Origin of the sequence: Bacteroides salyersiae WAL 10018 = DSM 18765 = JCM 12988 (assembly GCF_000381365.1) — a bacterium.
GTDB lineage: Bacteria > Bacteroidota > Bacteroidia > Bacteroidales > Bacteroidaceae > Bacteroides > Bacteroides salyersiae.
Map to the genome: position 1 here is coordinate 2,476,372 of NZ_KB905466.1, position 57,671 is coordinate 2,534,042.

Consider the following 57,671-nt stretch of genomic DNA (forward strand, 5'->3'; position numbering starts at 1 on the left):
TTCTACAGCTGCCCTGTTGAAGTATGCTGTTAACAGCAGTGAACAACGGTTTATTGTAGCCACCGAATCGGGTATTCTGCATGAGATGCAGAAGAAATGCCCGGAAAAGACGTTTATCCCCGCTCCTCCGAACGATAGTACCTGTGCATGCAATGAGTGTAGCTTCATGAGATTAAATACGCTGGAGAAGCTCTATGACTGTCTGAAGAATGAAGCACCGGAGATATTAGTCGATCCGGAAGTGGCGGAAAGAGCGGTGAAGCCGATAAAGAGGATGTTGGAGATATCGGCGAAGTTGGGATTATAGTATTTGATTTATACTGTTTTGATTTAGATAGTCATATAATTTATATTAACAATGAGAAGGAAGCTTGTTTTCGCAACCAATAATCAGCATAAATTAAAAGAGGTATCTGCTATTTTAGGAGATGAGATAGGTATTATGAGCTTGGAAGATATTAATTGTTATGCTGATATTCCTGAAACAGCTGATACTTTAGAAGGTAATGCGTTATTGAAAGCTGAATTTGTTCATAATAATTATAATATTGATTGTTTTTCTGATGATACCGGTTTAGAAGTGGAAGCATTAGATGGAGCTCCTGGAGTGTATTCTGCCCGCTATGCAGGAGATGAACACAATGCTGAAGCTAATATGCTGAAGTTGCTTCACGAATTAGAGCATGTAAAAAATCGTAAAGCTCAGTTTCGTACGGTTATTATACTTATAATGAATAACGAAAAATATGTATTTGAAGGAATAATAAGAGGTGAGATAGTTATGGATAAACGTGGAATCTCTGGATTTGGATACGATCCTATCTTTATTCCGGAAGGGTATGACCAAACATTTGCTGAACTCGGCGATAATATCAAAAATGAAATTAGCCATCGCGCACAAGCTGTTAATAAACTCTGCAAATTCCTCAAATCGGTACAATAAACAGGTTATAAACAAGTTATAATAAAAGCACATAGAAAGAAATACTATGTGCTTTTTTTAAAATCAGATTAAGTTATGCAGAAGAAAACGGTATTTATTGTTATTTCTTTATTAATTCCTATTATTGCATTTGCTCAGCATGCTATCGGGAGTTGGCAAACATATATGTCTTACCATAACGTTACTCATTCAGAACCTGCAGGTGCACTTATATATGCAATAGGTAACGGCAGTTTGTTTTCATATGATAAAGAAGACACAAGTGTACGGTGTTATCAGAAAGATAACCCATTAAGTGATACCGACATTGCATATATAGCCTATCAAAGTAAATATAAGACTCTAATTATAGTTTATTCAAATGCCAACATAGACTTGTTAATAAACGATAGAGATGTATATAATTTACCAGATTATATGAATAAAAATATATCTTTAGATAAAGATATTAATCATATATATTTAAAAGACGAATATGCATATCTTTCCACCTCTTTTGGTATTATTATATTGAATCTGAATAAAAAAGAGATTAGTAATGCCTATATATTAAATAAAAAAATAAATTCATGCGTGGTTGATGATACTAAAATATACGCTTCTTCTTCTGAGGGATTGTATATAGGATTGTTAACAGATAATTTATTGGATGTCAATAATTGGAATAAAGTTTCAGATACTCAATTTTCTTATTTATCGATTTATAATAATGAACTGGTAGGAAATATTCTCTCGCAAGGCATATATCTTATTAACAAGAATGATTATAATTATTCTCGACTGATTGGAGGATATTATAGTTTTATGTATGTATACGGCGATAAACTCTTGGCGGGGAACGATAATTCTCTTGCATTATTTGATGGAATAGATAAATATCATTATATAGATCATGGACTTGGAATGAAGCATCTTTCTTTTAATAATGGTATATATTGGGCCAGTTGTTCAGAAAAAGGACTTGTTGGTCTGAAATACGATGAAAATTCTAATCAATTTTTATCGACATCTTCTTATATTATTCCTAATAGTCCTAAAAGGAATTTGTTTCATCATATGAATTTTCAGGATAATACTTTATTGGCGGTAGGAGGAAGTTTAAATTATTCGGGTGTTGTAAATCCCGGAACATTTATGATCTTTAGAGATGGCGAATGGATAAATGTTCAAGAAGAGGGAATTAAGGATATTACAGGTAGAAAGTATATAAATTTGACTTCAGCCATACAAGATCCTACAGATCCTCGGCATCATTTTGCATCTTCCGCCCGGCAAGGTTTATATGAATATAAAGATTATAAATTTTTTAAATTGCATAGTATAGGAGAGGGAGGATTAGAAGGAATAGAAAAAATTAGTAATGGCATGAATCCAAATTATGTGAGTACGAATGGGCTCATATATGATGATGATAATAATTTATGGATGGTTAATAATGGTACCAGTAATACGATAAAGGTATTGAAACCTGATGGTAAATGGGTTTATTTTAATAATCCGGATATCAAGGCAATAGAAACATTTGAGTATATAATATTTGATCAACGTGGATGGCTTTGGGTAAATTCCATGTGGAATAATGGTAACAATGATTTTCCTGGATTTTATTGTCTTGATTATAATCGAACGATTGATAATGTATCGGATGATCGCAGTATCTTTTTAAAATCTTTTGTAAATCAAGATGGAACTTCTGTAAAAATAGGATATTGTTATTGTTTGGCTGAAGATAAAAATGGGGTGATTTGGGTAGGAACTGATAAAGGACCGTTGGTTATAAATAATCCTTCTAAGGTTTTTGATCCTGATTTTTATGTGACACAAATAAAGGTTCCGAGAAATGATGGGACTAATTTGGCTGATTATCTTTTGGCTAATGACGCTATAATTACAATTTGTATAGATGGAGCGAATCGAAAATGGATAGGAACGAGAGGAAATGGTGTCTATTTATTGAGTGAGGATGGAATGGAGACTGTACAGCATTTTACAGCAGAAAATAGCCCGTTGTTATCTAATATAATCCAATCTATTGTGATAGATCCTACGTCTGGAGAGGTGTATATCGGCACGAGTAAAGGATTAAATATTTATCAAAGTGATGCAACTGAGGCCGAAGATAATTTTTCGGATGCTCCTTATGCTTATCCTAATCCGGTACGACCGGATTATACGGGTGTGATTACTGTAACAGGGTTAGTGAAAGATAGTGATGTGAAAATAACCAATACAGCAGGAAAATTAATTCATTCGGGTACTTCAAATGGAGGTATCTTTACATGGAATGGACGCAATACTGAGGGGAAAAGGGTACCTTCGGGAATATATTTTGTTTTAGCTGCTGATAAGGATGGTAAGCAAGGTATCGCTACTAAAATATTAATGATCAAATGAATAACTTATTAAATGAAAAATCAAGAGAGTTACTTAAAAAAGGAAACTGTTTTGATTTTATGAGATATTTTTTTGCGGTATCACTTATTATAGTACATTTTTGTACATTAGCAGATGTTGATCAATTTTGGATTATAACTGGCCCAATAAGAGTAAAAGCCTTTTTTATAATAAGTGGTTTCTTGGTGTTTTATAGTTACATTAAAAGAGAAGATTTAAAAGATTATATTGAAAAGAGAATTCGAAGAATATTACCTCCTTATTTTTTAGTAGTTATTTCTTGTGTTTTGCTTGGCTTTTTTATTACTAGTTTAAGCAAACAAGATTATGTGACATCAAAAGAAACTTATAAATATTTAATATCTAATTTTAGTTTTTTAAATTTTATTCAACCTACTCTTCCTGGCGTTTTTGAATCTAATCCTATGCCTGCCGTAAATGGATCATTATGGACTATGAAGGTTGAGGTAATGTTTTATGTAAGTGTTCCTATTATTTTTTTCTTGCTTAAAAAATATAATAAGTTATCTATAATGATAACTATATTTTTGTTTGCAATTTTTTATGATTATTTTTTTACTATGTTATATGAGCAAACCAATAATTCCATATATCTTTTGATTAGGAAACAGATTGGTAGCCAACTTGTTTATTTTTATTCCGGAACATTTATTCTTCTATATTTTAATTACTTTATAAAGTATTTAAAATATTTATTTCCAATAGCAATTATACTCTATTTTGGTCAAGACCTAAATTTTATATTTTCATGTCTCGAACCATTATCTTTTGCTACTATTCTCATAGGATTAGCTTACAATTTAAAATATTTAAATTTTCTAAGAAAATATGATAATATCTCGTATGGAATGTATTTATATCATTTTCCTATCATACAAGTTATTATATATTATAAAATACCTCAATATAACATCTATTTAGCATTTTTTATTGCATTTATGTTGACTATAGTAATTTCTGCATTATCGTGGAGATTTATAGAGAAACCTATTATAGAAAAACGATATTTTACAAGTAGTCGGTGATAGAATTCATTTGTAATTTAAATATTTAGGGGATTACAAGGAAAAATTCTGCAATTGTTCATGTCTATTTTTTAAAGGTTTTGCAAATAATGATTATTATGTCTGGTAATACTATTCTAATGCGAATATATGTAAATTGTGTTATATATCATTAAAATAGTAATGTATAGTATAAGATAAAGACAATTTTATTTGTTTGATATTTTTAATGTGTATATTTTTATGGAATAATAACCTTAAAAATATAAATTATGGAAACTAAAAAGACACTATTCATTACGATTGTTTTCCTTTTCTTTTGTTCAATAAGTTATGCACAATTAAAAGTTCTTTCAAATGGAAAAGTTGGAATAGGTACTGCTAATCCTCAGTATGGTTTTTTAGAGATTGGAAAATCCGGTGTAAACAATGGATTGGCTATTTATGATAGTTCATTATTGACTCCACCATTAAAGTTATACACTTCTGGTGAAGTGGGGTATTTGAATTTTGATGGAATACCGGCGCAAGGGATAGCAATTAAGAAAAATGGACATGTCGGATTTGGATACAATCCGAATATTTATTCTTATTTAGATCATTTTATTACTGTACATATTCATCCTTCAAATCCTGCTGCTGCATTTGCTGCATATGTAAATTTTCCATTTGATTATGGGGATGTAATTTCTGTTATTGCAAGAAGAAAAACTGATTTGGCATATGTTGTTAGAAACGGTACAGCTGGAAGTAATGAAGTTGTTTATTATACTAGGGGTGATGGTGAAGTGTATGCCAAAGGAAGTTTTCTTACAGCATCCGATGGATCTTATAAAGATAATGTAGCTAATATAAGTAATGGATTAGATAAAATAAAGGGAATTAGAGGAGTTACTTATACTTTAAAAGATCAGGATAATGCATCATTAACTCAAAATGATGTGGAAAGAAATATTTCACTTGATACTAGTAGTATTTCAAAGTCTTCTGTATCGGCTGAAATTATTAATACTATTAAAGCTGAGAGATCAAGAAAGAAAGCCGGTTTTATAGCTCAAGAATTAGAAGAAGTTTTTCCAGAAGCTGTATATACTTTGCCTAATGGAAAAAAAGCGATCGCTTATTCTGAAATTATTCCTTTGCTTGTGGAAGCTATCAAAGAACAGCAAAACGAAATTGATGAATTAAAACAAGCTAAAACTGTTCAAACCAGATCAGTTATCGGGGAAGATGAGGATAAACAATCGGACATGAATTCATTGATGGATGAGAGGCTGAAAGCTAAATTATATTCTAATATACCCAATCCCTTTAAAGAGCAGACTACCATTTCTTTTTTCATCCCTGAAACGGCTTCTGGGGCCAGCATTCATATTTATAATTTGCAGGGAAAACAGATAAAACAAATCAATATCGAGGAAAGAGGAAATGGTTCTGTTATTATCAACGGTTATGAATTGACTCCGGGAATGTATATGTATACGTTAATTGTGGATGGAAAAGAGATTGATACAAAGAAAATGATATTAACTGAATAATTATCGTTATGAAATATTGTGTACTGATTATTTTTTTCTGGCTCATTCATATAAATGTATATGCTCAGATAAGTCATTCTATAACATTCGATTCTAATAAACTAAAACTAAAAGATAGAATGCTGGAGGATGGGAATGCATATACTGAATTAGAATATGAAGATTGTATAATTAGTGATAGCGTGGGACAACCTGCAATACCATATAAATATTTGCATTTTATTGTACCCAATGAACCTGCTGATTTTTCAATAACTATTAATGATAGTGTAAGTGAAATAATAAGTTTATCAGCTCCTTTATTGCCTGTTCAACAACCTATACCAATATCAATAAATTCATCTTCATATCGACCGAATTTAGGAAATTTGTCGACAACTCAATCGACAGAAATTTATCCTAAAGATATTATAAGAATTGTAGATGAAGGATATTTTGATGGTGATAAGCGTATATTAACGGTAAGAGTTTCTCCTATTCGTTATGATATATTTTTTAAAAAACTGCATTTTTATTCTTTTGTCAATTTTACTATCAACTATGAAAATAAATCTGTAAGAAACAAAATAACAAAATCACTACCTATTCATTCTGTAAATGCTTTGGAAAATAGAGATTTACTTAATCAGTTAAGTTTTTTAGAAAACAAGTTGGATGTAAATAAATTATCTCGAAAGGTTCAAGCTACTACTGTGGAAGTAGGCTTACCTACTTATGAATACGTAGTTATTACCTCTGAGAGCTTAGCTCCTTATTTTAAGAGATTAGTTGATTGGAAACGACAAAAGGGATTAAATGCTGGAATTGTAACGATGCAAGAGATTCTGAATAATCCATCCATTGTGAAAGATGAAGTATCTAATTTATCTGATGATGCAGGAAAATTAAGGCAATATTTGAGGTTAGCTTATCAGAATGGTACTAAGTATGTGTTGTTGGGAGGAGGAAAATCAGTAGTACCTATAAGATATGGTTATGGAAATTATTATGGTACAATTGATCAAATTCCTACTGATTGGTATTATAGTGATTTGAATGGAAATTGGAATAAAAATGGTAATGATAATTATGGTGAAGAGGCTGTTGGGGAGATAGACTATTATCCAGAATTATATGTTGGACGGCTTATGTGTAAGAATGAAGAGGAAATCAATAATTATATTGATAAACTGTTTATTTATGAACAAAATCCGGGAAAAGGTGATTATAATTATCTAAAAAGAGCATTTTATACACAAGCAGATCAATTACAAAGTGGAAGACAAGCCAACATAATTGCTGAAAATTTGAAAGATATATTATTTGATTACACTATTTTAGAAGAATATCCGGGAAGTTATGATGAAAATCCAACTTTTCCAACAGGTAAGGATATCATTGATGCAATGAATCAGAGATATTATGGTTTTATTAGTTGGTTTAACCATGGCTCTCCTTGTGGACTTGCTTCAATGAATAAAAGGTATGATTCAGGGGGAGATTACCGCAATTTTATAGGAATAGAAGGTGAAGTTTGTTATGGAATAAGAGAAGAAAAGGGAAATGGGTTATCAAATTTGAATAATTTTGATTATCCTTCAATCGGATATACTATTGCTTGTGATGTTGCCCCATTTGATACGCTTGTTACTTCATGGGCTATTTATGATGTCAAATATAATATTGCAGAGTCGATGACAGTGGTAGGAAAATATGGCTGTGCAGCATTTCTCGGCAATACTCGTTCTGGATGGGTTTCTACTTCTTATATATTAGAACAAAAGTTTATTAATAAATTAAAGCAAAATTTTGGAAAGGTAGGGGTAGCAGAAGCTTTATCAAAAGCTGATTATAAAAGTCATTGGCTGACTTTGACTCATAATTTAATTGGTTGTCCGGAATTTGAAATGTGGACAGATATTCCTTCCCAATTTGTAAATGCATCTATTAATAAATCAGGGAATAATCTTACTGTAAATTCGATGATTGATGACACTAATATTGCTTTAAAAGGTTTGTTTAGTAGCGATAATGTTACTTTAAAAACAGGTAGTAACTGTACGTTTACTGATATTCCAAAGAATTATTTAGTGACTCTTTATAAACATGATTATTTACCTTACATTTATCCTATTTATTTGCAGAATGAATCGGTGACTGGAACATATTATTTGAAAGGAAATAAAATGTATTTAGGTAATCATGTGGATAATACAAAAGATATCGGCAACTTTGTAATTAAATCCGGTGCTGATATTATTTTAGATGTTTCTGATGAGTTAATATTGGATGCCGGAACAGAAATAGAACTGGGTGCTACTTTTGAAGTCAATATTAAATAAAGAGAGACTATGAAGAAATTTTTTTTATTGTATTTACTGTTTTTTATTGGTAATACTTATTTATATGCACAGTCTGATACAAATTTTGCTTCATCATCAGTTGATGCGTATAAACCGTTCATCATGGACGGCACTTGCGAATGGTTTACTGTAGAATGGTATGATAATTATTACAAGCACAGCATTAGTGCGGAAGATACTACAATTCAAAGTAAGACTTACAAGAAAGTATTTTATCAAGAGTGTAGAAAGATGGATAGGGAATACGTAGGAGCAATCCGGGAAGAGGATAAGCGGATTTATTATTGGCCTACGGAAAGAGAAATACAGACAGAAATGCTTCTTTATGATTTTAATATGAAAGTAGGTGATTGTATTTCTTACTATGGCGGTGATGTGAATCTGAAATTGGCTCGTATTGATAATGTACAGATAGAAGGGGAAACACGTAAGCGTTACTATTTTTATGATATGGATTATGATCCGGATCAGATTTATCCTTATGACTCATGGATTGAGGGTATTGGGAGTGAGCAGGAGTTAATGAGACCTTTTTCGCCATTAAGGACATGTATGGGTTGTCATTTACGGGTGAAATGTGTACATCAGGGTGATAAAGTGATTTATCGGGAGGATACAGATAGTCCATGCAGTTGTGAACAAGGTCAATCTGTTCGAGATAATGATGCGGACAAAGAATTTCGGATTCTCAAAAATCTGATCGAGAATAATTTGCTTTCCATTGAACTGAAAGATGCAAAATTCAATAAGATGCAAATCTATTCGTGGGATGGAAAAATCTTGGTAACTAAAGATATTCATATAAATAATGGTACATTGGATGTACCTCTTATGAAGCTGCAAGCTGGTAATTATATTCTGATTCTTTCTTGCGAAGATGGCAACAGGGAATCGACTCATATTATCATTCTATAAATTGAAAAAAGGAGTAATCAAGCGCTTGTTTACTCCTTTTTTATATACCCTGTACTCCTCTTTGCGAAGAATTATTTCACCCTCAGCCTGTCGAAACCTTCTCCGTATACTCCGATTACCGAGCTTTGAGAGATGAACGCATTCGGATCGATATCTTTCACCAATCGGAATATCTCTACCGATTGGCGCTTATAGGCAAGCACTACGAGTACTTTTACATTGTGCTTGCTATACCATCCCACGCCATCAAGTACAGTCACTCCGCGATGCGTCTCTTTGGTGATGCGATCGGCAATCTTTTCATACTCTTTGGAAAAGATGAAGAACTGTACGGACTGGCGGGCGCTGTTTACGATATAATCCAGTACGAAGCCGATGATAAGCAGGGTTACAAAACCGAATATTACCCTTCGCCAGTCGTTGAAGATGAAATAGCAGGAGCTGATAATGACGACGTCGCATATCATAATCATGCGTCCTAAAGTGACATCTTTATATTTATTGACAATGGCGGCAATGATATCCGTGCCGCCGGTGCTTCCGTTGCAGTTGAACACTACGCCTAAACCTATACCACACATGGCAGCTCCTATCAGACAAGCCATGAAGTCCTGTCCTTCACCCAATACTTTGGGAGGAACACCGTCTGCTCCGTTCACCACCAATTGCAGAAACCACAAAAGGAAAGTGAGCATGAAAATGGCATACGTGGTCTTGATGCTGAATTTCGGGCCAAGTATTTTGATGGCAAATGTCATCAGTACGGCATTGATGATGAAATATGACCACTGAATGGGAAATCCGGTGGCATAATAGATAATGGCACCAATACCTGTCGTTCCTCCGGTAGTAATCTGATACGGGATCAGAAAAGCAGCCCAACCGAGAGCATAACTGAATAATCCGAGCGTGATGAAGATATAATCCCGGGCTTCCCGCATCACTTCAGCTTTTGTAGGTTTATGCATACAGATTCTATTTTAAATCACAACGTTTACGATCTTTTTCGGTACTACGATCACCTTTTTCGGTGTTTTGCCTTCCGTCCATTTCTGAGAGCGTTCGTCGGCCAATACGGCAGCCTGAATGGCATCGCTGGCGGCATCAGCCGGGAATTCCATGTTGAAACGGGCTTTACCGTTGAAAGAGATGGTATAATTTATCACGTCCTCTTTCAGGTATTCTTCATTGAAAGCGGGCCATTGCGCATCACAAACGGAAGTGGTGTGTCCCAATGTATCCCATAGCTCTTCGCATACGTGTGGTGCAAAAGGTGCAAGAGTGATAATCAGTGGTTCCAATATTTCTTTCTTGCTGCATTTCAATGTGGAAAGCTCGTTGACGCAAATCATGAATGCACTGACTGAAGTGTTGTAGGAGAACTGTTCGATGTCTCCGGTCACTTTCTTGATCAGTTTGTGCAGGGATTTCAATTCGTCTTTTGTAGCCGGTTCGTCCGTTACGGTATATTCTCCGTTACGATTGTAGAACAGTGACCAGAATTTACGGATAAAGCGGTGTACACCGTCGATACCGTTTGTATCCCAAGGTTTGGCCTGCTCTACCGGGCCGAGGAACATTTCATACATACGAAGGGTGTCGGCACCGTATTTTTCAACGATCATATCCGGATTGACAACATTGAACATCGATTTACTCATCTTTTCTACTGCCCAGCCGCAGATGTATTTGCCGTCTTCAAGAATAAATTCTGCTGTCTCGTATTCGGGACGCCAGGCTTTGAAGGCTTCTAAATCCAAAATATCATTCGATACGATGTTCACATCTACGTGGATGGGAGTAGTATCGTATTGATCTTTCAGATTCAAGGATACGAACGTATTGGTATTCTTGATGCGGTATACGAAATTACTACGTCCCTGTATCATTCCCTGGTTGACGAGCTTCTGGAACGGTTCTTCCGTGATGGAAACACCCATATCATACAAGAACTTGTTCCAGAAACGGGAATAAATAAGGTGGCCAGTAGCATGTTCGGTACCGCCGACGTAAAGGTCGACGCTCTGCCAATACCGGTCGATAGCCGGGTCTACAAGTGCCTGGTTGTTATGTGGGTCCATATAGCGCAGATAATAGGCTGATGAACCGGCAAATCCCGGCATTGTATTCAGTTCGAGCGGGAAGATGGTGACGTGGTCGATTTTCTCGTTTTCCACTACGCAATGATGGGTAGTATCCCATGCCCATTTGGTGGCATGTCCTAATGGCGGCTCGCCTGTCTCGGTAGGCAGGAACTTGGCTACTTCGGGGAGCTCGAGCGGCAGATATGCTTCTTCAATGGTACAAGGCATACCGTCTTTATAGTAAACCGGGAACGGTTCACCCCAGTAGCGCTGGCGGGAGAAGATGGCATCACGAAGACGGAAGTTTACTTTTACACGTCCCAACCCGGTGGTTTTGATGTATTCCTTTGTTTTGGCTATGGCTTCTTTTACTGTCAAACCGTTTAATACCAATCCGCCTTCGGGAGTGCCCGGACGGGGAGAGTTCATCATGATACCCTCTTTGGCATCGAAACTCTCTTCACTGATATCGCATCCTTCGATCAACGGACGGATTTCAAGGCCGAAATGTTTGGCAAAAGCATAGTCGCGGCTGTCATGCGCAGGTACGGCCATGATGGCCCCCGTACCATAACCGGCCAGTACATAGTCGCTGATCCATACGGGAATAGCTTCATTGGTGAGCGGATTAATGGCATAACTTCCCGAGAATACACCGCTTACGCTACGGTCGGCGATACGTTCGCGTTCTGTACGTTTCTTGGTGCGTTCCAGATAAGCGTCTACTTCTGCCTGTTGTGCAGGAGTGGTCAGTTGCGCTACTAATTCGCTTTCCGGTGCAAGCACCATGAAGGTTACCCCGAACACTGTGTCGGCACGGGTAGTGAATATGGTGAATTCAATATCGGAATCTTTTACTTTGAACTGCATTTCCGCACCTTCCGAACGGCCGATCCAGTTACGTTGGGTCTCTTTCAGAGATTCTGTCCATTCTACGGTGTCCAGTCCGTCAAGCAGACGTTGTGCATAAGCAGATACACGCAGGCACCATTGACGCATTACTTTCTGAATGACCGGGTAACCGCCACGTTCGGAAACGCCGTCCACTACTTCATCATTGGCAAGCACGGTTCCTAAATCCGGACACCAGTTTACCATTGTATTGCCAAGATAAGCGATGCGGTAGTTCATCAGGATTTCCTGCTGTTCCTTTTCGCTTTTTGCTTTCCACTCATCGGCTGTAAAGCTGAGTTCTTCGCCGCAGGCAACATTCATACCTTCCGTACCGGTGGTTTCGAAAGCGCTGATCAGTTCTTCGATCGGACGGGCTTGTTGTTCGTCGTTACAGTAATAGCTGTTGAACATCTTAATGAATGCCCACTGCGTCCAATGATAATATTCCGGGTCACAAGTACGTATTTCGCGGCTCCAGTCGAAAGAGAATCCTATTTTATCAAGCTGTTCACGATAGCGTTCGATATTCTTAACGGTGGTAATCGCAGGGTGCTGTCCGGTTTGGATGGCATATTGTTCGGCAGGAAGCCCGTATGCATCATATCCCATCGGATTCAGTACATTGAAACCTTGCAGTCGTTTGTAGCGGGCATAAATGTCCGAAGCAATGTATCCTAACGGATGTCCTACGTGCAGGCCTGCTCCCGACGGGTAGGGGAACATGTTGAGTACATAGAATTTTTGTTTCGATTCATCTTCTTTCACTTGGTAGGTTTTATGGTCTACCCACTGCTTTTGCCACTTCTTTTCAATATCCCTGAAATTATATTCCATAGCGATAATCCTTTTGTTTAGAGTGATTTATTATGTAATGTTATTAATTAGGGAACAAATTTACGTGATTATTTTCAGATAACCACAAAGTTAAGTGAAAATCAATGTGCAGTTGGTGTAGTTGGAGAGAGTGTAAATGAAAGGTAATGGTAACGTATGGGCATAAAAAAAGGAGCAACGCCTTGCTCCAACCTTTGTTAACCTTAAATCTAATACTATGAAAAACACGTTGCAAAGATACGGACATTAGCGAAATCTGCAAATTATCCAAGCAAAAAAGTATGTTTTATAACATCGTTTAAGAAAAGATATTCTCTTGTTAATACTTGGTAAGAATTATCGGGAGGTTTTTATCATTTGATAATAAAACCTGAATGATTCATGATCAGTAGTATGTAGATCAGTAGTCAAGTAGTAAGTAGTCAAGTAGTTAAGGAAAATGCATCAGACAAGTCATTTCTACTTACTACTTATCTACTTACTACTTATCTACTTACTACTTATCTACTTGACTACTTACTACTTGATTACTGATCATGAATCATTCAGGTACAATTGTATTTTTGTGTTTTATGTATTTTTTCTGTTATTTCCTTTGTCCTTTCATTATTTCTATTTTACTTTGTGGCGCAAAGTACTTTTTATATGGATAAGAATAAGGCATTAGAATCGGTTAATGAGATAAAGGAGTTGATGGAGAAGTCCTCCAAGTTTGTATCTCTCAGTGGAATAACAGCTGTAATGGCAGGTGTATATTCATTTGTTGGCGCTTATGTAGTGGGCTGGGTTTTCAATTCAGAGGCTTCTTTGGCGGAGATGGTTGTTGTGGCTTCGCTGATACTGATGGCCTCGGTTATTACGGCTTGTGTGCTTTCCGTATATAAAGCGAAGAAGACCGGGACAAAGTTATTCAGTCGATTGACATACCGGACTGCCTGGAACTTTTCGCTTCCGTTACTTGTGGGTGGATTGTTCTGTATAGCCTTGCTTTTGCACGGGAATTATGGGGTGATTTCTTCAGTGATGCTGTTGTTTTACGGATTGTCTCTGGTGAATGTATCCAAGTTTACTTATTCCAATGTGGCATGGTTAGGATATGCATTTCTTGTTTTGGGTGTGATAGATTGTTTCTTTGAGGGACACGCACTGATGTTCTGGACCATCGGATTCGGAGGCTTTCATCTGTTGTATGGTATATTGTTTTATTTGCAGTATGAAAGGAGCAGATGATTGATGTTAGAAGGATTCCAAAATATAAATAAAGCTTTTGAAAGCAAGGTGCGGTTGGGGGTTATGGCGGTCTTGATGGTGAATGATGAGGCTGACTTCAATATGCTCAAAGAACTGCTTTCACTGACGGATGGTAATTTGGCGAGTCATACCCGCGCTTTGGAGGAACTCGGCTATATTATCTGCTCGAAAACTTTTGTAGGGCGAAAGACAAAAACTTCTTTCCGGGCGACACCTCAAGGGAGAACAGCTTTTAAAGAGCATATCGCGGCATTGGAGAGCCTGTTAAAATCTACTTAATACATTTTCTTTCACTTTGAGAAGGTAAACTATATAGAAAACTAAACCAGACTTAATTAATTTACTAAACACTATTCTACTATGGACAATTTGAATGAGAATTTAAACGGAATGGAGAAGCCGGCAGGATGTTTTCATCGTTTCTCTAAAACAATCAAGGTGGTGGTTATTGCCGTATTGGTACTGCTGCTGTTGATACCGATGGTGATGATTGAGGATATGATCAGGGAGCGCGGACGGACACAAGTGGATGCCATCGAAGAAGTTAGCCAGAAATGGAGTCTTGCACAGACCATAACAGGTCCTTATATCAATTTGCAATATCCTGTGGTGTCGGTGGATAATGGAAAACAGAAGGTAAGTATCGGTAATGTACTGCTGTTTCCTGATGAATTGTTTATAGACGGACAGTTGCGTACGGAGATTTTAAAACGGGGTATTTATGAGGTAAACGTTTATCAGTCGGAACTGGTTTTTAAAGGCTCATTCAGTCTGGAGGAGCTTAAGAAAAGCGGAGTGGATCTGGACGCGATGAGGTTTGATAGAGCTGCTATCTGTTTTAACTTGACGGATATGAGGGGAATCAACGAGCAAATCAGCATCATGTTGAATGATTCGGTCTATATGTTTGAACCCGGGATGGACGGACGGGGAATAAAAGGTACAGGAGTACATGCCGTTGCCGATCTTACTGCTTTGAAAGAGAATAAGAAGCTTCCGTATGAGATGAAAATTAAATTGAAAGGTTCGCAATCCATTAATTTTAGTCCGCTTGGGAAAACGACTAAAGTGAATCTGAAAGCCAATTGGGGTACGCCGAGTTTTACCGGTAATTATTTGCCGGATAATCGGAATGTTACTGAAAATGATTTCTCGGCACAATGGCAGGTTTTAAATCTGAACCGGAATTATTCGCAGGTGATAGTGGATTATCGGAATACGAGTGCACGGGATATTGATGATTCTAATTTCGGAGTTAATCTGAAAGTACCCGTGGAACAGTATCAGCAGTCTACACGCACTGCTAAATATGCTATTCTTATTATATTGCTGACGTTTACAGTAATCTTTTTTACGGAAATAATGGAAAAGACACGCATTCATGCATTACAATACTTATTGGTGGGGTTAGCGCTGTGCCTGTTTTATAGTCTATTGCTTTCTTTGTCCGAACATGTAGGGTTCAATATCGCTTATCTGGTTTCGGCATTACTGACCATTGGTTTGGTGGGTGGCTATATGTTAGGCATTATCCGGAAAAAGAAGCCGGCCTTTATCATGTCGGGGTTGTTGAGTGTGTTGTATATCTATATATTCATTCTTATTCAGTTGGAAACTTTTGCTCTGCTTGCCGGTAGTTTGGGACTGTTTGTCATATTGGCAGCCGTAATGTATTTCTCTAAAAAGATTGATTGGTTTAATGAATAACTAAACAGACTATTCTATATTTTTGATTTGGATGCCTGAAGAGAAGCGTAAAAGCGACTTTTCAGGCATTTTTATTGCTCATATATCTGTATAGAAAAAAAGGAATAACTGGGGTATGGATATAAAAAAAGGAGCAACGCCTTGCTCCAACCTTTGTTAACCTTAAATCTAATACTATGAAAAACACATTGCAAAGATACGGACATTAGCGAAATCTGCAAATTATCCAAGTAAAAAAGTATGTTTTATAACATCGTTTAAGAAAGTGTATTCTTCAATTAATACTTGATAAGAATTATAAGAGTACTTTGCTTCATTCATGATCTGAAAATGCTTATAGGGCAAGAAAAGTAAATGAGAGGTTTAAATGTTATCTCAACGTTATTTTTACGTTAACGCGGCATATTTTAGCTCCATTGTTCGTTTCTGTACGGACATCTGTCCGGAAACGAACGTATTCTTAAAATAAATATTTGCTGATAATCAGTTGTTTATGATTTTGGCACAGCTCTTGACTATATAAAAGCGAAGGCGGTTGATAAAACCCTCCGCCGATAGTCGGAGGAAATAATAACAATAAAAAAATAACGATTATGAAGACAAATGTATTTTTCAAAGCAGTGGTAATGGTAGCAGTGGTAATGGCAAGTGTAATGAGTGCAAATGCAGGTAATCCCACCAATTATGTGAAGAATGATGAGATGAACGGTGAGCAGTTGGTAGCTAAAACGATCTATCGTAATGAAGACGGTCATCTGTTCCGCCACCTCCGCTACACGTATACTTATGATTCCGAGAACCGGGTGGTCTGTAAGGAAGCTGCCAAGTGGGACAGTGTAAAAGCATGCTGGACTCCTTATTTCAAACTTGACGTATCCTATCATTCCGATGCCGTAGAAATGAATTATGCTCTCTGGAATACAAAGAGCAATTCTTTCGATAAGAATATGGAAAAGAGCACTTATGATTTGAACAACGATGGTATGGTCCGTCTTCTGGCAAGTGCGAAATAAGAGAATACGAAACGGGTACATATGTAATACGGCTGCGAGGGGCAAACCTTTCGCAGCCGTATTTTTTGTTAGAGTTTTTATAGAGAGAGAATTTATTTATTTGTCGGCCATCAGGGCGTTGTCTCCATAAAGGATGGCGTGTTCTTTTGCTAAATTCCAGTTATTTTCTTTCTTGTTCCATTCGTAGCTCAGATAATTAAAGCCTTGTCCGGCATTCGTAGTCTGATACACGGCTTTGGCTCTGGAATCGGAGTATGCCCCTGTTTTGTTATCCCATGCGGTGTATTCGATGCTTGTTTCCTGCGCATTGTACGTAATATTCAGGCAATATTGCTTTTCGAAAACTTTTGTGATCTCATTCCATTTCAGAACCTCTTTCTGTGATACGTTTCCTTTATCGTCATAGGTATAGTTGTACTTCAGATGTTGTTGGAGATACTTTCCGTTTTTCACTGTATATACGGTCTGACTTTCTACTTTTTCTCCGTCTGTAGTGGTGTTATAAGCAAACTGGGTAAGATTTCCGTTACTGAATGCATTGAATACGGATGTCATTGCGATTACTACTGATACTACTAAAGTTTTCATATGGCTCTTGTTTTTATGGTTTATATTCGATTCTTGTTTCTTTCGATGTTGCAAAGATAGGGTGGCTCCGGATCATAGTATGTTATCGTGATGTTATCTTTACGTTAATAATGATTCCTCTTCTTTTCTTTTGCGTTAGGGAGTACGATATGATTGCAAATCAGAGATAATCAGGATAAAGAAGAATATTACTATTTGTAATTTTTTCGGATGATTTCAAATTACAGATAAATGAATAAATTGTATTTCTTGTATTGAAAATAAATAACAATTGTAAGCCTTTGTAAAACGTTGAATATGAGTGCGCTATACTGGTGACTGTTTTCTCTACGAGGATTGAAGCGAAACTCGTAGAGGAACGGGTCTAAACTCGTAGAGAAACCGAACGAAACTCTACGAGAAATAAATTGAATATTTATAATATGTAACAATCGTAGTGGGCCGAAAAGTGGGATTATTATCTCTTTGTAATAAAAAAGAAACAGACTGGAAAGGTAAGCGGAATAAAGGAAATCTGACTCTAAGCGGATTTAGTGGAAATGAAAAAGTAACGTATGGGCATAAAAAAAGGAGCAACGCCTTGCTCCAACCTTTGTTAACCTTAAATCTAATACTATGAAAAACACATTGCAAAGGTACTGCTTTTACGGATATCTGCAAATAATCCAAATAAAAACATGTGTTTAATAACATGTTTTAAGAACAATACGTAGGTTATTAATACTTAGGAAAGGTCTTTAAAGACTTTTTTACTATAGAATACTTTGAAGAAATCTTGCCATCGCCGGGATGGTAGATTTACAGGAAATCAGTATCTTTGTGCACTGAATCATTGAATTTTGAATCACTGGATCATTGAATTAAAAGAAAAAAGGAGACTATACCTGTGAACAACGATATCGAACTGACCCCCATGATGAAACAGTTTCTCGACCTGAAAGCAAAACATCCCGATGCGGTGATGCTGTTCCGGTGCGGAGACTTTTATGAGACTTATTCGACAGATGCGATTATTGCGGCGGAGATATTGGGCATCACGCTGACTAAGCGTGCCAATGGAAAAGGCAAAACTATTGAAATGGCCGGATTTCCTCATCACGCATTGGATACGTATTTGCCTAAACTGATACGTGCGGGCAAGCGTGTAGCTATCTGTGATCAGTTGGAAGATCCGAAGATGACAAAGAAACTGGTGAAGCGCGGCATTACCGAATTGGTTACTCCGGGTGTTTCCATCAACGATAATGTCCTCAATTATAAAGAAAACAATTTTTTAGCAGCTGTACATTTCGGAAAAACGGGTTGTGGCATCGCCTTTCTCGATATCTCTACCGGTGAATTTTTGACGGCGGAAGGCCCTTTTGATTATGTAGATAAATTGCTGAATAATTTTGGTCCGAAAGAGGTGCTTTTCGAACGTGGCAAACGGGGTATGTTCGAAGGGAATTTCGGAAACAAATTCTTTACTTTCGAACTGGACGATTGGGCTTTTACGGAGACCAGTTCACGCGAGAAACTGTTGAAGCACTTTGAAACAAAGAATTTGAAAGGTTTCGGAGTAGAGCATCTTAAAAATGGTATCATTGCTTCCGGGGCTATTCTGCAATACCTGGATATGACGCAGCATACGCAAATCGGACACATCACGGCATTGTCGCGTATTGAAGAGGACAAATATGTGCGTTTGGATAAATTTACCGTGCGCAGCCTGGAGCTTATCGGTAGCATGAACGACGGTGGAAGTAGTCTGCTCAATGTTATTGATAAAACCATCAGTCCGATGGGTGCCCGTATGCTGAAACGTTGGATGGTGTTTCCTCTGAAAGACGAGAAGCCTATTAATGACCGTCTGAACGTAGTGGAATACTTTTTCCGCGAGCCGGAATTTAAGGAACTGATCGAAGAACAACTGCATCTGATAGGCGATCTTGAACGCATCATTTCCAAGGTGGCGGTGGGGCGTGTATCTCCTCGCGAGGTAGTGCAGTTGAAGGTTGCCCTGCAAGCGATCGAGCCTATAAAAGCGGCTTGCATGCAGGCGGATAATGCCAGCCTGAACCGGATAGGAGAGCAGTTGAATCTTTGTATTTCCATCCGCGACCGGATAGATAAAGAGGTGAATAACGATCCTCCTTTGTTGATAAATAAAGGTGGGGTTATCAAGGACGGGGTAAATGCCGAACTGGATGAACTGCGTCAGATAGCCTATTCGGGTAAGGATTTTCTTTTGAAGATACAGCAGCGTGAAAGCGAACAGACTGGAATACCGAGTTTGAAGATTGCTTATAACAGTGTGTTCGGCTACTATATAGAAGTACGTAATGTACACAAAGACAAGGTGCCGCAAGAATGGATCCGCAAACAGACACTTGTGAATGCAGAACGCTATATCACCCAAGAACTGAAAGAATACGAGGAGAAAATCCTCGGAGCGGAGGATAAGATTCTGGTACTTGAAACACGGCTTTATACGGAATTGGTACAGGCATTGAGCGAATTTATTCCTGCCATTCAGATCAATGCCAATCAGATTGCCCGCGTCGATTGTTTGTTGTCGTTTGCCAATATAGCCCGTGAAAATAATTATATCCGCCCGGTTATCGAAGATAATGATGTGCTGGACATTCGTCAGGGACGCCACCCGGTTATTGAGAAGCAGCTTCCCATCGGTGAAAAATACATTGCCAACGATGTAATGCTGGACAGTACGACGCAGCAGATTATCATCATTACTGGTCCCAACATGGCGGGTAAGTCGGCGTTGTTGCGGCAGACGGCATTGATCACCTTGCTGGCTCAGATCGGTTCGTTTGTTCCTGCCGAGAGTGCCCGTATCGGATTGGTCGATAAGATATTTACCCGCGTGGGCGCCAGTGATAACATTTCGGTGGGCGAGTCTACATTTATGGTAGAGATGAACGAAGCGGCAGATATTTTGAATAATGTTTCTTCGAGAAGTCTTGTGCTGTTCGATGAGTTGGGGCGCGGTACTTCCACGTATGACGGTATTTCGATAGCGTGGGCAATTGTGGAGTATATCCATGAACATCCCAAGGCGAAAGCGCGTACACTCTTTGCCACGCATTATCATGAACTGAATGAAATGGAGAAATCTTTCAAGCGGATCAAGAATTACAATGTATCGGTGAAAGAGGTCGATAATAAGGTGATTTTTCTCCGCAAACTCGAACGTGGGGGTAGCGAGCACTCTTTCGGTATTCATGTGGCCAAGATGGCGGGTATGCCGAAAAGCATTGTAAAGCGTGCCAACGAAATTCTGAAACAGCTTGAATCGGACAACCGCCAGCAGGGCATCTCCAATAAACCGTTGAATGAAGTGAGTGAAAGCAGGGGAGGGATGCAGCTAAGCTTCTTCCAACTGGATGATCCCATCCTTTGTCAGATCCGGGATGAAATACTGAATTTGGACGTGAATAACCTTACTCCGATCGAGGCGCTGAATAAGCTGAATGACATAAAGAAGATAGTGAGGGGGAAATAAAGAGATTTACGATTAGACGATTGATGATGTACGATTGAAGTAACTCCTATATATTATAAACATGAATATAAGAGTAAATTGGAATCCTTGTATTTTCAATCGTACATCGTCAATCGTCTAATCGTAAATTCTTAAATAGCATATGCAGTAATTTAAAGTAGTTTTTCCAATTCCTCAACAGGTGGAAGCAGTTTCTTAAGTCGATCATCCATATCGGCTGTGGTTTTGTATGTCGCAACGCCCATAGGTTTATCATAATCTTGGATTACATATTCCACGAATTTCTTATTGGCACTTTTACAAAGAATGATTCCGATAGACGGATTCTCATTAGGTTTGCGAACTTCATCGTCAAGAATACGCAGATAAGCTGCCAACTGACCAAGATAATTGGTCTTGAATGATCCATCCTTCAATTCCACACAGACGAGAGCCGCCAACTCTCTATTGAAAAAGAGTAAATCAGGGAACTCCTCTACGCCATATTTCTCTAAATGATACTGATTCCCCACAAACGTAAAGTCCTTACCGAATGTCATAATAAACTCTTTCACGTTCTGAATAATACTCTGTTCAATTACCCGTTCGTCTCTATCTTTCTCGCGAACGAATAATTCTTCTACATTGATAAAATCAAGCAGATATTCATCTTTGAACATTGTGATTGCACGATATGCTTCCAACCGATCGGGGATAGTCTTTTTAAAGTTGTTAGGTAACTCTCCCTGATGACTATACAAGTCGCTGTCTATCATTCGTTCCAACTCTCCAACCTTTGCTTTTGTATCAGCTGCAAATTGAATATAGAATTTACGTTTCTCAGTATCTTTTACTTTGCTGACAATGGTATAATGATGAGTAAAACCTATATTCATAAAAGCAGTAATAGGAAAATCTGCATCTATCTTGAACTGAACTGTGGGTAATTCGTTCGTTGAAACGAACGAATTTTGTTCGTCAGTTACCAATTTGTTCGTTTCAACGAATGGATTATCCGAAAGCATTCGCCACTCTTCGTAAAAGGTGCGCATCTTTCGTAAGCTTGGGGCTGAAAAGCCCCTCAGCCCTGGTAACTCTTTGCGTAGTTGCTCGCTGATAGTTTCAATAAACCCTTTACCCCAATTTTTATTGCGAGTGTTTACAGAAACATATCGTCCGATGCCATAATAAAGAGCCAATTGCTCTTGATTTATCACACCTAATGCCCGTTGCTGGCTCTGCAAAATAGCCCCTTTAATCGCTTGAACTGCATTAACGAGCTCGCTATATTGGGTATTATTTATTATTTCGTCCATATCCTTTATTGCTTATATTATTCAATGATACTTTCACTATCATCATTATTTTTTTCTGCATTTTTTAGGACACATTCTTTACGTATATTAACATGACACCTGTGGACACAGAAATGTTTACAGGTGCTATACATGCCAATATCTTTGCTTACCATGTAGTCTTATATCTTTCTTTGACCTTTACCTTTTCAAGTTTTTTCTATCAGCAGGTATTTCATGAATACCCCAAAAACAGATCTGTCTCGGCTAACTCATAGATTCAGTTTTATACCAAAAGTGGACCTTTGGATTAATAGCTTCACCATCATACTTTTTGTTAAAAACCGAATTGTTAAATTTTGACTACAAAGTTAATGAAAAGATTCAATACTGATATTTAATTAGTCATAAATGTCTCATTCAATGAAATAAGCAGATTGGTATCATTTATTTTAGATTAAACTTGGTTTTTGCGCGTATGTCAGTAGATGAGCTGCCTATGAAGATATTGAATTTGCCTTGTTCGGCTTTCCAGTCCTGTATGGCTTCATCGTAGAATTTCAGGTCATTGGAGGTGATGTTGAACTCTACCACCTTTTCTTCGCCCGGATTCAGTTCTATTTTTTGGAACCCTTTCAACTCTTTGACAGGACGTTCCAATGAGCTTTTTTCATCACCGATATAGAGTTGCACAATCTCTTTTCCTTTTACTTTTCCGGTGTTTTTTATAGGGATAGTAACGGTCAGTATCTCCTTTTCGTTCATTTCGGAGGATGAAAGAAGGGCTTTTCCATATTGGAAAGTGGTGTAGCTTAAACCGTGTCCGAACGGGAACAAGCTCCGGATTTTATGTTTGTCCGTCCAACGGTAGCCTACGAATATGCCTTCGTTGTATTTCACGTTGATGCTGTCACCGGGATACTCTCCGACGGTATGTGCCGGATAGTCCTCCAGGCGGACAGCGAAAGTCATCGGTAACTTGCCGGAAGGGTTAACATCTCCAACCAATACGGAAGCAATGGCATTACCGGATTCCGTACCGCTGAACCAGGCTTCCAAAACAGACGGCACCTCTTTGATCCACGGCATTGCGACTGCATTTCCCGAAATAAGAATAACGGCTATGTTCTTATTTACTTTGCTGAGTTGGGCTATCAGTTCGTCCTGTCCGTAAGGCAAATGATAGTTGAGCCGGTCCGTGCCTTCGCTGTCCTGGTGTTCGTTCTTATTCAGACCTCCGAAGAACAGTACAATATCCGCATTTTTGGCAGCTTCAAGAGCCTCTTTCGTTAGTTTCTCCGCATCGGGAAGCCGGTATCCTTCGAGAACGATGTACCGGGGATCTCTCTTATCGGTGAGCGGGCTTGCATATCCGGGAGCGTAAACCAGTTCGACGGCATTGCCTACCCGTTTCTTCAGCCCTTCGAGCGGAGAAACTTCGTATTTCACTTTCAATGAAGAAGAGCCACCTCCCAATGTCATGACTTTCGTGGCATTTTCGCCGATAACGGCTATTTTCTTTATTTGGGAAAGATCGACAGGCAGCAATCCGTTTTCGTTCTTGAGTAGCACGATGCCGTTTTCGGCAATGGTGCGTCCTGCCAGTGCATGTTCTTCCGTGCCGAATGATCCCCATGGCTTTTGAGTGTTCATGCTTGTCCGGAACATCATGCGAAGCAGCCTGCGCACTTTGTCATTCACGGTGTTTTCTTCGATTTCTCCGTTTTTGATCTTTTCCAGTAGCGGCAATGCCATGTAGTAGTTGTTGTAGGCATTGGTTTTTCCCCAGCTCAATCCGTCTGTCCATGTTCCCATTTCCAGATCGAGTCCGTAATAGGCCGATTGGTAAGTGTCGTGTACACCTCCCCAGTCGGAAATCACAGTTCCGTCGAAATTCCAGTCTTTTTTCAGTATATCGTTCAGCAAATACTGGTTGTGGCAGCAATGTTGGCCTTTGTATTGGTTGTAAGCCCCCATAATGGACCATGTTCCCCCTTCCAGTACGGCCGCTTTGAAAGCAGGCAGGTAAATTTCGTGCAGGGCGCGGTCACTGACCTCCACATTGATGTGTCCGCGATACATTTCCTGATTGTTCAATGCAAAATGCTTGACACAGGCGGCCACCCCGTTTTGTTGTACCCCTTTGATGTATGGCACTACCATTTTAGCGGCCAGATAAGGATCTTCTCCCATGTACTCAAAGTTTCGTCCGTTGAGTGGTGTGCGGTATATGTTGACACCCGGACCCAGCAGAACATCTTTCCCCCGGAAGCGGGCTTCTTCGCCTATCGACTTGCCATACAGGGCCGACATATCAAGATCCCATGTGGCGGCAAGGCAGGTCAGTGCAGGGAAAGCGATGCAGGAATCACTGGTCCAGGCAGCTCCTTTCCATTCATCCCACAGCACCTCTTCCCGGATACCGTGTGGTCCGTCGGTCATCCAAAGTTCCGGTATGCCGAGACGGGGCACGCCATGGGAACTGAATTTAGATTGTGCATGGCACAATTTTATTTTTTCTTCCAGAGTCATTCGTTGAAGTGCATCTTCCACGCGTTGCTCTATCGGTTTTGTTTCGTCCAGATAGATCGGAGTTTTGTTTTGCGCCGTGGCAGACATTGCCAGGCATGTGAATGCGAATAATTTAAAAAGCTTTTTCATGTTGTAAGATAATCTTTATTGATAATTTTCAAAAGAAGTGGGCATCAGCGTGGGGAATGTCCAGCAGAAGTGATGGTTGCGGTAAATGATTGGACGCTTCCCTTTTACATATTCCACATAAGAGTTGTCATTGTATAGGTTTGCCATTGCTTCGAGAAGGTTCTCGGGCCAGACTTCATTTTTCCCGGTATTCGGGTTCTTGTCCCATTTCCATTCTTTGGGATGTTTATTATAGTAGGCCATATAGTCCAGCGCTTTTTTTATGGAGGTTCCGTCTTGTTCCAGAGCGAACAGATTCTCTCCGGTGAGATTGTACACTAGCCAGCACGCTCCGGTCATCGGTGCCAGTGAGAAATAGGTGTACCATATGCCGTTGCCGCCTCTCCGGGTCTCTTCGGGCATGCTGCCGTCTGTTGCTATTTTATGGAATAAGTCCGATTTTATCAGGCGCACGTTTTCCGCAACTTCTTTTTTCTCATTTAGGAATGAAGCCGCCAGCAGCGAGCCGAAACGTCCCCAATCCGCCCAGTTGTTCTGATGAACCCGGATGGTATTGGCGGCGTGCTGGTAGATGCGTTTCACCCATTTCCGGAAATCCTTTTTTTCTTTATTGCTCCAAAGCGGATCATCTGCCATCAGTTCCGCTGCCATCAGGAATGCTGAACCGGAATAGGTCATCACCAACACTCCGTCGTGTTCCGAATATTTCTCGTTGGTAGATGCCCATGCATTCAGGAAATAGCAGGCTTTTTCTCCATATTCCTGTTGGCCGGATAGGGTGTAGGCCAATGCCGAACAGTAGGCGGCATATGCATCCCGCTGCAATGCCAGGGAGTTGGCACGGTGTTCCTCGGGTTTATCATAGAATCCCGGTACGGCAAAATCTACCAGTGCATGGTGCGACACTTTCAAGATGGAGTCGGCATCGTGAATCAATTGCTGATAGGCAGAATAATAGGGCTCTTGCTGTGCCTTGACCTGTTTTAGTACATAGTCGATTTGCTTTAACGGATGCATGCTGTGATTGCTGGCGTATCCGTAGACGAAATATAAAAAAGAGAGAAATGCTATCGTTATAATTTTCTTCATTTTTAGGATTTATTTATTCGTTTGTTATTTGTATAAAATCTTTAGGAAGTTTCTTGAACTGTTCGAAGAAACATTTTGAGAAATAAGACGGTGTGTTGAAACCTACCAGGAAGCATACTTCGTTTATTTTGTATTTGCCGGTGGACAACATCCGTGCGCTTTCATTCAGCCTGATCAGCTTGATGTAGTCGTTGGGGGTCATTCCTGTGATGTTTTTAATCTTTTTGTGCAGGTTTGAACGGCTTATGGCAAACTGGCTGGAAAGGCTGTCGATGGAGAAGTCCTCATCCGACATGTTTTCCAATATGATGGTATTCAGCTTCTTCACGAAATCTGCGCTTTCGTTGTTTTCCGTGTTCTGTTTGAAATACTGCAACGGAGATTTGATGAAGTTCTTTCGCAGGTTGTTCCTGTTTTCAATAATGCTGCTTATTTGCGCTTTTAGTTGTTCGATGGAGAATGGTTTTTCCATGTAAACGTCGGCTCCCTGGTTCAGACCCTCTATTTTAGTGGAAGTATCCGTTTTGGCAGATAGCAACACCAAAGGCAGGTGAGAGTAGGCGGGATCGCTTTTCAGCCGGTTACATAATTCCAACCCGTCCATTTCCGGCATCATAATATCGGATATGATGATGTCTATGTTCTCTTTTTCCACCATTTCCAGTGCCTGTACTCCGTTCTCTGCTTCAAAGACGGTGTAGTTGTCGTTTAGGCTTTCGCAAAGGAAAGTCCGCATATCCGTGTTGTCTTCCACGATGATGATCCTCGTACCCGCTTCCACGACCGATTGTTCGGGCATTTCACTCTTTTCGGGTATGGCAGCTTCCGTTTCCTGTACCTCTTCCTCTGTTCCGTCGGCAATGGGGATTGTCAGTGTAAAATTACAGTTCTTTCCGTATTCCGATTCGATGGAAATTTTTCCGTTGTGTTTCATGGCCAGCGATTGCGATAGCGATAACCCCAGGCCGGAGCCTGTCCGCACAGCGTTGTTCTTATCCTGTATCTGGAAGAAAGGTTCGAATATTTTTTCCATATACTGCTTTTCAATGCCGGTACCATCGTCTTTAATCTTTATTTCCAGGTTTCCGCTTCTCTCTTTTACGGTTATCAGGATTTGGCTTTTGGCATATTTAATGGCGTTGGCAATCAGGTTGCTGACAATCTTATAGATGGCTTCGGAGTCGACATTGCATTCTATATCGTTCTTTTCCGCTTCCAAAGAGATTTCCAGTTTGTTGAATTTGGCCGTCTGGTAATATTGCTTATACACTTTTTCCACAATCTTGACGACATTCTGCCGCTTGAATTTGAAGTGGAACATGTCCTCTTCTATTTTACGGAAGTCCAGCAGTTGGTTGATCAGTTCGAGCAGCCTGTTGGCATTGCGTTCTATCATCCCCAGGTTGTTCCTGGTCTGTTCGTTTCCGTCTCCGGACAAAATTATTTTTTCCAATGGTGCGGCAATCAGCGAGAGCGGTGTACGTATTTCATGGGCAATGTTCGTGAAGAAATTGATTTTCGATTCGTACATCTCTTTTTCTTTGGCCGTCTGGTATTTGAATATCTTTTCCTGGTTTTTACGTTCGATAAAGCGGTGGTATCTCCGGATAAAATAAAGGATAATGCCGATGGCAAGGACAATATACAGGCCGATCATGAGGTTGGACAACCAGAACGGGGGCTTTATTTTCACCGTAATGTCTGCCGTTTCATCGCTCCATACTCCATCATTATTCGTGCCTTTCACACGGAATACATAAGTTCCGGGCGGGATGTTCATGTACATGGCCTTATTGTCGGAGGTGTAATGCCACTCTTTGTCGAAGCCTTCGAGGATGTAGGCATATCTGTTTTGTTCCGGCGAAAGATAGCTCAATGCTACAAAGTCGAAGCTGAAAGTGGACTGGTCGTGCCGCAACGTTATCTCTTTGGTTGCGCTGATGGTCTCTTTTAGTGGCGACGATTCGGAAAGTGTTATCTCTTTGCTGGCAATCTGGAAACCTGTGACCATGACGACCGGTTTGTTGGGGTTATCTGTAATCTCTTTCGGATTGAATGTGATGAATCCGTTGGTTCCGCCAAAGTAAAGTCGGTTGTCGGAAGCTCTCAATGCGCAGTTCAGATTGTATTGTATCCGTTGTATATCGCCGATATAGGCAAATGTTTTAATGTTTTTCAAGTCGGAGGATATTTTAACCAACCCTCCGCCTGTGCTTACCCACAGATTGCCGTCCGAATCGTCCAGTATGGAATAGATGATGTTGGAAGGTAGGCCCGACTGGTCGTTTAAGATTGGTTCGAAGTTTTGCTCTTTGGCGTTGAACCGTACCAGCCCTTCTCCTTCCGTCCCTGCCCAGATGTGGAATTTGGAGTCTTGAAATACGCAGTTGACATTATTTCCCGGCAAGGATTTCGGATTATCGGGATTATTTACGAATACTTCCCATCTATTGTCTGAGGTGAGCCGTATCAGCCCTTTGGAATGGGTGGCAAACCAAATGGAGCCGTCATAATCTTCTGCAATGTCTTTTACCGGGGTGTTGGTCAGGTAATCGAGGGTCTTGAGCGTGCCGGATGCATCCATCGAGATCACTCCGCCTTCGGAGGTGAAGAGTATCTGCCCTTTGGAGGTTTTGGCTATGGAGTTGATGGTATGATTAATTCCTATGTCGTTGGCGGAGGCGCTGACCTGTCCGTTCTTTATGTTCAGGATATGGATGCCTTTGCCGTAAAGGCTTGCATAAAGTTTGTCCTGGTCCGACAGAATGCTCTGTACATCGTGGTAACCGATGTCGTATGGCTTCTTGAAGCTCAGGCTCTTCGGATTGAAAAGGTATAGTCCGTCGTTGTGCGTTCCGATCCATATGTCCCCATTTTCATTCTCGGCGAATCCGCTGATGATATTTTTTTTGGAAGAGTTGTGTGGAGAGTTATAGCAATACTGGAAACGGTTGATGGCAGGCGAATAATAATTTACGCCCCCAAAGTAAGTTCCGATCCAGAAAGACCCTTCCTTGTCACGTGCAATGGAGAAAATGGATTTATCCGTCATGTTGTCAAAAGAAGTATCGTCGTTGATCAGGTCGAAACTCTCCAGCGTACGGTCGAATTTCACCAGTCCTTTGTCCGATCCCATGATGAGCTCGTGGTCGGAATATTCGATGATGGATTTGATGTTGAATACATGATTTATATAATGTGTGGCTTTCTGTGATCTGGGGGTATAGCGTATCAATCCGCTTGTGGCCGTCCCTATCCAGATGTTATTGTCTATGTCGCAATACAGGCTGTAAATCACGGGATCGTCGATGCCCAACTCTTTAGCCTGTGTCATTTGCGTGAACTTTTCCTCTTTAGGATCAAAGTGTACAAGGCCTTTGCCCACTGTGCCCAACCATATATTTCCGTAATAATCCTGAACGATGCTCCAGATGTAATTGGAGGGCAACGAATAGGGATCGCTACCGGATAGATAATGTTTCTTGGTCGTTAATTCGGGAGTAAGGACATACAGGCCATATCCGTGGCAGGCCAGCCATATATTTCCGGAAGGGTCTTCCATAATAGCATTGATGCTCACGTCGTCTTTTATGTTTTTGTCCAGGTCGATGTGTCTGAACTTCTCTAACTTATCGTCGAAAAGATAGAGCCCTTGTTTGGTTCCGATGAGGAATCTTCCTCGCGAATCCTCTTTCAGGCAGTGGATAAAGTTATTGCCGATAGATAAAGAGTCGCCCTGTATTTTGCGGTACACTTTGATTTTCTTGCCATCGAAACGGTTGAGGCCGTCGTTGGTCCCGAACCACATGAAGCCTTTGCTGTCCTGCATAACCGCCCAGACACTGTTATGCGACAATCCGTCTTCCACCTGATAGCTCCTGAAGTGATAGGCGCGTGCAGGAAAAAAAGATAAAGCCAAACCTAATAAAACTAAAATCGTATGTTTCATAGCCTGATGAAATTAAGATGTTCAAATATAGGGCTTTGCTCTCTTTGGCGATGCAAATATCTTCTTAAAACCTATAAAAATATGGTATAATTGTGAGAATGCAGTGTATTTATATCTTTGAAAAGTATATTTCTATCCACTTTGTTTTATCAGTTCTACATTTGTGTCATTCATATTAGTAATTAAAGTCTAATCTTTAGAAACATGAATAAGTTAGTCAGTACTTTTATTATTTCATCCTTTACTGCTGCTATGGGCGTATCGGTTTTTGCTGCTGATGATGGCGGTGCGTTATATCTGGATGCGGGCCGGCCTGTCGAGCAGAGGGTGAAAGATTTGATGTCGCGCATGACTCTGGAGGAGAAAGTGGGGCAGATGTGTCAATGGGTCGGCTTGGAGCATATGCGAACCGCTTCACAGGATTTGACGGTAGACGAATTGAGTAATAACACGGCGCGGGGGTTCTATCCCGGCATCACGGAAGAAGACGTGAGACAAATGACGATAGACGGGAAGGTGGGCTCTTTCTTGCATGTACTCACAGTCAAGGAGGCCAATCAGTTGCAGGAGCTGGCAATGAAAAGCCGTCTCAAAATCCCTTTGATTATAGGCATCGATGCCATTCACGGCAATGCGCAGGTAGTGGGTACTACGGCGTATCCGACGAGCATCGGGCAGGCATCCATGTTCGATGTCGGCCTGGTTGAAGAGATTTGCCGGCAAACGGCTTTGGAGATGCGTGCTACAGGTTCGCAGTGGACATTCAATCCCAATGTAGAGGTCGCCCGCGACCCGCGTTGGGGGCGTGTCGGCGAAACTTTCGGCGAAGATCCCTACTTGGTATCTTTATTGGGCGTGGCTTCCGTGCGCGGGTATCAGGGAGACGGGTTTGGAAAGGCGGAAAATGTGTTGGCTTGTGCCAAGCATTTTATTGGAGGCAGCCAACCGATAAACGGAACGAACGGCTCTCCCACAGACATTTCGGAACGGACACTCCGGGAGGTATTCCTGCCCCCCTTTAAGGCGACCGTAGATGCCGGTGTATATAGCTTTATGACAGCTCATAATGAACTGAACGGCATTCCCTGTCATGCCAATCCATGGCTGATGGAAGATATTCTTCGCAAAGAATGGGGATTCGATGGTTTCATAGTCAGTGATTGGATGGACATCGAGCATATACACGACTTGCATCGCACGGCAGTGGATAATAAAGATGCTTTCTACCAGTCGGTAGATGCCGGAATGGATATGCACATGCATGGACCGGAGTTTTACGAAAAGGTGATTGAACTGGTGAAGGAGGGAAAACTCACGGAAGCCCGGATCGATGAGTCTTGCCGGAAAATATTGGCTGCGAAATTCCGGTTAGGACTGTTCGAGAAATCTTTTACCGATGAGAAAGCGGCGAAAAGCGTCCTGTTCAATGAAAAGCATCAGGCCACGGCATTGGAAGCGGCGCGTAAGTCCATTGTGCTATTGACCAATGACGGCATACTTCCGCTGGATGAAGCAAAATATAAAAATGTATTCGTAACCGGAATGAATGCCGACAATCAGACGATTCTCGGTGATTGGGCTTTGACACAGCCGGATGAGAATGTGATTACAGTGCTCGAAGGGCTGAAACTGGTATCTCCCGACACTAAATTTTCATTTGTGGATTTGGGATGGAACATCCGGGAAATGGATAAAAACAAAGTGGAACAGGCCGCAAAGCAGGCTGCCAAAGCCGATTTGGCAATTGTGGCGGTGGGAGAATATTCCTTGCGGACCAACTGGTACGACAAAACTTGTGGCGAAGACTGCGACCGTTCGGATATCAATCTGGCAGGGTTACAGCAGGAACTTGTGGAGTCCATTCTGGCAACGGGAGTTCCTACCGTTGTGGTTTTAGTAAACGGGCGTCAGTTGGGGGTGGAATGGATTGCCGGTCATGCCAATGCTTTAGTCGAAGCGTGGGAGCCGGGTAGTCTCGGAGGACAGGCCATTGCCGAAATATTATATGGAAAAGTAAACCCTTCCGGCAAACTGCCGGTGACGGTTCCGCGCCATGTGGGACAGATACAGATGATTTATAACCATAAGCCGTCCATGTATTTTCATCCGTATGCCATCGGAGAGAGTACGCCTTTGTTCTATTTTGGATACGGCCTGAGTTATACGGAATATGCGTATTCGGATCTCACGGTTTCCTCGGCGCAGATGTCGGGGGACGGCAGTGTGGAAGTGTCCGTGAAAGTGACGAATACGGGAACAACGGATGGGGAGGAGATTGTGCAGTTGTATATCCGCGACCTCTATTCCAGTGCGACGCGTCCGGTGAAAGAGTTGAAGGACTTCAGGCGCGTGCCCCTTCGTGTAGGCGAAACCAAGACAGTTTCTTTCATCTTACCGGCAGGGAAACTTGCTTTCTATGATAAGAAGATGGACTATACGGTGGAACCTGGAGACTATGAAATCATGGTGGGAGCTTCGTCGAGGGATGAAGATTTAATGAAGAGAATTGTAAATGTAAAATAATAGTTGGGATGAAAAGATTGATGAGCTGTGTGTTGGTTTGCGCAGGAGTATTGCTTTTGCTGTCGGGACTGAGAGAAACAGATGTAGTCGGAACAAAAAAGCAATTATCGTATTGTGACACGCAGATAAAGAAAACACTGGATGCCATCGAAGGTTCCGGATTGATGCCCCGTTGCATCGATACGGATGCCACAGACTGGTATAAAATCGATATTTATGATTGGACGAGCGGTTTCTGGCCCGGCATCTTGTGGTACGATTATGAGAACACCCAAAATGAAGAGATCAGGAAAGCAGCCATTCACTATACGGAATCGCTTGTGCCTTTGCTCGATCCGGAGCATCCGGGCGACCATGATCTGGGATTCCAGTTTTATTGCAGCTTTGGCAATGCCTATCGACTGACAAAGGACGACAAATACAAGCAGGTATTGCTGAAAGGTGCCGATAAACTGGCCGGATTTTATGACCCCCGGGTGGGGACAATCCTCTCGTGGCCGGGTATGGTGACGGAGATGAACTGGCCACACAATACCATCATGGACAACATGATGAATCTTGAACTGCTGTTTTGGGCGGCCAAGAATGGCGGCAACAGGGAATACTATGGCATGGCGGTGAGCCATGCAAAGGTGACAAAAGAGAATCAGTTTCGTCCCGACGGTTCTTGCTACCATGTAGCGGTGTACGATACCATCGACGGGAGGTTCTTGAAAGGCGTTACGAATCAAGGATATAGTGATAGCTCCCTGTGGGCGCGCGGACAGGCATGGGCCATTTATGGGTATACGTTGGTTTACAGGGAAACCGGTGATAAGGAATACCTCCGTTTTGCCGAGAAAATAACGGATATATACCTCAAACGTTTGCCGGAAGATTATGTTCCGTATTGGGATTTCGACGATCCGGCTATCCCGGACGCTCCGAGAGACGCATCTGCAGCGGCCATTGTAGCTTCCGGATTGCTGGAGCTGGTGCAATTGGAAGATAATACGGAGAAAGCCGAAGAGTATAGAGATGCGGCTGTTAATATGCTGCTCAGTCTGTCGTCTGATGCTTACCAGAGTGGTATCAAAAAACCGTCTTTCCTGCTCCATTGCACGGGCAATTTACCGGGAGGGTATGAGATCGACGCATCCATTAATTATGCTGACTATTATTACATTGAAGCGCTGACACGTTACAAAAAAATGCAGGCTGGGCGTGATATTGTTGAAAAGTACCCACAAGCTACGCAGAAACAGGTCACTATTGCTATGTAAACAGGATTTTGGTAGTAATAAATAATATTGTTGTATTTGTTTATCGCTTGTCGGGCTACTTTTGTGCAGAACAGATTGTTTAAACTTAAAAATATTGTATTATGAAAAAACAGTTTTCTACTTTGATTGCATTACTTATTGTCGGAGCTGCTCCCCTTTTGGGGCAAGAAACCGACCCTCTGAACGATCCGACTAATATTGATGCGGATCTCTATCTTCACGCCGGATTTTCTCAGGATTCCATCCGGCCGGATTATTCCCATACTTATTATGATAACACCAACCATAAACTGGTAAAAGGGGAGGATGGCATATATTCCATTACGGTTCCTTTGAAGAAAGAGCAGATTGTGAATAAAAACATGGAGGTTGGTATTTATACCTATGCTTACTCTGTTATTTATGGAGGAAAAGTGAACGGTTCAGGCAATGATGCCGTTAAGGGAAGTGTAGGACCGGTTATTGCCGATGAACCCAGACTCTTTGAACTGGCCGAAGACCGGGATGTCACTTTTTATGCAAAGAAACTGAATACAGGAACGGCGGATGCTCCGTGGTACAGAACTATGTTCATCTGCGATGCACAACCGCTATATCTGGACGGAACGGAGCTGCCGTTGCCGGGCGAAGATGGAGTGACGAGATACGTAGTGGATAGAGGTGAAACCAGCAGACGGTGGGAGTATAAACTCAGCCCTATCGGGCGTTGGAGCAAAACGCAGGATTTTATGGAAGATGTGATACCGGCCAAATGGAAATCTAACGAAGCATACGCTTTTCTGCCCAATGGCGGCTGGTGGCTCGGAGGGCGTTTTCTGTTGGCGTATGACTATAAGAAGTTGAGTCTGGAGGTCGGCAAATTGGTTGATGAACTGCAAACTCCCTTGTTTACGGTGAATGGAGAAAGTATTCCGGAGAATTTGGGAATAGTCGATGAATTGTTGCTGAATGGTTCTGTGATTACATTCCTGAAAGGATATTATGCCAATGGCGGCAAAGACTCTTATGATCCGGCATTTAATACAAGCATCGCCACCGTGAAATTGTGTTGGCAGATAGACGAATTGCCTGCTGCCTCTTTCCCTTTGACAAACGGTGAGGTGGTCAGAGACGATAATTATAATAAAACGACCGAGTGGACGGTTAGTGAAGCGGATCTTTTCGAAGGAACAACTTTGCCGGCGGGAATACATACGCTGAAAGTATGGTACGAGTCAGAATATTTAGGGGATGTACTTACTTCTGAAGTACAATCGACGTCCTTCGAGATCGAAGAGATTGTGGTTATTCCTCTTGAAAATAAAGGAACGGCTGTCGATCTTATTCTGGAGGGAGACTGGAATCCGGAAACGTTCCGTACGATTATCGAAGAACAAGCCGTTAGGATTACTACGATTGACCTTACCGGAGTGGCCGGCCTGACGGAACTTCCCGAAATGGAAGGTTTAAATCCGAACTGCCTGGTTTATGTGAATCCGGATGTTGTTATCGCAGAGGGCGTTGATAACGTGGTTGTATTTGATAACGAAGAGGGTAGAGCAGCCAATATACTTCTGACGGAAGGTTCCGATTTCAATAACGTGAGATTATTTACGGCCGACCGGATCTCCTACTCCCATAACTTTACTGCTGATGTTTGGTCTACCATCTGCTTGCCTTTCAGTGCGGATAAGGGAGATGTAACCGTAGAAGAGTTTACGGGTGCCGATGGTGAGAAAGTCATCTTTACGGGAACATCCGCCATCGAAGCCAATGTTCCCTATTTGGCTAAAACAAGTAATTCGGAGGTTAAGACCTTTACGGCAACAGATGTACAGATGAGCGTTACGGCAGAACCAGCTCCGGTAGTTCCGGAAAATGGTTACGCATTCCATGCCGGTTACCGTGCGGTAGAAGGAGATGCTGTCGTAGGACTCCATTTGATGAACGATGTGGGGACTGCTTTCGTAAAAGTAGCCGATGGAAATCCGGAAGCTGCGGGAGTTTCTGCTTTTCATGCTTACATGCAGGCAACTGTTGATGAACTGTTGACAATCGTCCATGGTGACGATAACCCTACCGGATTGGGTTCGACGGAAGATACCGGCCGGTTGACGATTATCTCCCATAACGGTTCTGTCGAAATTAAGACGGGCAAGGCGCAGATGATAGGTTTGTATGCATTGGATGGCCGTTTGGTGAAGATGGTTGAACTGAGCCAGGGCAGTAATTTTGTCAATGGATTGGATAAAGGTATTTATATTATGGATTGCCAAAAGGTAGTAGTGAAGTAAAAGAAGTCTCCGTGTCTTGTCCCTTGTACAAGCCGGTAGAATCAGAATAAAGAAAAATTTGAATGGATAATAAATAAAAGAGGTATTGTTTTTTTTATGCAGATTCAAGATAATAAGTTCATTGTATCACTTTATCTTGAATCTGCTTTTTTTGAAATGACAGCCTCTCCCCAACCCTCTCCGTGGGAGAGGGAGCAAAAAATGACTTGTAAACAATTGATTAACAGAACTAACTTTAGCTCCCTCTCCCACGGAGAGGGTTGGGGAGAGGCTTTATAACTTTATAAAAATGAGACATCGGGTTATCCTATTTATTTGTGTGTTGCAAACCCTGTTTGCATATGCTGTGGGTGCGGAGACTCACTTTATGCTCACCTTGAATGAGCAATGGAAATTCTCGACGGGCGATTCATCCGCATGGGCCACTACGGAATTCGACGATAACCAATGGGGCACTATCTCTTCCAGGCAATACTGGGAAGAACAGGGTTATGACGGCTATGACGGTTATGGTTGGTACAGGCAGCATTTCATGATTTCCGAGGATTGGAAACCGATCGTAACGAATGCCGGAGGTTTATATATAAGATATGAATTTGCCGATGACGTGGATGAGGTTTTTGTCAACGGGGTCTCTGTCGGTAGGATGGGAGAGTTTCCACCGGAATATAAAGTTATTTATGGCGGTATGCGTAAATACAAGATCAGCCCGGGACTGTTGCGATTCGGTGAAGAGAATCTCATTGCCATCCGGGTGTACGACAACGGTGGTGCAGGAGGGTTGAAGACAGAAAATATACTCCTGCAATCCATAACTCCGATGGACGATCTGATGCTGGATATTCGTTGTGACGATAGCGACTGGGTATTCGAAAATACAGAGACAATCGATTTCCGTGTACGTCCGAAACAACCGCTTGCGGCGGGAGGGGAGTTTAATCTCGTTTGCAGCGTGACGACGGATACCTATCTCCCGGTAGACTCTTTTGTGTACCGGGTGAAAGGAGATTTTGAGCAACCCGTCTCTTTCGTTCCGCCGGCTCCGGGTTTTTACCGGATTACTTTGTATGGAGAACAACAAGGTGTAAAAAGCGATTTTCTGAAATTTAATATGGGATATTGCCCGGAACAGATTATTTCTCCCGTCGATGTCGAACCCGATTTCGACCAGTTCTGGGAAACTACGCTGAAAGAGCTTTCCGAAGTTGTTCCCGATTACCGCATGACTTTACTGGAAGAGAAGTCACAAGGAGCCAAAAACATCTACCGGGTGGAAATGTATTCGTTAGGAAATGTCCGTATCGAAGGGTATTACGCCGTTCCCAAGCAAAAGGGCAAGTTTCCGTCTGTCATCTCTTTTCTGGGCTATGGTTCCGGGGGTGGTTTTCCTCGTCCGGATAATCTGCCCGGCTTTTGCGAGTTTATCCTTTCCACCAGAGGGCAAGGCATTCAGCTTCCTGTCAACACCTATGGCAAATGGATCGTACACGGGCTGGAAGATAAATCACAATACTATTATCGGGGGGCATTTATGGATTTGGTGCGTGGGATCGACTTCCTGTGTTCACGTCCGGAGGTGGACACGGAGAAGATTTTTGCCGAAGGCGGAAGTCAGGGCGGAGCTTTTACGCTGGCAGCCTGTGCACTGGATAGACGCATCTGTGCGGCAGCACCTTACATCCCTTTCCTGTCGGATTTTGAGGATTATTTTAAGATCGCACCCTGGCCGCGTAGTGTGTTCGAAGAGTATCTGCGTAGCCATGAGGAGAGTAGTTGGGACGAAATATACCGGTTGCTTTCCTATTTCGACAGTAAGAATCTGGCACCGCGTATTACGTGTCCCATCATCATGGGCGTAGGGTTGCAAGATAATATTTGCCCTCCCCATATCAATTTTTCCGGCTACAATCAGGTGAAGTCTCCTAAGCGTTATTATATCTATTACGATAAAGAACATACGGTTGGGAAGAGTTGGTGGACAATCAGAAATAACTTTTTCCGTAGTTTTTGCAACTGAATCTAATTTATGTATACCAAAATATTGTTCTTGTCATATTTTGGTATACATAGATTATATTTTTGCATAAGCGGATTCTTTTTTGGGCTTATTTTGCTTCTGTCAAGAAAGCTAAATTGTTTAATTAAAGAATCTGTGAATACAATGAAAAGTCACCCTTTACTCATCTTATTAATAATTATTCCCACTTGTCTTTTCGCCGGAAATCCGGATAAGGTATCTCTGGTAGATATGTTCATGGGGGTAAAGAACAGCAGTAATTGTGTAATTGGCCCTCAGTTGCCGCATGGCTCTGTGAACCCGGCGCCGCAAACTCCCAACGGCGGTCACAACGGATACGATGAAAACGATGTGATTCGCGGATTCGGACAGCTGCATGTTTCCGGCATTGGGTGGGGACGCTACGGACAGGTGTTTATCTCTCCGCAGGTCGGTTTCAAACCCGGCGAGACGGAACACGACTCTCCTAAGTCCGATGAAGTGGCTACGCCCTATTATTATAAGGTAAATTTGGACCGCTATAAGATAAAAACCGAAATAACCCCCACTCACCACAGTGTGTACTACCGCTTCACCTATCCGAAATCCGGTAACAAGAATATCCTTTTGGATATGAAACACAACATTCCGCAGCACATTGTCCCCATAGTGAAAGGTACTTTTCTGGGAGGGAATATCGAATACGACAAGGCATCGGGCTTGCTGACCGGTTGGGGCGAATACGCCGGAGGTTTCGGAAGCGCTGCTCCCTACAAAGTGTTTTTTGCCATGCGTCCGGATGTGAAATTGAAGGAGGTGAAAGTCACCGATAAGGGGACGAAGGCTCTGTATGCCCGTTTGAGTTTGCCGGAAGAGGCTGAAACTGTCCATCTGGGCATCGGCGTTTCACTCAGAAGTGTGGAGAATGCATGTAAATATCTGGAACAGGAGATCGGTGCGCGTAGCTTCGACGAGGTGAAGCGTGTGGCGAAATCTGCTTGGGAGGATGTGTTTGCCACTATCGATGTAAAAGGGGGAACCCAAGAAGAGCAGCGTCTGTTCTATACAGCCATGTATCATAGTTTTGTGATGCCCCGCGATCGTACGGGCGACAATCCCCGTTGGACGAGCGGACAACCTCATCTTGACGATCATTTCTGCGTGTGGGATACATGGCGCACCAAGTATCCTTTGATGATGCTTGTCAATGAGAGTTTCGTGGCAAAAACGGTGAATTCTTTTATAGACCGTTTCGCTCACGACGGAGAGTGTACTCCGACCTTTACCAGCTCTCTGGAATGGGAGATGAAACAGGGCGGAGATGACGTGGACAATATCATAGCCGATGCTTTCGTGAAAAACCTGAAAGGATTCGACCGCCAGAAGGCGTATGAACTGGTGAAATGGAATGCGTTTCATGCCCGTGACAGCCTTTACCTGAAAAAGGGATGGATTCCTGAAACGGGAGCAAGGATGAGTTGCAGCTACACTATGGAGTATGCCTACAATGACGATTGCGGTGCACGTATTGCAAGGATAATGAAGGATGATGAGACGGCGGACTATCTGGAAAACCGTTCCCAACAGTGGGTGAATTTGTTTAATCCGAATCTGGAAAGTCATGGTTTCAATGGCTTTGTCGGTCCGCGCAAAGAGAACGGCGAATGGATCGGTATCGATCCGGCGTTGCGCTACGGTCCGTGGGTGGAATATTTCTACGAAGGTAATTCTTGGGTGTACACATTGTTCGCTCCTCATCAGTTCAGTCGTCTGATCCGTCTTTGCGGAGGGAAAGAGGCGATGGCAGACAGGCTTACTTATGGATTCGAAAAAGAGTTGATCGAACTGGACAATGAACCGGGATTCCTGTCTCCCTTTATCTTCAGCCACTGCGACCGTCCCGGTCAAACCGCCAAATATGTAGATTTTATCCGGAAAAACCACTTCTCCCGGGCTACCGGTTATCCGGAGAATGAAGATAGCGGAGCAATGGGGGCATGGTACATCTTTACATCGATCGGTTTCTTTCCCAATGCCGGACAGGATTTCTACTATTTGCTTCCTCCGGCTTTTTCGGAGGTGACGCTGACAATGGAGAATGGCAAGAAAATAGATATTAAAACCGTTAAGTCGACTCCCGAAGTCAATTATATAGAGTCTGTCAGTCTGAACGGAAAACTGCTGGACCGGACATGGATACGCCATGCCGAGATTGCGGAAGGCGCTACGATTGTCTATCACTTGACGGATAAACCGGGACAGTGGAGCATCTCTCCTTTTGAAGCAAGCAGAAGAGAGCCGCAACCGTTCGGGGTGAATCTGGCAGGGGCGGAGTTCTTCCACAAAAAGATGGAGGGAGTGGGGCGCTTTAATAAAGATTATCACTACCCGACTACGGACGAGCTGGACTACTGGAAGTCCAAAGGACTCACTTTGATTCGATTACCTTTCAAATGGGAACGCATACAGCGTAAGTTATACGGAGAATTGAACCGGGAAGAGATGGATTATATCAAATTCTTATTGGCCGAAGCAGATAAGCGCGACATGCAGATATTGATCGATATGCACAATTACGGCCGGCGTAAGGACGATGGTAAGGACCGCATCATAGGCGACAGCCTTTCGATCGATCATTTTGCATCGGCTTGGGGATCGATCTCCAGAGAATTGAAAGACTGCAAAGGCCTGTACGGTTACGGCCTGATCAACGAACCGCATGATATGCTGGCTTCTACTCCGTGGGTAGGGATTGCACAGGCAGCCATCGACTCCATTCGCAAAAATGATGCGAAGAATGCCATTGTGGTGGGTGGTAATCATTGGAGTTCTGCCGAACGCTGGAAACTGGTCAGTGATGATTTGAAGAACTTGCGCGACCCGTCACGCAATCTGATATTCGAAGCGCATTGCTACTTTGATGAAGACGGATCGGGCATTTACCGCCGTTCGTATGAGGAAGAAAAAGCACATCCGTACATTGGCGTGGAGCGTATGCGGCCTTTTGTGGAGTGGCTGAAAGAGAATGATTTTCGCGGGCTTGTCGGTGAATACGGAGTTCCGGCAGACGATGAGCGCTGGCTGGAATGTCTGGACAATTTCCTGGCTTATCTTAGTGCGGAAGGCGTGAACGGTACCTATTGGGCGGCCGGTGCCAGATGGAACAGGTATATTCTTTCCGTTCATCCGGAGAACGATTACCGGAAAGACAAACCGCAGATGAAAGTATTGATGAAATATTTGAGAACTCAATAATAGATTGTAAACTAAAATTAAGTATTATGGAGAAAAAAACAAAAAGGATTGCATTTGTCCTGGCAACCATGCTATGTGGATGGCAAATGATGCTGGCCCAACCGGTTAGCCCGGCACCGACGCCAACACGGGCGGCGAATGATGTGAAGGCAATGTTCAGTGACGCTTATCCGGAGAAGTTCGGAAAGTTCCAGATAGACTATGATGACTGGAATAGCGATAAATTTTTGACTACCAAAACGATTGTTACTCCTTTCGGAGCTGCGGACGAGGTGCTTAAAATAGAAGGTCTGTCCACCGGTTCTTTGCAGCACAATGCCCAGATAGCCTTGGGTACATGTAATTTGAGCGATATGGAGTATCTTCATATGGATGTATATTCTCCTTCCGAAAACGGAATAGGCGAGTTTAGCTTTTATCTGGTAAGCGGTTGGAGCAAGACAGTATCTTGCAATGTGTGGTACAACTTTGATACGAAGCAGGAGTACGACCAGTGGATTTCGATAGACATACCGATGAGCACATTTAAAAACGGAGGATTGAACCTGGCCGAAATCAATGTGTTACGAATTGCAAGAGGAAAACAGGGAGCACCCGGCACAATTGTCTATGTGGACAATGTTTATGCATACGGTAAAGCGGTTGAACCGGAGTCGGATGTGAAGATTGTGGCCAATGGCAATGCCAACCTGACTACGGATGTTCCTTTGATCTCCGCTCCGACACCGAAGGTAGCTGCCGCCAATGTATTCAACTTCTTCAGCGATCACTATGGCGACGGTAAGTTCGATTATGCACAAAGCGATTATGGCGATCAGAAAACAGTGAAATCCCTCATTACCATTAATGATACGGAGGATCAGGTATTCAAGATCGATAACATCGTGAATGGAAGTAAGGCGAATGTTTCCATCGGCTCACCGAATCTTTCGGGAGTGGACATGCTGCATCTGGATATATTTTCTCCGGGCAATGATCAGGGAATCGGTGAATTTGATTTTGCCCTGACGGATTTTGGAGGAAACGGTAATGATGCCGGTATCTGGCTGAATATTACGGACAAAGGATGGCATGGACAATGGATCTCCATCGATATACCTCTCAGCAAGTGGACGGGAGCTGCCAATATGATCAGATTCCGCCGTGGTGGTAAAGGCTCGACCGGTAAGCTGTTGTATGTAGACAACGTTTATGCTTACAAGAGTGAATCGGACGATCCGAAACCGGTTCCCGATCCTACTACTGTTCCTGTTCTTACCAAAGATAAGTCCGATGTTATTTCTATTTTCTGCGAACAGTACGAAGAGCCGGGATACCAAGATGAATTTGGCATAGTAAGTGCCGGAAACTGGGGGCAAAATGCGAAGCAGAAAGATGAATTTGTAGAAATTGTAGCAGGTAACCAAACATTAAAACTTACGTCGTGGGATCTCTTCCCGTTCAAAGTGCATAAGAACAGTGACGTGATGGATTTATCCCAAATGGACTATTTGCACTTAAGCATATATCAGAATGGCGCTTTGGATGAAAACAACAAACCGGTTAGCGTTTGTATCTGGATCAACGACAAGGATAATAAGGTGGCACAAGCTCCTTTGTTGGAAGTGAAGCAAGGCGAATGGACTTCCGTCAGTTTCGGGATGGATTATTTCAAAAACAAGATCGATTTGAGCCGTGTATATGTGATCCGTTTGAAAGTGGGCGGTTATCCTACCCAGGATATTTACGTAGATAATATTTTTGGTTATAAGGGCGATCCTATCCGTCCGGGTCAAGTAACCGAGCCATATGTGGACGAGTGCGATCAGAAGATTCAGGATTCCACACCGGGCACTCTGCCGCCGATGGAACAGGCCTATCTGGGAGTGAATTTAGCTTCTGCTTCCGGTGGAAGTAATCCGGGCACATTCGGACACGATTACTTGTATCCTAAGTTTGAGGATTTGTATTATTTCAAGGCGAAAGGCATACGTTTGCTCCGTATCCCGTTCCGTGCTCCGCGTTTGCAACACGAAGTTGGAGGAGAACTGGATTATGATGCCGGTAATACGTCGGATATCAAGGCGTTGGCCGCTGTTGTGAAAGAAGCGGAAAGATTAGGTATGTGGGTTATGCTGGATATGCACGACTACTGCGAACGGAATATTGACGGTGTATTGTATGAATATGGAGTTGCCGGACGCAAGGTATGGGACTCTGCCAAAAACACCTGGGGAGATTGGGAAGCAATGGATGAAGTGGTGTTGACCAAAGAGCATTTTGCCGACCTGTGGAAGAAGATTGCTACTGAATTTAAAGATTATACGAATATCTGGGGATACGACCTGATGAACGAGCCCAAAGGCATTAACATCAATACGCTGTTTGATAATTATCAGGCTGCCATTCATGCGATTCGTGAGGTGGATACAAAAGCACAAATAGTAATCGAAGGTAAGAATTATGCCAATGCTGCCGGTTGGGAAGGTTCAAGCGACATACTGAAAGATCTGGTCGATCCGGTCAATAAGATCGTTTATCAGGCACATACCTACTTTGACAAGAACAATACGGGTACCTATAAAAATTCTTACGATCAGGAGATTGGCGGAAATGTAGAGGTCTATAAACAACGTATCGATCCTTTTATTGCCTGGTTAGAAAAGAACAACAAAAAAGGTATGTTGGGTGAATACGGAGTTCCTTATAATGGACATGCGCAAGGTGACGAGAGATATATGGACTTGATCGATGATGTATTTGCTTATCTGAAAGAGAAACAGCTTACCTCTACTTATTGGTGCGGTGGATCGATGTACGATGCTTATACGCTGACTGTACAACCTGCCAAGGATTATTGTACAGAGAAATCTACCATGAAGGTTATGGAGAAATATATCAAGGATTTTGATACCAGTATTCCTTCTTCCCTGGTGGAAACCAATGCTGACGGCAATGCCATCGTGCTCTATCCCAATCCGGTGAAAGATAACTTGAAGATTACTTCTGAAAGCGGAATCGAACAGGTGATTGTCTTCAATATGATAGGCCAGAAAGTAAGCGAGCGAAATGAAAAGGGCACTAACATCGAATTGAACCTCGAAGCATTGGGCAAGGGTACTTACTTAGTAACTGTCCGCTTGGAAGACGGTAATGTGGTGAACCGTAAGATTGTGAAAATGTAATTGATGATGAAATGAAATACAGCCGGGCAACGGCTGTATTTCCATACTTGACAGATAGACAAAAGAGACGCAGCATCTTATTGAAAAGGTGCTGCGTCTCTTTTTTAATGAAAGATTGATAGAGATAGGAACGACTTATTATTTTTTCGACAGAAGAACAAAAGAACATATTTCCTGCATAGCCTTTATAGGCGGTTTATTTGTTCTTTTGTTCTTCTGTCGAAAAATAGATTCGTGACTTGTTTTGAGTTGAAGTTGAACCGTTTTATCGATGATATTGAATAAAGGCAGCCAGTGGAATCCCCATCGTAGGATAATTTTTGTAGGGATGAGGCTGATAGATCTGCATGCCCTCTTCGTCATAGTAATAGCCGTCTTCGTTGTCTATCGTGATACCGATGTCTACCAGATAATACCCTTCGGATTCCTTTTTATCGAAATTGTCGATCAGGTATTTCCGGAAACGCCACATGGCAAAGTTTTGCATGACGGTGAAGTTCCCGTCTTTGTTGTCCATCGTACCGCAGGTGCTGCAAGGGATCAGTATCACAAACTTGCCGTTGGGCACCGCTTTCAGATACGACTCTTTCACTATTCTCAGTTGTTTGTCGAAAGTGGAGAAGTCGGCGTTGATGTTGTTTCTGAAATCGTTCAGACCGAGCATTTCCGCTAAGAACTGGGGAGGGGTAATGTTCCACATGGCAAGGTATTTGCCATAGTCGAAATTCCATGTGAAATCATCTTTCTGGACATTGACCCATTGGTTGCCATCGTACATGACGAATGATCTTTTAGCGTTGTCATATAGTATGTCCCCTTTTGCGGGCGACTTAAGATACCCGTCTTCGTTGAACTTATACAGGCAACTTCCATATTTACCGTTGGTGGCTTCCAGGTTGGGTCTTTCTCCTTTCTCTACAAGGAAACAGAGTTGCCAGAATTCGGTCGATCCCCAATAACGGAAATCCCCGTCCGGATGCATGAAACCGTGATAGCGGTTGTTTCCCGTGAATACCTCAAAGTACCAGCTCATGCAGGCGCCGTTGCGTCCTTCGTCGTATTGCCCGGTTGTGTACTGCGGATCGTCTTCCGTTTCAACCTTTACGTCTCTTAATCCTACGAGCTTGAGGTTCGGTACATATCCTTTTCGCAATAACGCATCTTTGTAAAAGGCACCTTGTGTATAGCTGTCGCCGATGATTTGTGCCACGACTTCGGAATTACCGGTACCTTTTATTCCCAGTCTGATTCTGGAAGAGTGAGTCGCCACTCTGGTGAAGTTTTTGAGTTCGTATAAGTTGGCAATGATTTTCTTGTCATTTTCCGGTTTGTCTACCGATACTACCCGTTCCAACCGGCGTGAGTAGAAATCTCCATTGAATAGGACACTATAATCGAACGGATACCATCTTTTTATGAACGGTTCTACAAAAATGTCATTTCTGGTATCCGACAGCATGTACAGATAACTGGGCAGGCATATTTCATTTACGTCGGACTTATTGACGGCCAGCGTGATCTGTGTACCGTCACTGAAACTGAAAGTCATTTGATCGCCATTGGCCGAGATATTTGTAATTTGGCTTCCGTCGGTGCCGTCGATTCCGTTTTGCAGCACAACGGTGCTCCCATCGGAGAGGGTGATTGTGTAACCATCGTCCGTAGTGGCTACATGGGTGATGTAGATATTGTTTTGAGATGCTTCGAGCAGCTGTTTCTGGACGTTTAGCTCGTTGCGCAATTTTTCTACTTCCTCTTTCCAGTCGTCGTTCTGACACGAAGGCAGGAGGAGGGTACAACATAAAAGAATGGTGGTGGTGATGAGGTTTTTCATAAGCGTTTTTATTAAATAATGATGAGATTAAAAATGAAAATATCCCGAAACTGCTTGAATCCCGGGATATTTTAGGTAATGATGGAAACTGGTCTTTTTTACAGTTTTATAATGTGTTTGCTTACTGTTTTTCCACTAACCAACTTCACGGAAATAATGTATGAACCCGATTGCAGGGCCGATAGGTTGATTTGATTCTCTCCTGCCATGTTGTAGCTGCCGGCCAATTGACCGCTGATGGCATACAGGTTGGCCGACTGAACTGCTTCTTCGGAATCGATCGTAATATAGTCTGTTACGGCAGTAGGATAGATGTTTAAACCGTCGTTGGCTTTAGCAGACTTGATTCCTGTGGGCGAACCTTTATAAGCGAATATGTTGGATACATAAATATTAGGTGCATATTGCTTGGAGAGTGGTTCGTATATACCGTCTCTGCTGCCGAGTCTTAAGCCGTTGATCACATAATTCTTATTCTCCGCAGTCCAGTCGAAGTTTTCGATAGGAAGATCGATAGAATTCCATTGATTGGCTTTCAAGTCGAATATTTCGCTGTAAGCATCTGCCATTGCCGGGTAATTCCAGGTTACGCCTACCACGAACTGGCAATCCTGATCCGGCCAGAAATCGAAATGCAGATAGTCATAATCGGTAACGGTGGCGCCGGCATTGGTATAGAATGAGGACCATTCCAGGTTAATCATATGCAGAACCGCATCCTTATTAATATAATCGTCTACGAAATTATCCGGACTAAGTCCCCAGTTTGTACGTAGGATCAGTTTGTGATCTGATGCCGGTTCATAAGTCTTTCCATAGAACGAAATGACGTCTGCTTCCGGGTAAGTCGGAGTAGGAGCGGCCATTGTCGGTTCTTGTGCATTTGCAAATTGTGTACTGCCTAATAATGCCAAGGCTGCAATAAAATAAGTAATCTTTCTCATAATCTTAAAATTTTAGAGTTTAACGATTTGTTCCCTTTTGGTGTGGGCAAAGTAATGGAAAAGATCATTTTGGGGATGTAATAATCTTATTTTTTTATAGAAGAATATTGTTTTAACTATTTATTTTTCTGAAATTCAACCCCACTAAACTAAGATTATTATATCCTTCTATAAATATGAAATATTCTTCTATGGAACAAGCTCCGAGGAAGCTACTTTTGTAGACAGGTAAAAGAAAACTTAGTTTGTCAACAAAAGAAAGGAGGACATGTAGAAGAAACGATGAATTCAATAAACTGCACTTGTGATAGATGATAATCTTCCGGGTCGGAGAGCTTGTGATTTATTTAAAAAAGAATCTAATACTGATAATTGTATGATTTCAAAAGACGAAAATATAAAAAGGCGGATCATTGGTGTTTTATTTTTCTTATGTGCTCTAAGTCCTGCATTATGGGCTCAGTCGCGCATTATAAAAGGTGAAGTGCTCGATCCCAACGGAGAACCTCTGATAGGTGTAGGGGTTATGATTAAAAATACTACTGCTGGAACCATCACTGATGTCGATGGAAGATATTCCATTCAGGTTCCCGATAATAATGCTGTTCTTTCCTTCTCTTATGTAGGCTATAAAAGAAAAGAGGTCAAGGTGGGAAGTCAAAGCGTGATTAATATTTCTCTGGAAGAGGAATCCGTATTGATGGATCAAGTTGTCATTGTGGGATATGGTAGCCAGAAGAAAGTCAATCTGACGGGAGCCGTAGCTGCAATTTCCGTTGACGAATCCCTTGCCGGCCGTTCGGTTGCCAATGTCTCTTCCGCTTTGCAGGGGTTGATGCCGGGACTGTCCGTGAGCCAGAGCTCGGGTATGGCGGGAAATAATTCTGCCAAACTGTTGATTCGTGGTTTAGGAACGATCAATAGTGCCGATCCGCTGATCGTGGTGGACGACATGCCGGATGCCGATATTAACCGGCTAAATATGAATGATATAGAAAGTATAACCGTCTTGAAGGATGCAACGGCTTCTTCCGTTTACGGTTCTCGTGCAGCCAACGGTGTAATACTTGTTAAAACCAAATCGGGTAAAGGTTTGGAAAAGACGCAAATAACCTTCTCCGGATCGTATGGATGGGAAAAGCCGACGAATACTTACGATTTTATATCCAATTATCCACGCGCTTTGACTTTACAGCAAATTTCCTCTTCGACCAATCCCGGCAAGAATGGAGAAAATCAGAATTTTAAGGATGGAACGATCGACCAATGGCTGGCATTGGGAATGATTGACGACAAGCGGTATCCGAACACGGACTGGTGGGATTACATCATGCGAACGGGTTCCATTCAAAATTATAATGTATCGGCAACGGGTGGAAGCGAGAAATCGAACTTTTACGCATCTGTGGGATATATGAAGCAGGAAGGATTACAGATAAATAATGACTACGACCGCTATAACGCCCGTTTTAACTTTGACTATAAGGTGATGAAAAATGTGAATACCGGATTCCGTTTTGACGGGAACTGGAGTAATTTCACTTATGCCTTGGACAATGGTTTCACGAGCGATTCTAACCTGGATATGCAGAGTGCGATTGCCGGTATCTATCCTTATGATCCGGTTCTGGATGTTTATGGCGGTGTAATGGCGTATGGAGAAGATCCACAGGCTTTCAATCCGTTGAGCTTTTTCACAAATCAGTTGAAGAAGAAAGACAGACAGGAGTTGAATGCTTCTTTCTATCTTGACTGGGAACCCGTAAAGGGTCTGGTAGCCCGCGTGGATTATGGTTTGAAGTATTATAACCAATTTTATAAGGAAGCGGACATCCCCAACCGTTCTTACAATTTCCAGACGAACTCGTATGGTATCAGGGAATATGTTACGGAGAATGCCGGAGTTACAAACCAGACGAGCACCGGTTACAAAACTCTGTTGAATGCCCGTTTGAATTATCACACGGTTTTTGCTACACACCATGATTTGAATGCCATGTTCGTATATAGCGAGGAATACTGGCACGACCGTTATCAGATGTCCTATAGGCAGGACAGAATTCATCCGTCACTCTCCGAAATAGATGCTGCCTTGTCCGGAACACAGTCTACTTCCGGTAATTCTTCGGCAGAAGGACTCCGTTCTTATATCGGACGTATCAATTATTCTGCTTACGGCAAATATTTGCTGGAACTTAATTTCCGTGTCGATGGTTCGTCTAAGTTTCAACCGGGACACCAGTACGGCTTTTTCCCGTCGGCAGCTTTGGGCTGGAGGTTTAGCGAAGAGTCGTTTGTGAAGCCTTATATAGGGAAATGGCTGGCAAGCGGAAAACTCCGTGCTTCTTACGGTAAGCTGGGTAACAATAGCGGTATTGGCAGATACCAGCAGCAAGAGGTGCTTTATCAGAATAACTATATGCTGGACGGTTCGATTGCCAAAGGTTTTGTGTATTCTAAAATGTTGAACCCGGATCTGACTTGGGAATCTACGGGAGTATTCAACCTGGGACTGGACCTGATGTTTTTCGATGGAAAACTCGCTGCGGAATTTGATTATTACGACCGTCTGACGACCGGTATGTTGCAAAAGTCGCAGATGTCCATTCTGCTGACCGGTGCTTATGAAGCGCCTATGGCAAATCTGGGGACGCTCCGTAACCGGGGATTCGAAGCGAACTTAACCTGGAGAGACCGGATTGCAGACTTTACTTATTCTGCCAATTTCAATATCTCTTATAACCGTACGAACCTTGAGAAGTGGGGGGAGTTCCTGGATAAAGGATATGTTTACATAGATATGCCTTATCATTTTGTATACAGCCAGCCGGATCGCGGATTGGCTCAAACCTGGACCGATTCCTATAACGCTACCCCTCAAGGAGTGGCTCCGGGAGATGTGATCCGTCTGGATACCAATGGCGACGGACGCATTGATGGCAATGACAAAGTGGCCTATACAAACTTCCAGCGCGATATGCCGACTACCAACTTCGCCTTGAACCTTCAGATGGGATGGAAAGGTATCGATGTATCTTTACTGTTTCAAGGATCGGCTGGTCGTAAAGACTTCTGGAACAACAAATATACGGAAATCAACCTGCCGGACAAGCGTTATACCTCCAACTGGGATCAATGGAATAAGCCTTGGTCGTGGGAGAACAGAGGAGGAGAGTGGCCGCGTTTGGGAGGATTGGTGACTAACAAGACGGAAACTGATTTCTGGTTGCAGAACATGACTTATTTAAGAATGAAGAACCTCATGATCGGTTATACCTTTCCGAAAAAATGGACGAGAAAGTGTTTCATAGAGAATCTCCGGATTTATGGAACGGCGGAAAATCTGCTGACTATTACCGGTTATAAAGGACTCGATCCGGAAAAAGCGGCTAACTCACAAGATTTGTATCCTATCACCAAATCTTATTCTATTGGCGTTAATCTGAGTTTTTAATAAATGAAAAGCGGAAATTATGAAAAGAGTTTATATTAAATATATAGGTTTGATTGCTGGGATGATGATGCTATTCAGTTCCTGTGCCGACTTGTTGAATCAAGAACCTACGGTGGATCTGCCGGCTACTAATTATTGGAAAACAGAGTCCGATGCCGAATCAGCATTGAACGGGCTGGTATCCGATATACGCTGGCTTTTTAACCGGGACTACTATCTCGACGGAATGGGAGAATTTGTCAGAGTGCGCGGTAACTCTTTCCTGAGCGATAAAGGACGCGACGGAAGAGCTTACAGGGGGCTTTGGGAAATCAATCCGGTAGGCTACGGCGGCGGATGGTCCGAAATGTACAGGTATTGCTATGGGGGCATCAACCGTGTAAACTATGTAATCGACAATGTCGAGAAGATGATAGCTAATGCAAGTAGTGAAAAAACGATCAAGAACTTGGAAGGCATAATCGGTGAATGTAAGCTGATGCGGGCTTTGGTTTATTTCAGATTGATCATGATGTGGGGAGATGTGCCTTATATCGACTGGAGAGTATACGATAATTCGGAGGTTGAGAACTTACCGCGTACTCCGCTTGCCGAAGTAAAGGATCATATCCTGGATGATTTGCTGGATGCTTTTAAGAAATTGCCCGAAAAGGCGACAGTTGAAGGCCGTTTTTCACAACCTGCCGCATTGGCTTTACGCGGAAAGGTACTGCTTTATTGGGCAAGCTGGAACCATTACGGTTGGCCGGAACTGGATACGTTTACACCGAGCGAAGAGGAAGCTCGAAAAGCATATAAGGCGGCAGCCGAAGATTTCAGAACGGTGATTGATGACTATGGTCTGACTCTGTTCAGAAATGGAGAGCCGGGAGAATGTGACGAGCCGGGAAAAGCCGACAAGCTGCCCAATTACTATGACCTGTTTTTGCCTACGGCAAACGGTGATGCCGAATTTGTACTGGCATTTAATCACGGTGGCACGAACACAGGGCAGGGCGATCAGCTGATGCGGGATTTAGCCGGACGAAGTGTTGAAAACTCACAATGTTGGGTATCTCCCCGTTTCGAAATTGCCGATAAATATCAGTCTACGATAACCGGTGACTTCTGTGTACCGTTGGTTAAGTTGAATCCCTCTTCTGTGCCCGATGCCCGTACCCGTCCTAATTCAGCCGTGAATCCGGAGAGTTATAAGGACCGGGATTACCGTATGAAAGCGTCGATCATGTGGGATTATGAAATATGCCAGGGACTCATGTCCAAGAAAGTGACAGGATGGGTGCCTTTCATCTACAAGATGTGGGGAAGTGAAGTAGTTATTAATGGTGAAACCTATATGTCCTACAATACCGATGGTACCAATTCCGGATATGTATTCCGGAAGTTTGTGAGGAACTATCCTGGTGAAGAACGGGCTGACGGAGATTTCAATTGGCCTGTCATACGTCTTGCCGATGTGTTTTTAATGTATGCTGAGGCGGATAATGCCGTAAACGGTCCTCAGCCTTATGCCATAGAGCTGGTGAACAGAGTGCGTCACAGAGGTAATCTTCCGGTGTTGGCATCCAGTAAGACATCTACTCCCGAAGCATTTTTCGAAGCGATAAAGCAGGAGAGAATTGTGGAACTGCTGGGAGAGGGCCAGCGTGCATTTGATACGCGCAGGTGGAGAGAGATCGAAACAGTCTGGTGCGAACCCGGTGGCAGAGGAGTAAAGATGTATGATACGTATGGAGCACAGGTTGCCGAATTTTATGTGAATCAGAATAACCTGGCTTATGAACGTTGCTATATTTTCCAGATACCGGAGTCGGAACGTAACCGTAATCCGAATTTGACTCAGAATAAACCATACAGATAATAACTATATAACAGATGATGGGTATGAAAACATATTGGAAAAATATATTCTTAATTCTTTTAATGATATTGTCGTTAAGCGGATGTACTGAAAATCCCGTTGATGAAGACGGACTGTTGATAACCGGAAGAGAGGAATGCTATGTCAGCAACTTTGATTTGTTAGGGACGGATCGCTTGTCTGTAAGGATTGGCAATGCCGAGATTGACAACAACGAATGCACGATTGACGTGGTGGTAGCCTATGGCACCGATCTGAGAAACCTGTATCCGCAGTTCACTCTGGTGACGGATGCTAAGCTGGACCCAAAAATTACGGGTATAACCGATTTTTCGGATTTGGACAATCCGAAGCGGTACACGGTGATTTCCGGAAACAGACAAGTCCGTAAAACATACACGGTATATGTATCCGTACAACCGCTAAAATAGGTCTTTAATAATAAACGATGTAACGATGATGAAAAAATATAATAAAATTGTAGGTTTCGTTCTTTTGTTATGTTTGTCTTTTTCTTTTGTAGCTTGTGACAATGAGGAAGATAATACATTGTTAAAAAACGATTGTCTGAAAAGGACATTGGGACCGAATGTAGTTGGCGAAAATATTTATTTTGCTTACGCTATGGCTTTGCCTTATCATACGGGAAAAATCGTATCGGCTCAGGTTGAAGCGACCATCAAAGGTGCGGAAGGCACTTATCTGGAAAATAATTCCTACCACACGAATGCCGAGGGGGCGGATGTGCCTGTCCTTGTCGGCAATCCTTGTACCAATAACGATAATATCACGCAGGTAGAATTTTGCGTAGATACTTGCGCGGCCACGTTAAGGTACTATTATAAGATTCCGGAAGCGGCTCGCGGACAATCGGTTGCCTTTACCTTCTCTGCAAAAGCGGACAACGGCGAGACGGTTTCCCTGACAATGGGACCGTATACCATCGCTAAGATGGAGATGAAGCGTAATCTTAAGTTTGATGATGATTATTGTTATGTCTCTATAGCAGACATGGAAATTTACAATCAAACAGAAGCTGCTGCTAATCCCGATAAGATCGATCTTGTATATGTGTGGCAGCGTGAAAGCACTTTCAGACACTCTTTTGCCGCACCGGCTGCCGATCCGCAGTGGCTTCCCGATATTGTATTACCGTCGGGGGTAAATAGAGATGCCAAGATACGGAAAGAATTTGGAATGATAGACTCCCACTTGACCGATGAACCTAATAGTGGCACGTATATAGATGATATTGATTTTGAAACGATCGACTTGTCTAATATGCCCAATTATGTTATAAATCTCAAAGATAAAGGAGGTATGTGGGTTGAAACACAAGACGGTAAATACAGGGCTTTTATCTATTTGAATAGCTTGAAGACGATTCCGGGGGGAACCCTGAGCATGAAACGCTATACTGTAAAGTAACGCGGATCGTTTTCATCGATGCAGGAACAAAATATCTCAGATCTGAAACGTTCGTTTCGAGGTCTGAGATATTTGTTGTAGTATGGAGGTGTATTATGTTATTCGATATAAATCATCTTCTTCGTCATTCCCCCGTCGATTGTGATATTCTCACCATTGATAAAGTCATTTTCTTCCTGGCTGAGAAACAGGCACATCCGGGCAATATCTTCCGGCTTGCCTACTCGTCCTGAAGGGTGCTGTGTGTGATCTTCCGGCCGGAGTTGCTCATAATGATTGTTCTGTATCCAGCCCGGTGCAATGGAATTGACCGTGATATGCCATTCGGAGAGCGAGAGTGCCAGCGCATGTGTCAGTGAGTAAATGCCGCCTTTGGATGCTGCATATCCTTCACTTCCCGGCTCGCTCATCAGATAGCGGGTTGAACAGATATTGATGATCCTGCCGAATGGATTAGCAGTGGATTGAGACTTACGGTGAATGGCCAATAGCCGGGAGGTGATAAATACCGGACGTAAGTTAACTGACAGGATCTTATCAAAATCTTCTACGCTCGTTTCGGTGATAGGGGAAAATTCGCTGATACCCGCATTATTGATAAGAATATCGATGTCTCCCCAAACCAGAAAAATACGTTGCATGCAGTGTTCAAGTGCCTCTTTGTCGCTTACATCGGCCCGATAGAATACAGCTCCGGTATCTTTTGCAGTCTGTTGGCCTGCCGTTTCGTTTCTGTCGCAAAATGCCACCCGATATCCCGCACGGCAGAATGCTTCTACAATGGCTCTACCTATCCCTTCGGCTCCTCCGGTGACGAATACCCGCTTTTTCCGTTCTGTGGCCGATGGTGCCGGTTTATTCTGCTGAGCAGTACCTGTTACCGGCCGGCCATATTTTTTAGCCCTTTCCCAAGCGGCTTTTCTGGCTTCATACTGTTCACGTTGTTTTTCTATATAGTTGTCTGCCATGGTCGAGTCTGTTTATTGAGGAGCACTCTTTATTTCAGGAACTCTTCTACCTTTTTATAAAAGAGTGAAAGATGATGTCCGTCTATAAATCCGTGATGAATGGTCATGGCGATCGGCATCACTAATTTTCCTTCTTTCAGTATTGCCTTCCCGGCGTTCATTAACGGATAATTGCTGCCGTGGCGATGTTCTTGCGTACAGGTCAGCGAAGTGAAGTATAAATCGGGAGTGGCGCTTAGTAATATGACATCGAGCAGATCTTTACCGCCTACCTTCTCCATATCATAAGGATTCCCATTAGGATCGATATCATTGATAATTGCTTTTGCTGTCGTATAGAAAGTCTGGAAATCGGTATTCCACGGCAAGCGGATGGTGAAGAAGCGTCCGTTTTCTTTCACCTTTATGGGAGTCAGCATATCCACATGGTCAAAATAGACCACTCTGCCTTCTGCATCTATACGAAAGCGAAACTCCGGAATTTCATTAACGGCACGTAGTACCGCATAAAGATAATGGAGGAAGAATGATTCGCCGGCAGCTTTGGCACGTGCTTTTGCTCCGGCACACTCTACTTCGGAAGTGATAGAGATTGTAGGGTTTTGAAAACCAAGAAAGAATTCGTAATTCTCTTTCCGTTCCCAGGTATTTATGTCTATGATATGTTTCATTTCTTGATTGCTTCTTTATTTTCTTTCTTCGTTTTTCTATCGTAAAAGAACATGAAGTAAACGCCGATGATAACGAACGGGATACTCAACCACTGTCCCATGTTGAGACTCATATTGTTTTCAAAGCTGACCTGATTCTCTTTGAGGAATTCTACAAAGAAACGGAATGTGAAAATAGCCGTCAGGCAGAGTCCGAAGAAGAAACCGCGATGCAGCTTTTTGCTGTAATTCTTATAGAGATACATCATTACGAGGAAAAGCAGGAAGTAGGCAATTGCTTCGTACAGTTGTGCCGGATGGCGGGGAAGCATGTCTACCCGTTCGAAGATGAAAGCCCAGGGCACATCGGTCGGCTTACCGATGATTTCCGAATTCATCAGGTTGGCCAGACGGATGCAGCAGGCGGTGATAGGAGTGGCTACGGCAATCATATCCACTACATCCATGTAGTGCATTTTGGTCTTCCGGCAGTAGAGCCAGAGGGCGATCATCAGCCCCAATGTACCACCGTGGCTGGCAAGTCCTTCATAACCGGTGAATTTCCATCCTCCGTCGGGCAGAAATCTGACAGGAAGTATCATTTCCCAAAATCCTTTGAAGCTGGTCAGGTAGGTCTGCGGATCGTAAAACAGGCAATGACCCAGTCGGGCACCGATAAGGATGCCGAAGAAACAGTAGAAAAACAGGGGATCGAACTTCTTCTCATCTATCTTTTTATCACGGTATTGATAATGAACGATGATATAAGCCAAAAAGATGCCAACCGCCCATAGCAATCCGTAATAACGGACGGGGAGTCCGAAAAGATTGAACAGTTCGGGACTTGGGTTCCAATTGATAGATAATAAGAAAGTGTTCATAACTTATAAGGTTTAATTTTATGATCTGAATTTTTTAGCGACTTCCCGATAAGTGGGTACATCTATTCCTTGCTCTTCGGCGGCTGTTATCATGTCGAAGAGTAACCCTTGCACTTCGGATTCATGACCTTTTGCCATGTCTTTCTGCATGGAAGCAGTGCTTTGAGGGTCGAGTTTATCGATTACTTTAAGGTTGTAACCAACGGGATCTTCGGGAAATTCTATACCGAGTTTTTTGCCCAATGCAGCGCTCTCCGTAGAAAGGCCGATGAAGGTGTCGCGTATTTTGCCCGGTTTCTGTACTTCACCCATTGGGACGTCGTAGTAGGCACCGGTGACGGCCATTGCCGAGATGAATGACCATTTGATGAATGTATCCCGCTGAATGTCAGGCGATAGGTCTACTTTGATTCCGCTTTCCACCAGTTCGTCACGCACGGCTTCAAGCAGTTCGGGAGATACGTCTGTGCCTTTATGTGCTCCGTATACCAGGCGGAAAATGGTTCCCATCTGAGTGATTTCTCCCGGTGCGGATACAAAGCCTACGATGTAGATGCAACCGTCCAGAACGGTAACTCCCGGCACAAGGCGTTGGATGCGTGGTCCTGTGCCATACACATTTAATATGGGAATGACAATTGTTTTTTCGTGGGCGGCACGCTTTATCAGTTCTGTAATGGAATCGACGGAATAACCTTTTACACAAACGAATATTACGTCTGCCTTTTCGTCGTATTCTTCTGCCGTACAGGCTTTCACAGCGATGGTATGATCCCCCTTCAAGTCTGATTTTAGTTTCAGACCGTTTGTTTGTATCGCTTCGAGGTGTGCCCCGCGAGCTATACAGGTAACATCTTTTCCCGCCAGAGCAAGAAAAGCGGCAATACTGCCTCCTACACCTCCGGTTCCTGCTATGAGATAATTCATAAATTATACGTTAAAGCGGAAATGCATGATATCTCCGTCTTGTACTATGTATTCTTTTCCTTCTACGCCCAACTTGCCTGCCTCTTTCACGGCAGCTTCCGAACCGTATTGGATGAAATCGTCGTATTTGATGACCTCTGCACGGATAAATCCTTTTTCAAAGTCCGTATGGATCACTCCGGCGCATTGGGGAGCTTTCCAGCCCTTTTCGTATGTCCAGGCCCGTACTTCCTGTACACCGGCCGTGA

At 42.4% G+C, this 57,671-nt stretch carries 36 protein-coding genes (2 of these 36 only partly in view); 22 read left to right on the plus strand and 14 right to left on the minus strand.

Annotation, left to right across the window (positions count from 1 at the left end):
• The 7 genes from nadA to HMPREF1532_RS09245 form a co-directional block, all read left to right on the plus strand.
• Positions 1-307, plus strand: partial view of a quinolinate synthase NadA gene (nadA, locus tag HMPREF1532_RS09215; RefSeq protein ID WP_005928104.1) — the end only. It extends 632 nt beyond the left edge of the window; 307 of the gene's 939 nt are visible here — the last part of the coding sequence; its start codon lies off the left edge, out of view; its stop codon occupies positions 305-307.
• Positions 308-358: 51 nt separating this feature from the next.
• Entirely contained in the window at positions 359-943 is a 585-nt protein-coding gene (locus HMPREF1532_RS09220) for a non-canonical purine NTP diphosphatase (RefSeq protein WP_005928106.1), read from the plus strand.
• A gap of 75 nt (positions 944-1,018) precedes the next feature.
• Complete coding sequence (gene porZ / locus HMPREF1532_RS09225) at positions 1,019-3,337, plus strand: type IX secretion system anionic LPS delivery protein PorZ (protein WP_005928108.1); 2,319 nt, start codon at positions 1,019-1,021, stop codon at positions 3,335-3,337.
• On the plus strand, positions 3,334-4,383 hold the full coding sequence (locus HMPREF1532_RS09230) for an acyltransferase family protein (RefSeq protein WP_005928110.1): 1,050 nt from the start codon (positions 3,334-3,336) through the stop codon (positions 4,381-4,383). The genes porZ and HMPREF1532_RS09230 overlap by 4 nt, the downstream gene beginning before the upstream one ends.
• A gap of 251 nt (positions 4,384-4,634) precedes the next feature.
• Positions 4,635-5,900 carry a tail fiber domain-containing protein gene (locus tag HMPREF1532_RS09235; protein WP_005928114.1) on the plus strand — a complete coding sequence of 422 codons (1,266 nt, stop codon included), beginning with the start codon at positions 4,635-4,637 and terminating at the stop codon, positions 5,898-5,900.
• An 8-nt stretch (positions 5,901-5,908) separates the two neighbouring features.
• Positions 5,909-8,221, plus strand: coding sequence for a C25 family cysteine peptidase (locus HMPREF1532_RS09240; RefSeq protein ID WP_005928117.1), 2,313 nt, complete (start codon positions 5,909-5,911; stop codon positions 8,219-8,221).
• A 9-nt stretch (positions 8,222-8,230) separates the two neighbouring features.
• Positions 8,231-9,157, plus strand: a complete 927-nt coding sequence (locus tag HMPREF1532_RS09245) for a hypothetical protein (RefSeq protein ID WP_005928120.1) — start codon at positions 8,231-8,233, stop codon at positions 9,155-9,157.
• Between the two features lie 71 nt (positions 9,158-9,228).
• Here the strand turns inward: HMPREF1532_RS09245 and HMPREF1532_RS09250 are convergent, their stop codons facing one another.
• Together HMPREF1532_RS09250 and leuS are read right to left on the minus strand one after the other, a co-directional pair.
• Positions 9,229-10,125 (minus strand): YitT family protein, encoded by an 897-nt coding sequence (locus HMPREF1532_RS09250; protein ID WP_005928123.1) that lies wholly within the window; start codon positions 10,123-10,125, stop codon positions 9,229-9,231.
• Between the two features lie 12 nt (positions 10,126-10,137).
• Complete coding sequence (gene leuS, locus HMPREF1532_RS09255) at positions 10,138-12,969, minus strand: leucine--tRNA ligase (protein ID WP_005928126.1); 2,832 nt, start codon at positions 12,967-12,969, stop codon at positions 10,138-10,140.
• Between the two features lie 645 nt (positions 12,970-13,614).
• Between leuS and HMPREF1532_RS09260 the strand changes: the two genes are divergently transcribed.
• The 4 genes from HMPREF1532_RS09260 to HMPREF1532_RS09275 all read left to right on the plus strand — a co-directional run bounded on the left by HMPREF1532_RS09260 (position 13,615) and on the right by HMPREF1532_RS09275 (position 16,940).
• Positions 13,615-14,199 (plus strand): hypothetical protein, encoded by a 585-nt coding sequence (locus HMPREF1532_RS09260; protein ID WP_005928128.1) that lies wholly within the window; start codon positions 13,615-13,617, stop codon positions 14,197-14,199.
• 3 nt (positions 14,200-14,202) lie between these two features.
• On the plus strand, positions 14,203-14,499 hold the full coding sequence (locus tag HMPREF1532_RS09265) for a winged helix-turn-helix domain-containing protein (protein ID WP_005928132.1): 297 nt from the start codon (positions 14,203-14,205) through the stop codon (positions 14,497-14,499).
• A gap of 81 nt (positions 14,500-14,580) precedes the next feature.
• Complete coding sequence (gene creD, locus HMPREF1532_RS09270) at positions 14,581-15,927, plus strand: cell envelope integrity protein CreD (RefSeq protein WP_005928138.1); 1,347 nt, start codon at positions 14,581-14,583, stop codon at positions 15,925-15,927.
• A gap of 593 nt (positions 15,928-16,520) precedes the next feature.
• A complete protein-coding gene (locus HMPREF1532_RS09275; protein WP_005928141.1) occupies positions 16,521-16,940 on the plus strand; it encodes a DUF3836 domain-containing protein in 420 nt (139 codons plus the stop codon).
• A gap of 96 nt (positions 16,941-17,036) precedes the next feature.
• Here HMPREF1532_RS09275 and HMPREF1532_RS09280 read toward each other — a convergent pair whose 3' ends face one another.
• Positions 17,037-17,552, minus strand: coding sequence for a DUF3836 domain-containing protein (locus HMPREF1532_RS09280; RefSeq protein WP_373133355.1), 516 nt, complete (start codon positions 17,550-17,552; stop codon positions 17,037-17,039).
• Positions 17,553-18,414: 862 nt separating this feature from the next.
• Between HMPREF1532_RS09280 and mutS the strand changes: the two genes are divergently transcribed.
• The gene (mutS, locus tag HMPREF1532_RS09285; RefSeq protein ID WP_005928146.1) at positions 18,415-21,030 is read left to right on the plus strand and encodes a DNA mismatch repair protein MutS; all 2,616 of its coding nucleotides are present in this window, start codon (positions 18,415-18,417) and stop codon (positions 21,028-21,030) included.
• Positions 21,031-21,182: 152 nt separating this feature from the next.
• Here the strand turns inward: mutS and HMPREF1532_RS09290 are convergent, their stop codons facing one another.
• The 4 genes from HMPREF1532_RS09290 to HMPREF1532_RS09305 all read right to left on the minus strand — a co-directional run bounded on the left by HMPREF1532_RS09290 (position 21,183) and on the right by HMPREF1532_RS09305 (position 30,003).
• A complete protein-coding gene (locus HMPREF1532_RS09290; protein WP_005928150.1) occupies positions 21,183-22,325 on the minus strand; it encodes a PDDEXK nuclease domain-containing protein in 1,143 nt (380 codons plus the stop codon).
• Between the two features lie 426 nt (positions 22,326-22,751).
• On the minus strand, positions 22,752-24,965 hold the full coding sequence (locus HMPREF1532_RS09295) for a glycoside hydrolase family 3 C-terminal domain-containing protein (protein WP_005928156.1): 2,214 nt from the start codon (positions 24,963-24,965) through the stop codon (positions 22,752-22,754).
• 15 nt (positions 24,966-24,980) lie between these two features.
• A complete protein-coding gene (locus HMPREF1532_RS21320) occupies positions 24,981-26,054 on the minus strand; it encodes an alginate lyase family protein (RefSeq protein WP_005928158.1) in 1,074 nt (357 codons plus the stop codon).
• A 13-nt stretch (positions 26,055-26,067) separates the two neighbouring features.
• Positions 26,068-30,003: a hybrid sensor histidine kinase/response regulator transcription factor gene (locus tag HMPREF1532_RS09305; protein WP_005928161.1), complete on the minus strand. Its 3,936-nt coding sequence runs from the start codon at positions 30,001-30,003 to the stop codon at positions 26,068-26,070.
• A 204-nt stretch (positions 30,004-30,207) separates the two neighbouring features.
• Between HMPREF1532_RS09305 and HMPREF1532_RS09310 the strand changes: the two genes are divergently transcribed.
• The 6 genes from HMPREF1532_RS09310 (at position 30,208) to HMPREF1532_RS09340 (ending at position 44,476) form a co-directional block, all read left to right on the plus strand.
• On the plus strand, positions 30,208-32,526 hold the full coding sequence (locus tag HMPREF1532_RS09310) for a glycoside hydrolase family 3 N-terminal domain-containing protein (RefSeq protein WP_005928164.1): 2,319 nt from the start codon (positions 30,208-30,210) through the stop codon (positions 32,524-32,526).
• 8 nt (positions 32,527-32,534) lie between these two features.
• Entirely contained in the window at positions 32,535-33,788 is a 1,254-nt protein-coding gene (locus HMPREF1532_RS09315) for a glycoside hydrolase family 88 protein (protein WP_005928167.1), read from the plus strand.
• A 101-nt stretch (positions 33,789-33,889) separates the two neighbouring features.
• On the plus strand, positions 33,890-36,061 hold the full coding sequence (locus tag HMPREF1532_RS09320; RefSeq protein ID WP_005928171.1) for a hypothetical protein: 2,172 nt from the start codon (positions 33,890-33,892) through the stop codon (positions 36,059-36,061).
• A 289-nt stretch (positions 36,062-36,350) separates the two neighbouring features.
• Positions 36,351-38,078 carry an acetylxylan esterase gene (locus HMPREF1532_RS21615; protein ID WP_005928174.1) on the plus strand — a complete coding sequence of 576 codons (1,728 nt, stop codon included), beginning with the start codon at positions 36,351-36,353 and terminating at the stop codon, positions 38,076-38,078.
• A gap of 144 nt (positions 38,079-38,222) precedes the next feature.
• Positions 38,223-41,312 carry a GH92 family glycosyl hydrolase gene (locus HMPREF1532_RS09335; RefSeq protein WP_005928176.1) on the plus strand — a complete coding sequence of 1,030 codons (3,090 nt, stop codon included), beginning with the start codon at positions 38,223-38,225 and terminating at the stop codon, positions 41,310-41,312.
• Between the two features lie 26 nt (positions 41,313-41,338).
• On the plus strand, positions 41,339-44,476 hold the full coding sequence (locus tag HMPREF1532_RS09340; protein WP_005928179.1) for a cellulase family glycosylhydrolase: 3,138 nt from the start codon (positions 41,339-41,341) through the stop codon (positions 44,474-44,476).
• Positions 44,477-44,741: 265 nt separating this feature from the next.
• On the opposite strand, the gene HMPREF1532_RS09345 is transcribed toward HMPREF1532_RS09340, so the two are convergent.
• Positions 44,742-46,310, minus strand: a complete 1,569-nt coding sequence (locus HMPREF1532_RS09345; protein WP_005928183.1) for a PL29 family lyase N-terminal domain-containing protein — start codon at positions 46,308-46,310, stop codon at positions 44,742-44,744.
• 98 nt (positions 46,311-46,408) lie between these two features.
• The gene (locus tag HMPREF1532_RS09350) at positions 46,409-47,254 is read right to left on the minus strand and encodes a T9SS type A sorting domain-containing protein (RefSeq protein WP_005928186.1); all 846 of its coding nucleotides are present in this window, start codon (positions 47,252-47,254) and stop codon (positions 46,409-46,411) included.
• 376 nt (positions 47,255-47,630) lie between these two features.
• On the opposite strand from HMPREF1532_RS09350, the gene HMPREF1532_RS09355 reads away from it, so the two are divergent.
• The 4 genes from HMPREF1532_RS09355 to HMPREF1532_RS09370 are packed head-to-tail and all read left to right on the plus strand — an operon-like array spanning position 47,631 to position 53,997.
• Positions 47,631-50,708 carry a SusC/RagA family TonB-linked outer membrane protein gene (locus HMPREF1532_RS09355; protein ID WP_005928189.1) on the plus strand — a complete coding sequence of 1,026 codons (3,078 nt, stop codon included), beginning with the start codon at positions 47,631-47,633 and terminating at the stop codon, positions 50,706-50,708.
• Positions 50,709-50,727: 19 nt separating this feature from the next.
• A complete protein-coding gene (locus HMPREF1532_RS09360; RefSeq protein ID WP_005928192.1) occupies positions 50,728-52,569 on the plus strand; it encodes a RagB/SusD family nutrient uptake outer membrane protein in 1,842 nt (613 codons plus the stop codon).
• A 23-nt stretch (positions 52,570-52,592) separates the two neighbouring features.
• On the plus strand, positions 52,593-53,000 hold the full coding sequence (locus HMPREF1532_RS09365; RefSeq protein WP_025818985.1) for a hypothetical protein: 408 nt from the start codon (positions 52,593-52,595) through the stop codon (positions 52,998-53,000).
• Positions 53,001-53,025: 25 nt separating this feature from the next.
• On the plus strand, positions 53,026-53,997 hold the full coding sequence (locus HMPREF1532_RS09370) for a DUF4466 family protein (RefSeq protein ID WP_005928198.1): 972 nt from the start codon (positions 53,026-53,028) through the stop codon (positions 53,995-53,997).
• 98 nt (positions 53,998-54,095) lie between these two features.
• On the opposite strand, the gene HMPREF1532_RS09375 is transcribed toward HMPREF1532_RS09370, so the two are convergent.
• The 5 genes in view from HMPREF1532_RS09375 to ychF are tightly spaced (at most 29 nt apart) and all read right to left on the minus strand, a layout consistent with a single transcriptional unit that may run on beyond the window.
• Positions 54,096-54,965: an SDR family NAD(P)-dependent oxidoreductase gene (locus HMPREF1532_RS09375; RefSeq protein ID WP_005928200.1), complete on the minus strand. Its 870-nt coding sequence runs from the start codon at positions 54,963-54,965 to the stop codon at positions 54,096-54,098.
• Positions 54,966-54,994: 29 nt separating this feature from the next.
• On the minus strand, positions 54,995-55,636 hold the full coding sequence (locus HMPREF1532_RS09380; protein ID WP_005928202.1) for a chloramphenicol acetyltransferase: 642 nt from the start codon (positions 55,634-55,636) through the stop codon (positions 54,995-54,997).
• Positions 55,633-56,496, minus strand: coding sequence for a prolipoprotein diacylglyceryl transferase (lgt, locus tag HMPREF1532_RS09385; RefSeq protein ID WP_005928203.1), 864 nt, complete (start codon positions 56,494-56,496; stop codon positions 55,633-55,635). The genes HMPREF1532_RS09380 and lgt overlap by 4 nt, the downstream gene beginning before the upstream one ends.
• Positions 56,497-56,514: 18 nt before the next feature.
• Positions 56,515-57,423, minus strand: a complete 909-nt coding sequence (locus tag HMPREF1532_RS09390) for a ketopantoate reductase family protein (RefSeq protein ID WP_005928205.1) — start codon at positions 57,421-57,423, stop codon at positions 56,515-56,517.
• Positions 57,424-57,426: 3 nt separating this feature from the next.
• A protein-coding gene (gene ychF / locus HMPREF1532_RS09395) for a redox-regulated ATPase YchF (protein WP_005928207.1) crosses the window boundary here: on the minus strand, positions 57,427-57,671 show its end. 859 nt of this gene lie beyond the right edge of the window; 245 of the gene's 1,104 nt are visible here — the last part of the coding sequence; its start codon lies off the right edge, out of view — the gene reads right to left on this strand; the stop codon is at positions 57,427-57,429.

Bases quoted from the DNA above. Each gene is read 5' to 3' on its own strand.
- HMPREF1532_RS09220 (WP_005928106.1), top strand. From the start codon at position 359: ATGAGAAGGAAGCTTGTTTTCGCAACCAATAATCAGCATAAATTAAAA.
- porZ (WP_005928108.1), top strand. From the start codon at position 1,019: ATGCAGAAGAAAACGGTATTTATTGTTATTTCTTTATTAATTCCTATT.
- HMPREF1532_RS09230 (WP_005928110.1), top strand. From the start codon at position 3,334: ATGAATAACTTATTAAATGAAAAATCAAGAGAGTTACTTAAAAAAGGA.
- HMPREF1532_RS09235 (WP_005928114.1), top strand. From the start codon at position 4,635: ATGGAAACTAAAAAGACACTATTCATTACGATTGTTTTCCTTTTCTTT.
- HMPREF1532_RS09240 (WP_005928117.1), top strand. From the start codon at position 5,909: ATGAAATATTGTGTACTGATTATTTTTTTCTGGCTCATTCATATAAAT.
- HMPREF1532_RS09245 (WP_005928120.1), top strand. From the start codon at position 8,231: ATGAAGAAATTTTTTTTATTGTATTTACTGTTTTTTATTGGTAATACT.
- HMPREF1532_RS09250 (WP_005928123.1), bottom strand. From the start codon at position 10,125: ATGCATAAACCTACAAAAGCTGAAGTGATGCGGGAAGCCCGGGATTAT.
- leuS (WP_005928126.1), bottom strand. From the start codon at position 12,969: ATGGAATATAATTTCAGGGATATTGAAAAGAAGTGGCAAAAGCAGTGG.
- HMPREF1532_RS09260 (WP_005928128.1), top strand. From the start codon at position 13,615: ATGGATAAGAATAAGGCATTAGAATCGGTTAATGAGATAAAGGAGTTG.
- HMPREF1532_RS09265 (WP_005928132.1), top strand. From the start codon at position 14,203: ATGTTAGAAGGATTCCAAAATATAAATAAAGCTTTTGAAAGCAAGGTG.
- creD (WP_005928138.1), top strand. From the start codon at position 14,581: ATGGACAATTTGAATGAGAATTTAAACGGAATGGAGAAGCCGGCAGGA.
- HMPREF1532_RS09275 (WP_005928141.1), top strand. From the start codon at position 16,521: ATGAAGACAAATGTATTTTTCAAAGCAGTGGTAATGGTAGCAGTGGTA.
- HMPREF1532_RS09290 (WP_005928150.1), bottom strand. From the start codon at position 22,325: ATGGACGAAATAATAAATAATACCCAATATAGCGAGCTCGTTAATGCA.
- HMPREF1532_RS09295 (WP_005928156.1), bottom strand. From the start codon at position 24,965: ATGAAAAAGCTTTTTAAATTATTCGCATTCACATGCCTGGCAATGTCT.
- HMPREF1532_RS21320 (WP_005928158.1), bottom strand. From the start codon at position 26,054: ATGAAGAAAATTATAACGATAGCATTTCTCTCTTTTTTATATTTCGTC.
- HMPREF1532_RS09305 (WP_005928161.1), bottom strand. From the start codon at position 30,003: ATGAAACATACGATTTTAGTTTTATTAGGTTTGGCTTTATCTTTTTTT.
- HMPREF1532_RS09310 (WP_005928164.1), top strand. From the start codon at position 30,208: ATGAATAAGTTAGTCAGTACTTTTATTATTTCATCCTTTACTGCTGCT.
- HMPREF1532_RS09315 (WP_005928167.1), top strand. From the start codon at position 32,535: ATGAAAAGATTGATGAGCTGTGTGTTGGTTTGCGCAGGAGTATTGCTT.
- HMPREF1532_RS09320 (WP_005928171.1), top strand. From the start codon at position 33,890: ATGAAAAAACAGTTTTCTACTTTGATTGCATTACTTATTGTCGGAGCT.
- HMPREF1532_RS21615 (WP_005928174.1), top strand. From the start codon at position 36,351: ATGAGACATCGGGTTATCCTATTTATTTGTGTGTTGCAAACCCTGTTT.
- HMPREF1532_RS09335 (WP_005928176.1), top strand. From the start codon at position 38,223: ATGAAAAGTCACCCTTTACTCATCTTATTAATAATTATTCCCACTTGT.
- HMPREF1532_RS09340 (WP_005928179.1), top strand. From the start codon at position 41,339: ATGGAGAAAAAAACAAAAAGGATTGCATTTGTCCTGGCAACCATGCTA.
- HMPREF1532_RS09345 (WP_005928183.1), bottom strand. From the start codon at position 46,310: ATGAAAAACCTCATCACCACCACCATTCTTTTATGTTGTACCCTCCTC.
- HMPREF1532_RS09350 (WP_005928186.1), bottom strand. From the start codon at position 47,254: ATGAGAAAGATTACTTATTTTATTGCAGCCTTGGCATTATTAGGCAGT.
- HMPREF1532_RS09355 (WP_005928189.1), top strand. From the start codon at position 47,631: ATGATTTCAAAAGACGAAAATATAAAAAGGCGGATCATTGGTGTTTTA.
- HMPREF1532_RS09360 (WP_005928192.1), top strand. From the start codon at position 50,728: ATGAAAAGAGTTTATATTAAATATATAGGTTTGATTGCTGGGATGATG.
- HMPREF1532_RS09365 (WP_025818985.1), top strand. From the start codon at position 52,593: ATGAAAACATATTGGAAAAATATATTCTTAATTCTTTTAATGATATTG.
- HMPREF1532_RS09370 (WP_005928198.1), top strand. From the start codon at position 53,026: ATGATGAAAAAATATAATAAAATTGTAGGTTTCGTTCTTTTGTTATGT.
- HMPREF1532_RS09375 (WP_005928200.1), bottom strand. From the start codon at position 54,965: ATGGCAGACAACTATATAGAAAAACAACGTGAACAGTATGAAGCCAGA.
- HMPREF1532_RS09380 (WP_005928202.1), bottom strand. From the start codon at position 55,636: ATGAAACATATCATAGACATAAATACCTGGGAACGGAAAGAGAATTAC.
- lgt (WP_005928203.1), bottom strand. From the start codon at position 56,496: ATGAACACTTTCTTATTATCTATCAATTGGAACCCAAGTCCCGAACTG.
- HMPREF1532_RS09390 (WP_005928205.1), bottom strand. From the start codon at position 57,423: ATGAATTATCTCATAGCAGGAACCGGAGGTGTAGGAGGCAGTATTGCC.